Source organism: Clostridioides sp. ZZV15-6388, from assembly GCF_020657755.1.
GTDB lineage: Bacteria > Bacillota > Clostridia > Peptostreptococcales > Peptostreptococcaceae > Clostridioides.
The window spans coordinates 1-47805 of sequence record NZ_JAGWCU010000029.1; the positions used below are offsets into that span (position 1 = coordinate 1).

61 protein-coding genes are annotated in these 47805 nt (G+C 28.2%); 11 read left to right on the forward strand and 50 right to left on the reverse strand.

All coding sequences use genetic code 11. The features are described from left to right. The first annotated feature begins 316 nt into the window (after window positions 1-316). The 4 genes from KGF48_RS20395 to KGF48_RS15310 all read left to right on the forward strand — a co-directional run bounded on the left by KGF48_RS20395 (window position 317) and on the right by KGF48_RS15310 (window position 1609). A complete protein-coding gene (locus KGF48_RS20395; protein ID WP_255611777.1) occupies window positions 317-445 on the forward strand; it encodes a hypothetical protein in 129 nt (42 codons plus the stop codon). A 245-nt stretch (window positions 446-690) separates the two neighbouring features. Beyond that, window positions 691-867, forward strand: coding sequence for a hypothetical protein (locus KGF48_RS15305; RefSeq protein WP_227842319.1), 177 nt, complete (start codon window positions 691-693; stop codon window positions 865-867). Window positions 868-1059: 192 nt separating this feature from the next. Continuing rightward, on the forward strand, window positions 1060-1188 hold the full coding sequence (locus tag KGF48_RS20400; RefSeq protein WP_255611776.1) for a hypothetical protein: 129 nt from the start codon (window positions 1060-1062) through the stop codon (window positions 1186-1188). A gap of 244 nt (window positions 1189-1432) precedes the next feature. Beyond that, window positions 1433-1609, forward strand: coding sequence for an AbrB/MazE/SpoVT family DNA-binding domain-containing protein (locus KGF48_RS15310; protein ID WP_131008412.1), 177 nt, complete (start codon window positions 1433-1435; stop codon window positions 1607-1609). 44 nt (window positions 1610-1653) lie between these two features. On the opposite strand, the gene KGF48_RS15315 is transcribed toward KGF48_RS15310, so the two are convergent. From KGF48_RS15315 to KGF48_RS15545, 49 genes are all read right to left on the reverse strand, one after another. Continuing rightward, window positions 1654-2460, reverse strand: coding sequence for an N-acetylmuramoyl-L-alanine amidase (locus tag KGF48_RS15315; protein WP_227861477.1), 807 nt, complete (start codon window positions 2458-2460; stop codon window positions 1654-1656). After that, window positions 2460-2726: a hypothetical protein gene (locus KGF48_RS15320; RefSeq protein WP_021365420.1), complete on the reverse strand. Its 267-nt coding sequence runs from the start codon at window positions 2724-2726 to the stop codon at window positions 2460-2462. Before KGF48_RS15320 ends, KGF48_RS15315 begins: the two co-directional genes overlap by 1 nt. 45 nt (window positions 2727-2771) lie before the next feature. Beyond that, window positions 2772-2942 (reverse strand): hypothetical protein, encoded by a 171-nt coding sequence (locus KGF48_RS15325; RefSeq protein ID WP_227842318.1) that lies wholly within the window; start codon window positions 2940-2942, stop codon window positions 2772-2774. Window positions 2943-2966: 24 nt separating this feature from the next. Beyond that, a complete protein-coding gene (locus tag KGF48_RS15330) occupies window positions 2967-3296 on the reverse strand; it encodes a hypothetical protein (RefSeq protein WP_227842317.1) in 330 nt (109 codons plus the stop codon). A gap of 15 nt (window positions 3297-3311) precedes the next feature. Beyond that, complete coding sequence (locus KGF48_RS15335) at window positions 3312-5264, reverse strand: hypothetical protein (RefSeq protein ID WP_227861478.1); 1953 nt, start codon at window positions 5262-5264, stop codon at window positions 3312-3314. Window positions 5265-5337: 73 nt separating this feature from the next. Further along, window positions 5338-5475: an XkdX family protein gene (locus KGF48_RS15340; protein WP_227842315.1), complete on the reverse strand. Its 138-nt coding sequence runs from the start codon at window positions 5473-5475 to the stop codon at window positions 5338-5340. Then, window positions 5475-5807 carry a hypothetical protein gene (locus KGF48_RS15345; RefSeq protein WP_227842314.1) on the reverse strand — a complete coding sequence of 111 codons (333 nt, stop codon included), beginning with the start codon at window positions 5805-5807 and terminating at the stop codon, window positions 5475-5477. Before KGF48_RS15345 ends, KGF48_RS15340 begins: the two co-directional genes overlap by 1 nt. A gap of 18 nt (window positions 5808-5825) precedes the next feature. After that, on the reverse strand, window positions 5826-8231 hold the full coding sequence (locus KGF48_RS15350) for a hypothetical protein (RefSeq protein ID WP_227861479.1): 2406 nt from the start codon (window positions 8229-8231) through the stop codon (window positions 5826-5828). A 171-nt stretch (window positions 8232-8402) separates the two neighbouring features. Continuing rightward, entirely contained in the window at window positions 8403-10193 is a 1791-nt protein-coding gene (locus tag KGF48_RS15355; RefSeq protein ID WP_227868219.1) for a phage tail protein, read from the reverse strand. Continuing rightward, entirely contained in the window at window positions 10193-12412 is a 2220-nt protein-coding gene (locus KGF48_RS15360) for a hypothetical protein (RefSeq protein WP_227861386.1), read from the reverse strand. The genes KGF48_RS15355 and KGF48_RS15360 overlap by 1 nt, the downstream gene beginning before the upstream one ends. Before the next feature lie 17 nt (window positions 12413-12429). Continuing rightward, window positions 12430-12735: a hypothetical protein gene (locus KGF48_RS15365; protein WP_074145198.1), complete on the reverse strand. Its 306-nt coding sequence runs from the start codon at window positions 12733-12735 to the stop codon at window positions 12430-12432. After that, window positions 12722-15481 carry a phage tail spike protein gene (locus KGF48_RS15370; RefSeq protein ID WP_227861387.1) on the reverse strand — a complete coding sequence of 920 codons (2760 nt, stop codon included), beginning with the start codon at window positions 15479-15481 and terminating at the stop codon, window positions 12722-12724. The genes KGF48_RS15365 and KGF48_RS15370 overlap by 14 nt, the downstream gene beginning before the upstream one ends. 1 nt (window position 15482) lies before the next feature. Further along, window positions 15483-16238 (reverse strand): distal tail protein Dit, encoded by a 756-nt coding sequence (locus KGF48_RS15375; protein WP_227842306.1) that lies wholly within the window; start codon window positions 16236-16238, stop codon window positions 15483-15485. Window positions 16239-16397: 159 nt separating this feature from the next. Further along, entirely contained in the window at window positions 16398-16547 is a 150-nt protein-coding gene (locus tag KGF48_RS15380; RefSeq protein WP_021365409.1) for a type I toxin-antitoxin system toxin, read from the reverse strand. A 127-nt stretch (window positions 16548-16674) separates the two neighbouring features. Then, complete coding sequence (locus KGF48_RS15385; protein ID WP_227868220.1) at window positions 16675-22224, reverse strand: phage tail tape measure protein; 5550 nt, start codon at window positions 22222-22224, stop codon at window positions 16675-16677. Between the two features lie 133 nt (window positions 22225-22357). Then, window positions 22358-22882, reverse strand: coding sequence for a hypothetical protein (locus KGF48_RS15390; RefSeq protein WP_227868221.1), 525 nt, complete (start codon window positions 22880-22882; stop codon window positions 22358-22360). Window positions 22883-23054: 172 nt separating this feature from the next. Continuing rightward, window positions 23055-23186: a hypothetical protein gene (locus KGF48_RS20405; RefSeq protein ID WP_255642531.1), complete on the reverse strand. Its 132-nt coding sequence runs from the start codon at window positions 23184-23186 to the stop codon at window positions 23055-23057. Between the two features lie 273 nt (window positions 23187-23459). After that, on the reverse strand, window positions 23460-24002 hold the full coding sequence (locus tag KGF48_RS15395; protein WP_227868222.1) for a hypothetical protein: 543 nt from the start codon (window positions 24000-24002) through the stop codon (window positions 23460-23462). An 87-nt stretch (window positions 24003-24089) separates the two neighbouring features. Beyond that, on the reverse strand, window positions 24090-24308 hold the full coding sequence (locus KGF48_RS15400) for a hypothetical protein (protein WP_413894814.1): 219 nt from the start codon (window positions 24306-24308) through the stop codon (window positions 24090-24092). Beyond that, window positions 24283-24759 carry a hypothetical protein gene (locus tag KGF48_RS15405; protein ID WP_021365404.1) on the reverse strand — a complete coding sequence of 159 codons (477 nt, stop codon included), beginning with the start codon at window positions 24757-24759 and terminating at the stop codon, window positions 24283-24285. Before KGF48_RS15405 ends, KGF48_RS15400 begins: the two co-directional genes overlap by 26 nt. A 55-nt stretch (window positions 24760-24814) precedes the next feature. Further along, window positions 24815-25621, reverse strand: a complete 807-nt coding sequence (locus KGF48_RS15410; protein ID WP_227868223.1) for a hypothetical protein — start codon at window positions 25619-25621, stop codon at window positions 24815-24817. 5 nt (window positions 25622-25626) lie between these two features. After that, window positions 25627-25971 carry a hypothetical protein gene (locus KGF48_RS15415; protein WP_227868224.1) on the reverse strand — a complete coding sequence of 115 codons (345 nt, stop codon included), beginning with the start codon at window positions 25969-25971 and terminating at the stop codon, window positions 25627-25629. Window positions 25972-25978: 7 nt separating this feature from the next. Continuing rightward, on the reverse strand, window positions 25979-26413 hold the full coding sequence (locus tag KGF48_RS15420; protein ID WP_227861389.1) for a hypothetical protein: 435 nt from the start codon (window positions 26411-26413) through the stop codon (window positions 25979-25981). A 1-nt stretch (window position 26414) separates the two neighbouring features. Next, window positions 26415-26777 carry a hypothetical protein gene (locus KGF48_RS15425; RefSeq protein WP_227842295.1) on the reverse strand — a complete coding sequence of 121 codons (363 nt, stop codon included), beginning with the start codon at window positions 26775-26777 and terminating at the stop codon, window positions 26415-26417. Further along, a complete protein-coding gene (locus KGF48_RS15430) occupies window positions 26774-27028 on the reverse strand; it encodes a hypothetical protein (RefSeq protein WP_021365399.1) in 255 nt (84 codons plus the stop codon). The genes KGF48_RS15425 and KGF48_RS15430 overlap by 4 nt, the downstream gene beginning before the upstream one ends. Window positions 27029-27053: 25 nt before the next feature. Next, complete coding sequence (locus tag KGF48_RS15435; RefSeq protein ID WP_021372016.1) at window positions 27054-28022, reverse strand: major capsid protein; 969 nt, start codon at window positions 28020-28022, stop codon at window positions 27054-27056. 17 nt (window positions 28023-28039) lie between these two features. After that, window positions 28040-28675, reverse strand: coding sequence for a phage scaffolding protein (locus tag KGF48_RS15440; RefSeq protein ID WP_021365397.1), 636 nt, complete (start codon window positions 28673-28675; stop codon window positions 28040-28042). Window positions 28676-28811: 136 nt separating this feature from the next. Next, complete coding sequence (locus KGF48_RS15445) at window positions 28812-29051, reverse strand: hypothetical protein (RefSeq protein WP_227861390.1); 240 nt, start codon at window positions 29049-29051, stop codon at window positions 28812-28814. Further along, entirely contained in the window at window positions 29045-30448 is a 1404-nt protein-coding gene (locus KGF48_RS15450) for a hypothetical protein (protein ID WP_227861391.1), read from the reverse strand. The genes KGF48_RS15445 and KGF48_RS15450 overlap by 7 nt, the downstream gene beginning before the upstream one ends. Next, entirely contained in the window at window positions 30448-31932 is a 1485-nt protein-coding gene (locus tag KGF48_RS15455) for a phage portal protein (protein ID WP_227861392.1), read from the reverse strand. The genes KGF48_RS15450 and KGF48_RS15455 overlap by 1 nt, the downstream gene beginning before the upstream one ends. 10 nt (window positions 31933-31942) lie before the next feature. Next, complete coding sequence (locus KGF48_RS15460) at window positions 31943-33208, reverse strand: PBSX family phage terminase large subunit (RefSeq protein WP_227821006.1); 1266 nt, start codon at window positions 33206-33208, stop codon at window positions 31943-31945. Continuing rightward, window positions 33198-33638, reverse strand: a complete 441-nt coding sequence (locus tag KGF48_RS15465) for a terminase small subunit (protein WP_227842278.1) — start codon at window positions 33636-33638, stop codon at window positions 33198-33200. Before KGF48_RS15465 ends, KGF48_RS15460 begins: the two co-directional genes overlap by 11 nt. Before the next feature lie 427 nt (window positions 33639-34065). Continuing rightward, window positions 34066-34242 (reverse strand): hypothetical protein, encoded by a 177-nt coding sequence (locus KGF48_RS15470; protein ID WP_021365388.1) that lies wholly within the window; start codon window positions 34240-34242, stop codon window positions 34066-34068. Window positions 34243-34649: 407 nt separating this feature from the next. Then, on the reverse strand, window positions 34650-35150 hold the full coding sequence (locus KGF48_RS15475) for a hypothetical protein (RefSeq protein WP_227842276.1): 501 nt from the start codon (window positions 35148-35150) through the stop codon (window positions 34650-34652). An 18-nt stretch (window positions 35151-35168) separates the two neighbouring features. Beyond that, entirely contained in the window at window positions 35169-35585 is a 417-nt protein-coding gene (locus tag KGF48_RS15480; protein ID WP_227861393.1) for a DUF1064 domain-containing protein, read from the reverse strand. Between the two features lie 33 nt (window positions 35586-35618). Next, window positions 35619-35810: a hypothetical protein gene (locus KGF48_RS15485; RefSeq protein ID WP_227861394.1), complete on the reverse strand. Its 192-nt coding sequence runs from the start codon at window positions 35808-35810 to the stop codon at window positions 35619-35621. Between the two features lie 18 nt (window positions 35811-35828). Further along, complete coding sequence (locus tag KGF48_RS15490) at window positions 35829-35969, reverse strand: hypothetical protein (RefSeq protein ID WP_227868225.1); 141 nt, start codon at window positions 35967-35969, stop codon at window positions 35829-35831. A 118-nt stretch (window positions 35970-36087) separates the two neighbouring features. Then, window positions 36088-36222 (reverse strand): hypothetical protein, encoded by a 135-nt coding sequence (locus tag KGF48_RS20410; RefSeq protein WP_255612772.1) that lies wholly within the window; start codon window positions 36220-36222, stop codon window positions 36088-36090. After that, window positions 36222-36584, reverse strand: a complete 363-nt coding sequence (locus tag KGF48_RS15495) for a hypothetical protein (protein WP_054276819.1) — start codon at window positions 36582-36584, stop codon at window positions 36222-36224. The genes KGF48_RS20410 and KGF48_RS15495 overlap by 1 nt, the downstream gene beginning before the upstream one ends. Before the next feature lie 29 nt (window positions 36585-36613). Then, window positions 36614-37033: a single-stranded DNA-binding protein gene (locus KGF48_RS15500; RefSeq protein ID WP_074089966.1), complete on the reverse strand. Its 420-nt coding sequence runs from the start codon at window positions 37031-37033 to the stop codon at window positions 36614-36616. A 19-nt stretch (window positions 37034-37052) separates the two neighbouring features. After that, window positions 37053-37958, reverse strand: a complete 906-nt coding sequence (locus KGF48_RS15505) for a DnaD domain protein (RefSeq protein WP_227861395.1) — start codon at window positions 37956-37958, stop codon at window positions 37053-37055. After that, window positions 37959-38597: an ERF family protein gene (locus tag KGF48_RS15510; protein ID WP_227842272.1), complete on the reverse strand. Its 639-nt coding sequence runs from the start codon at window positions 38595-38597 to the stop codon at window positions 37959-37961. Further along, window positions 38584-38865 carry a hypothetical protein gene (locus KGF48_RS15515; protein WP_227842270.1) on the reverse strand — a complete coding sequence of 94 codons (282 nt, stop codon included), beginning with the start codon at window positions 38863-38865 and terminating at the stop codon, window positions 38584-38586. The genes KGF48_RS15510 and KGF48_RS15515 overlap by 14 nt, the downstream gene beginning before the upstream one ends. Window positions 38866-38945: 80 nt before the next feature. Continuing rightward, window positions 38946-39194: a hypothetical protein gene (locus KGF48_RS15520; RefSeq protein WP_227842268.1), complete on the reverse strand. Its 249-nt coding sequence runs from the start codon at window positions 39192-39194 to the stop codon at window positions 38946-38948. A gap of 15 nt (window positions 39195-39209) precedes the next feature. After that, window positions 39210-39437 (reverse strand): hypothetical protein, encoded by a 228-nt coding sequence (locus KGF48_RS15525; protein WP_227842266.1) that lies wholly within the window; start codon window positions 39435-39437, stop codon window positions 39210-39212. Window positions 39438-39466: 29 nt separating this feature from the next. Beyond that, window positions 39467-39847, reverse strand: coding sequence for a helix-turn-helix domain-containing protein (locus KGF48_RS15530; RefSeq protein ID WP_227861396.1), 381 nt, complete (start codon window positions 39845-39847; stop codon window positions 39467-39469). Window positions 39848-39897: 50 nt separating this feature from the next. After that, window positions 39898-40491 carry a hypothetical protein gene (locus KGF48_RS15535; RefSeq protein WP_227861397.1) on the reverse strand — a complete coding sequence of 198 codons (594 nt, stop codon included), beginning with the start codon at window positions 40489-40491 and terminating at the stop codon, window positions 39898-39900. Window positions 40492-40547: 56 nt separating this feature from the next. After that, window positions 40548-41309 carry a BRO family protein gene (locus KGF48_RS15540; protein WP_227861398.1) on the reverse strand — a complete coding sequence of 254 codons (762 nt, stop codon included), beginning with the start codon at window positions 41307-41309 and terminating at the stop codon, window positions 40548-40550. 14 nt (window positions 41310-41323) lie between these two features. Beyond that, entirely contained in the window at window positions 41324-41509 is a 186-nt protein-coding gene (locus KGF48_RS15545) for a hypothetical protein (RefSeq protein ID WP_227861399.1), read from the reverse strand. Between the two features lie 162 nt (window positions 41510-41671). Here KGF48_RS15545 and KGF48_RS15550 point away from each other — a divergent pair, with 162 nt between their 5' ends. Beyond that, window positions 41672-42028: a helix-turn-helix domain-containing protein gene (locus KGF48_RS15550; RefSeq protein ID WP_227861400.1), complete on the forward strand. Its 357-nt coding sequence runs from the start codon at window positions 41672-41674 to the stop codon at window positions 42026-42028. A gap of 20 nt (window positions 42029-42048) precedes the next feature. Here KGF48_RS15550 and KGF48_RS15555 read toward each other — a convergent pair whose 3' ends face one another. Further along, the gene (locus KGF48_RS15555) at window positions 42049-42204 is read right to left on the reverse strand and encodes a hypothetical protein (RefSeq protein ID WP_022617009.1); all 156 of its coding nucleotides are present in this window, start codon (window positions 42202-42204) and stop codon (window positions 42049-42051) included. A 313-nt stretch (window positions 42205-42517) separates the two neighbouring features. On the opposite strand from KGF48_RS15555, the gene KGF48_RS15560 reads away from it, so the two are divergent. The 6 genes from KGF48_RS15560 to KGF48_RS15585 all read left to right on the forward strand — a co-directional run bounded on the left by KGF48_RS15560 (window position 42518) and on the right by KGF48_RS15585 (window position 47501). Continuing rightward, window positions 42518-42859, forward strand: coding sequence for an XRE family transcriptional regulator (locus tag KGF48_RS15560; RefSeq protein ID WP_227437503.1), 342 nt, complete (start codon window positions 42518-42520; stop codon window positions 42857-42859). Window positions 42860-42933: 74 nt separating this feature from the next. Beyond that, window positions 42934-43440, forward strand: coding sequence for an ImmA/IrrE family metallo-endopeptidase (locus tag KGF48_RS15565; protein ID WP_227861401.1), 507 nt, complete (start codon window positions 42934-42936; stop codon window positions 43438-43440). A gap of 398 nt (window positions 43441-43838) precedes the next feature. Continuing rightward, the gene (locus KGF48_RS15570) at window positions 43839-44396 is read left to right on the forward strand and encodes a hypothetical protein (protein WP_227861402.1); all 558 of its coding nucleotides are present in this window, start codon (window positions 43839-43841) and stop codon (window positions 44394-44396) included. A gap of 3 nt (window positions 44397-44399) precedes the next feature. Beyond that, window positions 44400-45131, forward strand: coding sequence for a hypothetical protein (locus tag KGF48_RS15575; RefSeq protein ID WP_227861403.1), 732 nt, complete (start codon window positions 44400-44402; stop codon window positions 45129-45131). A 17-nt stretch (window positions 45132-45148) separates the two neighbouring features. Next, a complete protein-coding gene (locus KGF48_RS15580) occupies window positions 45149-46291 on the forward strand; it encodes a hypothetical protein (protein ID WP_227861404.1) in 1143 nt (380 codons plus the stop codon). Between the two features lie 79 nt (window positions 46292-46370). Next, window positions 46371-47501 carry a site-specific integrase gene (locus KGF48_RS15585; RefSeq protein ID WP_227861405.1) on the forward strand — a complete coding sequence of 377 codons (1131 nt, stop codon included), beginning with the start codon at window positions 46371-46373 and terminating at the stop codon, window positions 47499-47501. The last annotated feature ends 304 nt before the right edge of the window (window positions 47502-47805 follow it).

Sequence of the window (47805 nt, forward strand, 5' to 3'; positions counted from 1 at the left end):
AACTTAATTATACCTTAATTGGATATATTTATCTATTTTGTTTGTTTATTGTTGTTATTTTTTCACAAGTGTTGGTATTTCAATAATTTATTAAGTTTAGTTTTGTTGTTTATGTTTTATTATGCTTAATTTAAATTTATTCTATTCTTTATTTTCGGTGGCAAGATGGTGGCAAGTTTGGTTTTGCCACCATTTATTTTTATTTGTAATAAATATAGTTCATTAATATAAATTTATTGAAAAATATGGAAATAAGTCTTGTTTTTGCCGGTTCGGCATGTTATAATATAAATATAGAGAGGAGGTGAAAAAGAAAATGAGTAGAATAGAAAGAAGAAAAAAAGATAGAGAAAACAAACTCGCCAAAGTTAAAACTGCTCTCTCTATCTTACCTATTTTAATAAATTTAATTGATAAACTAATTAAATTATTAAAAGACTTATAGTTTTGTAAGCTAGGAAGAATTTAATCTTCTTCCTAGTGACTTCTTTCTAAATATTATAACACATTTTCTATAAAATATGAGTGATAAAGTTTATAAAATCTGTATTATCATAGTTGCTATAACTATAGTAATAGACATAATACTTTTATTCTTACATTTTAATATTAGCAACATAATAGGACTAATAGTAAGCATTTTATTGTTAATATTTGTTAAATTACAATATAAAAAAGGAGGAAAATAGTTTGGAACAAAAAGAATCTAAAATAGTTTACAGTAAAGGCGGTTCAGGTACTTATTCAGCTAAAATTTCTTTACCTTTAAGCCAACTTGAAAAAATGGGATTTACAAGGGAAAAACGTAATGCAGTAGTTATTTTTAAGGAAGATGAGATTATAATAAAAAAAGCTTATGAGAAATAAATTTGAAATAAGTGGGTGTATAATGTAAACATCCACTTATTTTTATTATATTTTGTATTTTATGTTAATAGGTTTTATAAATTTATTGAAAAATATGGATAAAAGTGTTGCACATTACGCCCCGTAATATTATAATATATTTATAGACAAGGAGGTGAGAAAGTAAATAACTAAGAAAGGAGGACAAAGAGAGTGGGGAGATTAGAAAGAGTCAAAAATAAAAGAGAAAACAAATTTAATAAAATTAAAAATGTTTTCTCTTTCACATTAGTTTTAATTAATCTAGTACTCGCAATACTTAGATTGATTAAAGAATTATAAGTTTTAAGCCTAGAAGGAAAAACCCTTCCTTCTAGGTGACTTCTTTCTAATATTATAACATACTTTCTAAAATAACATGGGTAGAAAATTTTACAAAATATGTATTGCTGTTGTTTTAATAACTATAGTGTTCGACGTAATACTCTTAATAAAAAGTTTTGATATATGGAATATAATTGGATTATTAATAAGTATCTCACTATTAGTTTACTTTACAAAAGAATTAAAAAAGGATGGGAATTAAATGGAGCAAAGAGAATTAAATATAAGTTTTCATAAGAGTGGAAATGGCTATACTACTACTAGATTATCTTTACCTATCAATTGGGTTAAAGAACTGGGTATCTCTCAAGATGAAAGAAAAGTTATAGTTACACTTGAAGGTGGAAAAATAATTATTGAAAAAGCTGAAAATGAATAAAAAAAGAGGTAGTAACTATTTCCAGTTACTACCTCCTAATCAGTTTACTTGTTTATAAAATCTAATGCCTTATAAAGAGTGTCAAATCTATCATTACCTTTTATCAGGGTATAATTTTCTTTAGTCATGGAACCTATCTTCTCACATGCTCCACCACCTACAACATATAAATTTTCTGTCTGACCTGGCATGTAATCTTTTATATCACATATTAGTATTTTCCCATCATTATATCCCCAACCAACCACAGTTGCAGGGATTTTATCAACTGCTCCATCATAAACGATTGTATGTTTGTACATGATTTTTCCCTCACCATTCTCTTTGTTATCTATTATCTTATTTAAAATACCTTCTGCTATTAATTTAGCAACTATATCTTTATGTCTAATATAATAATCTGTATCTGCTTTACTATCTACGAAGCACACTTCTATTAATATTGCAGGAGCTTTTGTATGACTAAGCCAGTAAAGACCTCTTACATCCGATTTTGCACCTCTATTTTTAAATATTGTTGCTAGTTTTTTGTTGACTCTTTCAGCGTATACCTTACCATTGTTAGTTTTGTATATTGTCTCTGTACCCATAGGATTTAGAGTTGTTTTATTTGCGTTGAAATGGATTTGTACTGCTAAGTCTACATTTTGCCTATTGGCAATTTCACATTGTTCTGCTAAATAGTTATTAGATTTATCTACTTTTCCAGTATACACAATAGCTCCACCTTGTTTCAACCATTTAACAATTAAATCAGTTAGTATTCTGTTTTCTTTTCCTTCATCTATATAACCAACTGCCCCTGTTCCTTTTCCTGTTAGTGTATGTCCTGGCATTATTGCTACTTTCATCATTTATCACCTTCTTTCTGTAGCATCACCTTTATATCTGTTACATCTTCCTTTATTTCCTCTACATCAGTTTTCATTGCTCCCATTTCAACAAGTATATTTTTATTGATTTCTTGTTGTTGTGTCGATAGTTCAATAAAGTTTTCTACTGTCTTTTTATACATGTCCCTATCTTCTTTTTTCTCCTGCATAGTATTTTTGAATAGTAAAGCACATAAGATTCCTATTGCTCCTAAACTACTTAATTCTGTTAATAATTGTTCCATGATGACCTCCTACTAAAATTGATATAAAAAAAGAACCTTTGTGTTTTAGATAATAGGTTCTTTTGGTACTTCTTCTTTATTTATCATGTTTGTTAATTCTGTGTATTCATTCTCTTTAATTCTGCTTAATGCATAGAATACATCCAATTTAGTCTGCAATTCTTCTTTAGTTTCATAATTTTTTTGTTCAATCATTCTTTTTAAAATATTATACATGTTGTTCCCTCCATTTTTATAATTTTATAACACATTATTTGTGTTAAGTTCTAAAATAGCAATTCTATAAGCATTATCTACTAATAAACTATCTTGCTGTTTTTGATTTTCTATTAAAATTGTAATTTTATCCACATCTATTTCTTCTATACTTGGCTCTGATTTAGGTGGATTATTTTGTAGTTCTAGCCACTCATTATAAACCTGTTCTCCTGTTTTAATTAGTTCTCCATCTTTTATCACTGGAGTAAATAATTTTTTATCATCTGTAATAAAATAATTATCTATATTATTTAAATCATTTTCAAAGCCATACTCTATTAAAATATCTTTTTTTTCTTTTAAATTTAACATACATTTTTTCCTTTCTTATTCAATAAAATAAGTTCCATAACTATATATATCTGCATTACTTCCTAATTGCGTAATTTGAAGGTATCCATTTGCAAAATTAAAATACATAAAGCCTTGAACTAATTGATTATTTTGGGTTGTAAATATTGGAAAAACATAGAAAATCTTAGGTGTAAATCCATCAGGAAGTTTCAATAATGCAGTACTATCTGTAATTATTCCACCAGTTATACGCATATGAAAACTAACTTGATTTCCATTTTTACTTATTATAAACCCATCGTTGTCTGAAACAGTTCTCTTCCATCCATTCAATAATTTGTTAGATAAATCTATGATTATATTTTTAGACTGCATATTATTTATATTTTTTATAGTATCTCTAATGACTTCTATATGGCTACCTAAATTTTGTGTACTTTCAAAACTAATGTCTGGTATCACAATACCTGTGTTGCAAATAAATTTAGTTTGATTATTATATTGTTCTAAATTTAGTGATGTTAATTCAATTTCTTGTGGTTTTGCAAGTTGATAGATGATAGTTATTGGATTATTTTTTATCCATTCACTAAACCCATTTCCATCTTGTGTAGTAAGTTTACTTTTTAATATTTTAAATGCTATATCACCACTACCAGTAGTTGAGCATCCCTCTATGTCATTATTGTTAAAATCATTTCTACTTTTTCCATTTAAATTATTACATAAAACATATGCTGTGTCTAAACTATCTACAACAGCTTGAGGAGTTAATGTTCCCATAAATTGCAGAGTATTATCATATACATGTGATAAATTAAGATTTCCAATATCAGTATAAGTATGTTCCTCACATCTTTTTATTAAGTAATATTTATTATTTTTATAAACTATTTCATCTTTTACTCCATTTGGTAAACTTCTTAATGTATATGGAATTGTCTTTTTATCATATTTATTTCCTTTAGTTATAATTGTTTTATTCCCATTATCATGTAAATCTTTTATTATAGTAACTCTTAGATACTTTGCATTTTTAGGGCTTCTAGCAATATAAAAAATATCTTTATCTCCTATTATTCTTTCGTTTAATGATGCTGGTATGAAACTTTTATTTATATCATACCAACAAATATTTCTACTACAATTATAAAAAGTATACTCTGTATCTGGTTCTATTTCTATATAGTCTAGGGTATATTTATGATTACTAGCTTCAGAAATAAGTTCCTCTCCATTAAGATATTGTAAAATATAATTATCTTTAAAGTCAGCATTCTTATTAAAGATATTAATTTCACTATATTGATAACTTAAAAGTTCTATTTTATCTCTTTGCCCAACACTTAATAGTTCGTTAGAGTAATCTATGTTAATATCTGTATAATCTCCTTCTAATATGGTAATTTTCAAACTTACTTCATAACCAGATGCAAGTGTATCATTATCTAAAACACTCCTTAAAACAATATTACAATCACTTAAGTCTGATATTGTTGTAAATGTATATCTGAATTTACCAATTACGCCTCCTAATATGGCTATATTTGTCAGATTAGGAATAAATACTGAATTTTCTTCACCTAAACTATGAATATATATTCCACTTGTACTAGGTAAAGTGTTTTTATCAACATCAACTATTATTGTATATATAGTATCTGGTTTATACAAAGTATAATTGGTTGTAAAAAAATTAGAATATCTTATATCATTTTCTGTTATTATATTTATTTTTCCATCTACAAAAGTCGATTTCCATAAAGAAAAATCTGAACTAGTTTTTCCCCATAAATCACTTAATGTCTTCCCTTGTATATTAAATTTAGTACAATAACCCTTTTTACTATTTTCTATTATATATTCTCCTGTTGATATGTTATGATTTATATTTTCTATCTCTTTCAGGTTTTCTATCTCTTCAAGTCTTTTATCTGTATTATTTGGTGTATGTTTTAGTTTTTTTATAATATCTTTATTTTTCAAATTATCACCTCTTTAAAGTGTTTAGAGAACTGCATATTAATGTAGTTCTCTATTTCTTCCAATAAAAAAAGAACTACGCTATATAGTTCTCACCTATTATTTGCTTATACTCTGTTTCTGTTATTTTATTTTTACCTACTGAATTTTTGACCATCTCTTTAGTCCACATTTTATTATCATAGTAGTATTTTATTTTTTCAAATCCTAACATTATATTAATCCTCCCATCATTAGTGCATAGTTTATATTAGCATTTTCCTGTTCTAATTCTTTAATCTTCTTTAATGCTTCCTGCTCTGGTGTTAAAGGTATTTCCACATACTCATATGTAATCTCTTTTGTTGCCTTGTCTACATACATAATAGATGTAAACCCTTCCCTTTGTTCTGCTTCTACTACTTCATCAACTAATATTCCATTTAATTCCAACTCTTGAGCTGATTTATTTAGACCATGTACTTTGTCAAAAGGCATGTTATGAATTAAATTTACCTTATATATATTTTCCTCTTTGTGTTCTAGTCCTGTTAAATATTTTTGCATTTTATTTCCTCCTAATTTTTAATTATAATAAGCTACTTTTTGTAATACATGTGTATTTTTCAATTTACTTATAGTATTAAGATTATAAGTTATAACAATATTATTAGATGAATCTAATAATATTGATTTAATTGAGTTAGTAAAAGATGTTGATTTCCATATTTCAGTGCCATTAGAGGCTATTTTTCTTATTGTCCTATCAGATCCACCACTATAAATATTAAACTCTGAATCTACACATACAGAGTTTACAGAATCAGTGTGACCTGAAAACTTCCATATCTCAACACCATTAGAAGATATTTTTCTTACTGTTTTATCATTACTAGCACTATAGACATTATATTTAGAATCTACACATACAGAGTTTATAGAATCAGTATGACCTATAAATTTCCATATTTCAATACCATCAGAAGATATTTTTCTTACTGTTTTGTCATTGCTACCACTATAGACATTATCATGTAAATCAACTGTAACTACAGTAATATAATCAGTATGTCCTGTAAATGTCCAGAGTGAATTCATAAATGTATCATCTCTTTCTAGAGATGTCTTGATAATAGTATTATCATAACTACCACTTACTAAATTATTACTATTATCAATTACTAGGCTAATAATAACATCTGAATGTAAAGAGAGTTCATTAGAAACATTATTAGGATCAGCTAAAAACATTAGCTCGCTGATGCCTCCACAGTACACTAAACCTTCATTATTAGTACATACTGAATATATACCTAAACTAAATGGAAAATTATATTTCCAAATAAGATCACCTGAAGGTGATGTTTTAATTACTGTGTTATCAAATCCATCACAATTTATTATATTATCATTGGAATCCATACATGTTGACATAATCATGTCAACATCAAGATTAGTTGTCCATATATTATCGGGATAAGGATATACTTCTTCTACAAGAGTTGCTAATTTAGTTACCTTATGTATTTCATTTTGCTTATCTTTTGTGATTAAAACACCATAATTTTGTTGTAATCTTCTTATAGTTTTATCATTACTTCCACTATAAACATTGTTGTTAGAATCCACACATGTACTTTTAACAAAGTCTGTATGTCCTGCAAATTTCCATATTTCAGTACCATCAATAGATATTTTTCTTAAGGTTTTATCATTACTACAGCTATAAATATTATTTTGGTAATCTACATATACAAATTGTATTACATTAGTATGTCCAGTAAATTTCCATATTTCAATTCCATTAGAAGATATTTTTCTTACAGTCTTATCTTCACTAGCAGTATAAGTATTATTATTAGAATCAGTGCATACAGAATATACTGTATTAATATGTCCTGTAAATTTCCATATTTCTACTCCATTGCCTGAAATTTTTCTTACAGTTCTATCACTACTTCCACTAATAATATTGTCTTCAGATCCTGCAAATACGGACTGTACAACGTCTGTATGACCTGTAAACTTCCATATTTCCACTCCATTATTTGATATTTTTCTTACAGTTTTATCTTGACTTCCACTATAAATATTATTGTTAGAATCTATAGAGATAGACATAACACTACTAGAATGACCCATGAATTTCCATATTTCAATGCCATCAGAAGATATTTTTCTTATAGTTTTATCATAACTTCCACTAATTATATTACTATCAGAATCAGTGCATACACTTTTAACCCAGTCAGTATGATCTGAGAATTTCCATATTTCCTCTCCGCCTGAAGATATTTTTCTTACAGTTTTATCATAGCTTCCACTAATTATATTGTCATTAGAATCTATACATACAGAAAAGGTTTCGCTTTCATGTCCTGTAAAACTCCAAACTTCTTCAACATCTTCAGGCATATCTGGCATTTGTTTTATACTACTAATATTACTTGCCATAGTTTGAAATGTATCACTACTATTAGTTGGTACTTTTTTGTCAGTAATAGCAGTAGCGATTAATTCTTTTCCATTACTGACAGATTGAAAAAGCTCCCCCAAAGCACCTTCCACAGTACTACTTTCAAAATTATTAGCTGTATCATCTATAGTTATTTTATTAGCTGTTACAACGTTTATAGCAGAATTTCCATTTACAACTATACATTCACAGTTAACATTAGATTCATTAAAAAGTTCTATTTTATTATCATCGATTATTTTATACGATACTAATATAGATTCATTTGTAGTAGTATCTATTACATTTACAAGTATCTTTCTTGTTACAAGATTGTGCTCGACTAAAGTTTTATAATTATCTTCTTCTAAAGTCCAATCATCTTGAACTATAAGCTTAGATATAGCTACATTAGTACCCCCTTGAATAAGTTTATCTAAATCTTCCTTGCTTGCTTTCTTACTAAGTTCTAGGTTAATATTGTCTTGTTCATTATTTAATTTATTAATATTCTTTACTACATCTTCATTTAACAATTAATCACCTTCTTTTCTATAAATAAATCATTTCACAATACCTATATTTCAACTAAACTGCTTAATTGTGTAACTAATTGTTCCATAACTTTCCTCCTAATTTTTGATTATTTACTTTAAATATAAAAAAGATTAGACTGTTAATCTAATCCTTTAGATGTCTTATAAATATTAAATTGCTTGATACATTGAATAAGTAAAGTAACCATCTCCTTCTTGTGTGTATTTAGCTCCTCCTAAAGTTATAAATTTTTTATTTTCATCTTTAGCACCGTCTCCCCTGCCTGCTTCTATACTTGTGTTATATCCATGGTATACAACACCAAATCTACCAGTTCCACTGCTGTAACCATAACAATAAGTTACACCTACATAAGCATTATTAATAACTTGTGATGGGGGATTATCTGAGTTTTGTTCGTTTGTGATAACGCTAAAATAACTAGTATTTTTTAGCGTACTATGTATATTAGCTTTATAAGTTTGCAAAGTCCCGTTTTTATTAACTAATATGCTTTTAGCTGTATTGCTTTTAACTACTCTATTGAATGCAAATGGTGTGCTTGTTATTTTATTCATAGCTGTACTTGAGTTTGCCACTGCGTTCATAGCTGTACTTGAGTTTGCCACTGCGTTCATAGCTGTACTTGAGTTTATCACTGCGTTCATAGCTGTACTTGAGTTTATCACTGCGTTCATAGCTGTACTTGAGTTTGCCACTGCGTTCATAGCTGTACTTGAGTTTGCCACTGCGTTCATAGCTGTACTTGAGTTTATCACTGCGTTCATAGCTGTACTTGAGTTTGCCACTGCGTTCATAGCATGAGAATTAGTTGTAATAGAATTTATACTTAGTGTGTTTTCTATAATCACTCTCATGATTGATAAATTATTTATTATATTATTTATTATATCAAGAATATATGTGCTATTTTCTACAGTTGAATTTTTATCATTTTCCATGATTTCATAATTTTCTTTTATTTCTGTTAATAATGGAAATGTCTGATTCTTGTAAGTAGTAGAGTTAATTGTAGGCTTTGCCCCCTCAATGTTGTTTTGTATTGTGGTTGTATAAATATTTATTGTAGTTAATAATGTTTTTAATCCTATTATTTTAGGAAAAATTTCTTTTGCTATATCTTCGTTTGTTAACATAATTTCTAGTGGTGTTTTATTATTGTTTAATAGTTTTACAGCTTCTAAGTTTTTTAAAAGTTCTATAACAGAATTTGCGTTAGTTGCAATTTGTTTCATTGCATCATTACTATTGATTATAGCCTCTCTAATTACATTATTTTTTAAAATCGCCTTTATAACCGTTGGTTCTACTGTAACTTTTAAAATGTATTGACCTAATAAATCCATAGCGTTTGGATTTGCCACAACTGCGTCCATGCTGGATTTACACATAGTTAAAGCTACTATCGCATTACTATTATTAAGTATTGCATTAGTAGCTTCTGTATTTGCTAATATTTCATCTATAGTTGTAAGACTTTCTAAATCAGTATTATTTAAACTAAAAGTAGAATTAAACCATAATCCTATAGTTGACTTTTCTTGTTCCCTTCTAACATATCTATCATACCCTGCTTTAAATTTTTCCTCTAATGAATTATAATGCTCTACAGTCATTCCTTTTACTACATTATCAGCATTTCCTAAACTAAATATATCTGTTCTATAAAAAGCATTTAATTGTTCCCCTAGCTTAGTACTTTTATCAAACAAGTTATCTATGTCTGTTTCTGAAAAAGCTGTATACACAACTTCTCTAATTCCTCTATCAGAAAATAAATATAAGCTATTTAAGTATAACTCTTCCCAAATTCTGTGATTACCCTCATACAAAATATAACTTTCAGAACCATTTAACTTTAAATCTTGTAAATAGTTTAAAAAGTTTAAAGGTTCTCCTTGAATATCACTATTTATTTTATAAACCTCTGCCCAACTCACTAAATCACCCCTTCATCTGTAACAGATTCTTCTATCTTTCCACTCTTAAAGTTAGTTATTGTTGTACTGATTAATATATCATTTACATATTTTTCTTTTGATATAGAACCATTTGTATTAAACTTTGTAATATACTTGATATTATTATCTAATACCTCTGTTATAGAGCCATTTGTATTAAATTTTGTCTCTTTATTTTTAAAAGTATCTAATTCAGAAAGTTTTTCTTTTTCTTCAGTTGTATAATCTTCTGTAGATAGTTCTTTTCCTTCAATTTTCTCAACATATATATCATGAGTATGTTCTAAATTAGCTTTTTTATCTAATCCATCTTTTAATAATCTTTTTGTCTCTATACTAGAATAAGAACTTTCAAGAGACTCTATATCATCATTAATAGTAAATTTTATAAGTTCAATAGCAGAACCACCATTAACTACTGTAACTTCAATATCTATAGCAACTTCATTAAATAGTACTATATTATTATCATCTATAATTTTGTAAGATGTAATCAAACTTTTCCTATTAAGTTTATCTATTGAAGAGACTAATATTTTTTGAGTAACAAGGTTATGTTCTACTGAAAGTTCAAATCCTCCATCAACTTCAATCCATTCAGATGTATCATATGATTTATTAAATGCTACATTTATTCCACCAGCAATAAGTTGCTCTATTTTTAAATCTAGTTTATTAAAATCATAAGTTAATCTCTCTTTTAAAGTGTCTTTTATCTGACCATCTGTTGTTTCTTTTGATTGTAATATTTCTCCTGCTGTATCTAAATTTTCTAATTCACTAAATCTATTTTCAAATTCAGTTATTTTGTTAGATACAGTTGTTGTCATATCTGTCTTAGCAGTATTTACTTCAACTATTTTGTTATCAACCTCATCTACTTTATCATCTACTTTTTTCTGCATATTAATTATAGATGTCTGCCTAGTTGACTCATTTAGTTCTCTAGTTCCCTCATTGCTTTCTCTAAGCTCTTCATTCTCTTCTCTTTTAATCTCTGAATTTTGTCTTATTATTTCATTCGCTTTTCTTGTTTCTTCATTTGTTTCCCTTGTTGTTTCACTAACTTTTCTAGCTTCCTCATTGGTATTTCTAGTTGTTTCACTAGTTTTTCTTATTTCTTCACTTGCTTTTCTAGCTTCTTCATTAGTATTTCTTGTTTCTTCACTAGTATTTCTTACTTCTTCACTTGCTTTTCTAGTGTTTTCATTACTTTTTCTTATTTCTTCATTTTCTTCTCTTGTTTCTTCATTACTTTTTCTAAGGTCTTCACTTTCTTCTCTTTTAGTTTCTGATTCTTGTCTAGCTACTTCATTAGTAACTCTTGTTTCTTCGCTACCATTTCTTATCTCTTCACTTGCTTTTCTAATATTTTCATTTGATTCTCTAGTTTCTTCACTAGCTTTTCTTATTTCCTCATTTGCTTTTCTAACAGTCTCATTGCCTTCTCTAGTTTCCTCATTAGTATTTCTAGTTTCTTCACTTGACCCTCTGACTATCTCATTTGTTTTTCTTATTTCTTCATTAGCTTCTCTTGTTATTTCACTTGTCTTTCTTATTTCTTCATTGGCTTCTCTTGTCGTTTCACTTGTCTTTCTTGTTTCTTCATTAGCTTCTCTAGTAACTTCCTGTGTTTTTCTTATTTCCTCATTCTCACATCTTTCAACTTCACTATATTTTCTCTGATTTTCGCTTTCAATCCTTACATTCTCATTACCAATTCTAACATTTTCAGAACTTATTCTAATTTCTTCATTAGATTTTCTTACATTTTCATTTTCTTGTCTTTCTTCTTCATAACTTAATACATTTAATATGTCCTTTATTATATCCCAGCTAGGCTCATCCTCTATTGCATTTCTATTTATACTTTTTTCAACTTTTATTATTGTAGAAAATGTAGTAACTACCTTATCATCTTTGTATAAAGTTATCTCAGAAATAACATCTCCTTCTTCTGAAAGCTCTATATGACTTAATTCAGTATAAACAGTTGAACCTTCTATAGTACAATTTTTCTGAGTAACTCTTCCACTTGGTAAATTAAAAAATGCTAATGCTGTATATCCAGTCAAATCAACATCTATAGAATCTTGTACTATTCTCATGTTATAAGATACATTATTATCATTTTGCTTATACCTTGCTATTTGATACATCTTTGTGTTGATGTCTACAATATAAATTCTATCTCTCAAGATTTATCACATCCTCTCTATGCATCTATTCCTCCCTTAAACTCTTCAACACTTTCCTTTAACCAATTGTAGCAAGCTTGAACTTGATTTACTCCACTTATATCTAGTGTATTTGTATCTAAATATAGGGCAAAATCATCTTCCTTCATCATATAATTCTTAACAATTATTGGTTGCTTATTATCTAATCTTCTTTGCTCGTCTTTATATCCAGCAATAAATACATTACATTTTTTTGCACCATAACTACTATTTATTGTTGTTATCCTCCAATAGTTAGCCGTTTGCCCCATTGCATTTGTTATATCCTTAGAAATTGCCATGTTGTTCTTCTCCTCCCATTATTGAAAAATATTCATGTTCTTTATCAATTCTACTTCCCTTTACACTAAAATCTACTTTCCCAGTATATCCAGATACTTTAAAATATCCATCCTGCTTTTCTACAACTTCAACTTTTCCATTAGAAGGGAATACAGCATATCTTGAAATAGCTTTAGCATAAGTACTGTCTAATTTAACTATAGTTCCTGTTTCTTCCACTTCTACATCAAATAAAATATCTTCTATTAATGTTTGTGGACTGTCAACTGGTGACATACCAAAAATAGTTCCATCAATTTCAATAGAACCTCCTTTTTTAGTCCCATCATCATAAAAAGCATGTCTTTCTCTTCCATCACAATAAATGGCAGCAGTTCCATCATTCCATGCTACAAAACCAGTTTCTTCACTTTTAGTATACAACCTTAAAGCTCCAGACATATCAAAAACTGCACTATCCCATCTAATTTCATCCTGATAAAAATAAACACTTGAGCTAGCAAATCTATTATAAATAGTTGTACTACCTATATAAAAATTTATTGAAGAACCATCTACAGCTACATAATGACTTCTATCATACTGGAATCTAATTGATTTACCTATGCCAACTCCATTTAATGCAGTAGCATCTATTGCACATTCAGCTCCATTACCTGAAAAAAGTAATATTCTTGGGTTTGATGAACTAGCCCCTATTTTGTCACATAAAATAGTACCTGTGTCTATATAATCAGCATTTATATATAATCTGCTTCCTCTTAAATATATTCCACAATTTCGATTCCCTGTTAATGCATCAAACACTGCTTGTTGGTCACTAGTTAAAACACTTTCATAGTTGTTTTTATCACCTATAGACAATTCATTAGCTCTTATATTAACTTTTCCATTACTATCTACTTGTAAAGTTATATAGCCATCATTATCTCTTACAGTTAAATTTCTACCATTTATAAATTGACCTTCTAAAGTACCAGTTTTTATATAACTAGCATTTAGATATAACTCATTCCCAACCATATATAGTCCCTTTGCAAGACCATTATTAGTTAATTTATTAAATATCTCAAGTTGAGTTATATTATCAATTTCTCCACCAATAATAGACTCTAGTGACTTACCTTTTAATGTAAATGTAGTTGCTCCTATATGAACATTTCCAAAACTGTCTATATTTAGAGTTGTTTCGCTATTTCCATCAACTACAACTAAATTCTTTGCTTCAATATACTGACCTTTTACTTTTCCTACATTTATCTTATCTGCATCTAAATCTCTTATAACTGCATGACCTATAGCTGCTTCTTCAAAATATTCAGCAGCATCACTTAATTTTCTAGTTGTTGCACTAACTTCATTTGAAAATTCATTATAGTTATCATGTGTATTTCCTGCCCTTACTCTATAATACCAAGTCTGCATAGGCTTCACTTCATGGAGTAATGAACTTGCTTGACCTACATATATCCTATTTGTGTATCCTATAGTATCTGGTTCAAATCCTTTTATTTGAGATGCATATACTTCATAGTTATAATATAACTTATTATCAAAAGTCCAATCTAACTGAATCATACTCCATAACCCTAATACTGTGACATTTGAAGGCTCTGGAAGTGTATCCGGAAAATTATCACTTTCAATTACAATATTATCTACATTGTTTTGAACCTTATCTATTTTTTCTTCTAAATCATCTATTCTTTCGTCTTTAAAATGATTTACTAAGTCACCAATTTCAACCGAATTGTATTTCTTTAATACTGGATTATATTCAGTTTTTACTACCCTTGCAGTAGCATTTATACCTAAGTTATAGTCTCTAACTATTATCTCATCATCCATATTTACAGTTTCAAGCATCTTATAGCTTTTATAATCTTCTGTAGTTGATAAATCTACAAATTCTACTTTGTAAGTAACTTTAGGTAAATCAACATTATTTTCAATAAAATAGTCTTTACATTTATTCCTTAAGCTTTCTTCATTCTTAACATCATCATCTGAAAAATCAATTGCAACAATTCTTTGAGTTGGATAATTATTTATATACTTGCTTTCTATATATTTTTCTGATAGTGTAATTTTTTTATTTTTACCACTTTTTTTAGTTGCATATGGATATATCTTAGTTATAACTTCTTGTGTATCATAAGTAGCTGTTAGACCTATTATATTCTTCCTATATGCTAGTAATACATTGTTACTTTCTCCAATATGATTTAATAAACTTATATTAAAATTATCTCTTTTTAGTTTAGACTTATTATTAAACAATTCTTGTATGTCAGATATAGCATTATGCGGGCTTACACAAGATATTGAAAAGTCTTTATTTCCTGTTATATCTGAATATCCTACAAATCTATTTTCTTCAGTACATGACCTAAATATTTGATTAAGAGCTTCTTCACAAGTAACATTTTTAAGTTCTAAGTTTTCTATAAAATTATTTAATAAATCGTAACTAATGTGTTCTGCTTTAACTAATATTTTTCCATCAAGTTCCTTAGAAATATAGTAAATCCTAAATAATTGATTTTTAAGTCTTGGAGAAGCATCAGCCATAACTATTTTATTATAATCAATTTCATCAAATAAAAAAGAGCCCACATAATATGTAAACTCTAACTCAAATAGTCCATTTAATTCTTCTGTAACTTTTGTTTCAACTGCATCTTTTAGAATCCCCAAACCATTATTTTTAAAATTTGTTTCATTTGCTGTATATAATCTAAGCAATCTATAACACCACCCATCTAGGTTCTATCTCTATTTTTTCTACATCTCCAGAGTATGTTATTATATTTTCACCATGTTTAAATGTTGGAAAATCTCCAAACATCCTACTATTTTCATTGACTACATCATTTGTATGAATATCTATTTTATATGCATTCATAAGTTCACAATCAATATATATATGCCCTTGAACTTCTGTAAGTTCTATCACCTCATTATTTATTTCTAATGTTATATCTCCATTTCCAAATACTTTTATAAGAGGATACGAAGCCATTCCAGTGTTTATTAGCTTAGAATTTGATTCATTTATTGTAATTAAATTATTAACTAATTGTTTCTTAAGTGGTTTACATTCAAATGTAATCTTAAAATATCCTAAATCTTTTATAACTTCCTCTAAATCTAGTTTATTAATACAAATCGCTTCTCTATAATAGTTTGGGTCTCTACTTATAATAAGATTTTTATATGAAAAGTCAGTTTGTAACCACATCTTTATTTCAGATGCTAGTATATTAATATCTTTACCATCTACATCTATATAGCATTCTATTTCAAGATTAAAATTACTATAACAACCTTCATCTAAAATAAGGCTACCATTCCTTCCTGGTATCTCTATTCTTTCAAATCTACGTTCTGGCGATGCAAGTTCATTAATATCTGTAATTACAATACCAAAATCTCTACTATTTATTTCGCCATATTGAAAAGAAACTAGTTCATTTTCACTGACACAGTATTGTAAAGCCAAATTATCACCTCCTATATATAAAAAAAAGATGACTCAAATTTTTCTTTTGATACATCTCCTTCTATTTACTTTGCATATTTTTGCTAAGATGTGATATAATAAAAGCAAGAAGAACTACAATCTATTGTCAGTAGAGCGGAGTTCATAATTAAAAGCTAATTATTTTTTATGGAATTTGATTTTTAAATCAAACTCCCAGCCACTCTTTCGCACAGAGTGGCTTTTTACTTTTGCAAATATCTTACTTATTAAGCAAAATATTAAGCTAGCAATAACACCAGCTATTACATTAAGTAAAAAGTTGTTCATACTTACCACCTCCTTTCATTAGAAAGTAGGTTTTATCTCAGTATGAACTCCACTCTTAGATTATAGGTTACATCTTCTTGCTAAAAGTATTATACCACAATTTGGATATTAAAAAGATATTATCACATTAAAACTTTAGTTTTCTATTTGTAATAAATGCTATTTCAGAACCTAATTGCTCTATATCTTGTTTAGTATTATTTATAAATTTTTCTATATGTAAAGTTAACTCAACTTTCTTATCACTACTTTTTTCACTATCAACTTTACTATTATTATTTATATTAACAGTTGCATCCTTCAGTAAATTATTTGATGCTATCCCTTTTGCCAGAGTATCTGAATATGCTATACTTTGTAAATTTTCTATTTCATTTCTAAACCTTGCTGCTTCTTTTCTTCCTCCTGTAGGTATATTTACATCTTTAAACCCTATATTAGAAAGTTGTTTATTTATAGAATTAACTATGTCACTTAAAACCTTACCCAATGCTCCTTGCATAGATTTAATACCATCTATCATACCTTGCATAGAATCTTTGCCTGTTTCCATAAACATAGCTGGTACTACTCCAAATTTATCCTTAAAACTTTCAATTTGTTCCTCTATACTTCTTTGCATTTCTTGACCTAGTTTTCTATACTCTGCATCATAAGTTTTTTTCAATTCTTCAATTTCTTTTTCTATTCTATATTTTTCATCTTCTGTATCTTCTTTGGCTCTTCTTTCAGCTATTTTCTTCTTTTCTTGATATAATCTTTCGTATTCTTCTAGTTGCTCTTTTGACATCTTGTTAATAGCTTCTATCTCGTTATGAGCTTGTGGTCCTTTAGCTAATAATTCCTCATATAAATCTTTACCTACTTTTGTAGATAAATCTGCCATATCAGTGTCCCATTTTCTAAGTACATCGACTTGCTCTTCTAAGTTTTCCATTAACTCATCATTGTCGATTTCCTCAAATGTTACAGAAGAAAATAAATCTGTATAATCCATTAAAGACTTTACTCTTGAGTCATATATCTTTTGATATTCTTCATTGAGTTTCTTTTGGTCCTCAATATATTTCTTATCTAAGTTTGCTACTTTTTCAGCATAATCTTCTTTAATATCATTATATTTTTTATTGAAATCTCTTTCAGCTTTTATTTTCTCTTCTCTAAGTTTTTGAAGTTCTTCTTGATGCTTTTCAGTATCCTCTTTTTCTTTCTTATCATATTTTTTATTTATTTTTTCAAGTTTTTCTCTATATTCTTCTTGGTCTTTTACAGATTTCTTATTATATTTATCTTTAATCTTCTTTAATGCTGCTAGTTTTTCTTTTTTATTCTTATATTTCTTCGCTTCTGCTTCTTTTATTTCTTCATTTTCCTTATCATTTCTTTCCTTTTGGTCTTTTTTATACTCTTTATCTAATTCTGCTATTTCTTCAGCTTTTTCTTCTTGTAGCTTTTGAACTTCCTTATTAAACTTTTTAATTTCTTGAGCTTCTTTTATGTTTCCGTTGCCTATTATTGCTTGGACTGTTCTGAGTGTATTTGTTAATCCTTCTTCTATGTTTGACAATCCATCTAAATATGCTTTTGCTGAGTTTTCTCCTGCTTTTTTAAATTGTGAGACAGAGCCAGCAAATACTTTAGCTGTGCTATTCATAGTACTCATAATTTCATCAAAAATACTACCTCTCATGCTTGTATTATTAAATATTGACATTTTATTTATACCAGCAGCAAGAGAATCTTTCATTTTAATATTAGATTCAATAAACTCATCACTTCTAAATGAAAAAGATACTGGTTTTGGCACTGAAGAAACTGCACTTCTCATTGCACTTTTTTTACTATTAAATCCATCTATCCATGCTTGACCAGCTCCAGAACCAGCACTTTTAAATTTACTTCTAGAATTATTTGCAGCTGTTACAGCATTACTCATAGAAGTAGCAACCACTTGTGCTAATCTAGAGAATGATGTATTTACACCATTGTATGCATCAGACCCAGCCTGTTTAGCTACTTGTGCAAGTTTTGTAAATGATTGTTTAGCACCATTGTACATCGCTGTGCTTGATTGTTGTATAGATTGATTAGCTTTTTTAAAATCTGCATCTGTAGTTGTTGCAACTTTACTTGTACCACTTTTAGCTCCACTTGCCATTTTGTTAAAGTTATTAGTTGCATTAGAAGCCATTGTTGCAGTTGATTTATTTGCGTTAGCTTGTGTTGTATTTAAGTCTTTAGTAACAGAAGTCTTTAATCCACTCACTTTCGAAGTTGCAGAACTTACATTAGCATCTACTTTCAGAGTCCCAGTAACATTGTTCAACTCTTTTGTTTTATTAGATACTTCCTCTAGTTTTTCTTTACTATCTCCTGTATTTACATTTGTATTCACGTTAGCAGTTTTAGGCAATGCTTCTATTTCTTGTTTAACACTTGTTACATTTTCCTTACCACTTACACTAGTTTCAATTTTTATTCGTTCTTCTTTTGGAAGTGCATTGAGCAACATTTGAGTTGATTCAACATCTTCTTTTCCCTGTACATTACTTAAAATATTAGTTATAATTTCTGGTGGTATTTTAGCTAAAATATCATTTACATTTTGGGCACCAGTTAGAGCTTCCATATTATTAGTTTTTATATAAGTTTGTATCTCTGGTGGCAACTGTTGATATAGATTATATAATTTTAATATTTCTTCTTCGCTTTCAGTACCATTATTTTTTAAAGTTGTAACAACTTCTTTAGGTACCTGGTCAAAAGATTTAGCAACTTCTGAACCAGCTTGATTTGCTTCTTCTTCCATTGCCTTCCAATACGTACTAGATTCTTTTCTCAGATTATCTATTAAAGTAGCTCCATCAATACCCATTGAATTGAAGTTGGATATAATTGCATTTTTCATTTGTTCTGCACTCATAGAACCATCTGTCGCAACTCCCTTTAATATATCACTCCAAGTACCACCCATAGACGTAAGAGCTGATATAGTCTGTTCATCCATACCTTGCATGACTCCAGCAACATTTTCTGCCATTCCTTCAAATCCAGCTTGACCTATTGTTTTAAATTGATTAAATACATCTGTTGCATTTTGTTTTAAAACATTACTACTATCTTTTACATTTTCATTTATCAACCTCATAGCCTTATCTATATCTTGTTGTAATGTTTCTGTACTGTATTTACCACTTATAACCATGCTTTCTAAATTTGCTGAAAATTTTTCTGTAGCTGCTGTAGAATCCATACCTTGGTATATCCCTTCGAATAACACTGCCATACTATCTGATGTACCTCTAAGGATAGCAATTGACTGATTATCAAGTCCCTGTAAATTTTCAGTAAATGTACTTGCAACTTGACCTACGTTGTCTCTTGTAAGTTTAGGCCATTCCTTCATTATTAAGTCAAATGTTGATGTAATTGAACTTAATTGACTTGCAGTTGAGTTTTTTATTTTTTCTAAAGCACTTGAAGTTTCAGCTCCTATATTTGACATAGCTTTTGCTGTATTATTTTCTATATTAGCCCAAGTTTTATCCCAAATATCATCTACTTCCCAAATCTTTCCACTCAGTATAGCTGCTAATCCTTCTGCTGCTCCTTTTAACAGTATCAATAAATTTCCTAGCGTCATTTGTGTCACACCAGCTATAAATTCACATACAGTCCCTATAACGGTTCCAAATGCGCCAAATTTATTTTGTAAAAACTCCAAAGCATTCGCATTATCTCCTATCATAGTTATAAGACCTGCTATTGCTCCTACAAGAACTGCTATTCCTACAGGACTTGCTAAAACGGCTGCTCCAAAGCTTACAATTGCCCCCTTCGCTAATCCAAATAGAGAAATTATTTTAGGTATATTTACAATTAAAATACTTAAAATAGTTAATAAAGGACCTAATGTTGCTACTACTGCACCTATTGTTACTACAATTCTTGCTATTTCTGGATTAGCTTTCATCATACTACTTGCCCAGTTCATGAATGAGGTTATTATTTCTGCCACTTTTGATATAACTGGTGTCATAGCTTCTCCCAAATCAGACAACATATTCTTTGTTGAATTCAATGCATCTTCAAGTTTTGTTTTTGTAGTATTATCCAATTGTTCAAAAGCTTTATCACAAAGTCCAGTAGAATTTTTCATATCTTCTAACATCTGATTAAATGAATCAGCACTCTTTGTCCCTTCAATTATTTCTCCTGTAGTTTCATTAACTGCATCACCTAATAGAACATTAGCTGCCTTTGCTCCGTTTGCTGAACCAAATAGGTCTGATAAAGATAGGCTATTTTTTTTTGCATAATCATTCAGCATTAATAATACATCTGCTGTTGTTTTACCCTCTTTTTGTAAGTCAGCAAAACCTTTATCTGTTAATTTTTTAAGCACTTTATCTATTTTAGAGCCACTTTTAGAAAGATCCTTATACATTTCACTCATATATGTTGTAGCTTCAGCTGAAGCTATTCCTTTTGAAGTTAATATAGCATATCCAGCACCTAATTGTTCAATTGATACATTTAAAGATTTTGCTGTTGCTATTATTTTACCCATAGAACTTGCAAGTTCATCCACTGTTACTTTCCCTTTATTCTGAACCTGTATAAGTACATCACTCACATGAGCCAAATCTTTTTGAGACATACCATAGGAATTTTGAATTGTTGTCAATACATCTGTAGCCTTTGCTAAATCTGTTAACCCTGCTGTTGCCAATTTATCAGCTTGTACTAAAAATGCTGTTACATCTGCTTGCTTTACACTGGCAGAAATAGCATTATATGCAGCATTGGCATATTCATCATAAGCCATTCCTATTTCATTAGCACCTTCTTTTAGAGAGTTTGCATAAGCATCCCATTCACTTTTTCCACCTTTAAGTTTTTCTGTATTAAGTTGTAATATGGAGTTAACAACTGCCATAGCCTGTTCAGTATTTGTTGCTGCTGTTACTGCTGCAGTTCCCATATCTACTAATCTAGCTGTAACTGTATCAGTCAATGTCTGCCCAATATCTCTCATTTTGCCACCAATTTCTTCAAATGGCATGCTACTTAATGAATCACTAAGTCTATTAGCTTCTGCCTCTGCATTATTCATAGCTGTTCTCATATCAGTTAAAGAATCTTCTCCATTTTCGATTTCATTACCTAACTGAGTTTGAGAATTTTTAAGTCTCTCAATAGCTTCTCTATATCTTTGCGACTGCTCTGAACTTTCTCCATACATACTATTACAACGTTCTAATTGTTGTTCATATCTTTCTATTTTGTTTCCTATTTCAGTGTACTTTTGCTTTGACTTATCTATTTCACTTGTAAGTTTAGATATACCTTGAGCATATGCATCTATTGTGTTTCTAGCTGTTTTTAGTTCATTCTCAGTCTGTTTTATAGAATTTTTTAGTGATGAAAAAGGTCCACTTGAAGTCGATGCTATTTTATTTAATTCTGATGCTGCTAATGCTGATTGTCTACCTATTTGTGTCAAAGAATTTGCTGTATCAGAAATTTGTTTTCCCATTGCTGTCATAGCAGTACTAGTAGACTTAGTGTGTGAATTAAATTGACTAAGTTGTTTAGCTGCATCAGCAAGAGCTTTAAAAAACTTTCCTCCATCTAGGTCTAAGTAACCAACTGCTGTTCCTAATTCTAGGGACATATTATTCCTCCTTTCATACAAATTTTCTAAAACTTTTACTTAATTGCCTAAAATTAAGTAAAATAAAAGCACCTACCTAATTTAAGTAAGTACTTTTTGTATAGCTAATTTAATTTTAAAATAAAATATATATCTATTTTTTAGATTCAAACTCTATATTATTAATTAAATCAATATTATTTTTTATATTGTTCCAATCATCTAACCAAACTACATAAGTAAGTGTATACTCAACAATAAAGTTTATTGTTACTGAATTAATATTCTCAATGCTCTTTATATTATTTGAAAATTCTTTTGTAAAGCTTCTGCATCCACCTTCATCATTAAATTTAGCATTAGACACTTGAATACTAACTATATATCCATCTCCTTCAGTTGGAGTTGATATGTTAACATAGTAGTTGGTTCTATCTTTTAAATCCTCTGGTATAAGAGAATCTATTTTTGCCTGCATATCTTCTTTATAAATGGCTTCCTTTTCTTCTTTGCTAATTATATGTTCTTCTGTTACATTATTTTCAACTACTTTATTTTTATTTTTTGAATCTTGTATAGCTTGGTGAATCATCATAGATACTGTAAATACAATAAGATATATTAAAAATATTACTAAAATTTTTTTCAACAAACTTAATTTTTTAAATTTTCCCCACATAATATAATCTCCCTTGTTAAATTATTTATTCAAATATAATTCTATCTAAAATTATTAATTTAGTCTATTGATTTAGCAAATTTATCTAATTATTTGAAAATATTTTGAATACACTAAAAACACCTACTTAAATATATAGATGTTTTGTGAGTTTATTCAATTTTTAGACCACTTAGTTAATATAATACCTTGATGCAAAACCTGCAACTGATGCTCTAAACATCATATTTACATACCACATAGTTAATATAATACTCATGTCTGAAAGTGAAGCAGAACAAGCAGCGATAACTTTACATACCACTTAGTTAATATAATACCCCAAAATAAATTGAGCATTTCCAGTTCTTACACATATAAAACTATATTAAAATTGCACTGAGTAACCAGTAGTGTTTTTGATATATCACAAAATATGCTTATATCGTAGTAATTTCAATGATTACATCCAATGTATATAAAAAATCGTACACTGCAAAATATCTATATTATCATTATATCATAAATTAACATTAATTTATTCTATCCATTTAGAATATTTTACCTGTTAACTTTTTTCTTTTCTCTAATACTATTTTTATTCTAAAGTAGCATTTATTTCTCCCATTACTTTGTCATTTACTTTATCTTTTACAATTATTTTTACAGCATTTGAGTCTGATGTTATAGCAAACGCTGTTGTTCCCTTTGATTTAGTCCCTGCTGTTGTTTCTTGTTGCATTCTAGTTGAATCATCTACTGGATAAGTTTGTAGCACATTTCCATCACCATCTGTTACTTGATATTCTATTCCTTCAGTTACAAATACATCTTCTTTACAATCTACATTTTCATAGTTAAAATCAACAAAAACTACTTTTTTAGCTTCAATTTCAGCGAACTCATTACGTTCATCCGTAGTTCTCACACCCTCAAATGTAAGCTTGTAAGTTCCTTCATCATAATCTTTCATTTCTATAGTATCTCCAAATTTATACTCCTTTTTTTCATCTTTCTTTTGCTCTGTCTTTGCATCTTTTTTAGACGAATCATCTGACGAACTTGGAGAGCTGCATCCAACTGCATAAATCCCAATTACTAATGATAGAACTAGTGATAATATTTTTTTGTTTATTTTCATAATATAATCCCCCTATGAAATTATTTTCTCATTATAAATTTTACACTAAATCACAGAGTTAGTCTATTATAATAGAATAAATTAATACTATTTTCTATCTTTTTCTTTCTTTTTTAATGCCATATCAACAAAAGTAGTTCTTTTTCTTATATTTTCTTTAGAAGTATTATGATTCTCTTCAAATTTAAGCTTTTTATCATTTTTTATAGCATCTACTAAAAACATACACGCTTCATCAAAACAAAAAGAAGTATATTCATCTTTAATTCTTAATATCTCACTAGGCATCTTGTTGTACATTATCACTTGATTTAGAATCCTCAATATCTGTGGACTCTTGATGAAAGTTTTCTAGTGATTTTGTACCTCCTTGAATACGATTAAATAATGTTAATCTTTGTTCAATAGAAAGTTCCAATCCTATTTTTTTAATCTGAGCATATGTAGGGTTAACTAGCACTTCTTTAGCCACTATATCCATCATTTCAAACATTTCTTTAGAGAAATTAGACTCATCATTCATCTTCTTTAGTACTTTTTCACCTGTACTATCTTTACTTTCCTTCTCTTCAACTAAACTCATTGATGCTGTCATTAGGCTGTTTGGTATCTTACCAGCCATTGCAAGAGCCATCAAGTCAGGCTGTTTTACTTCTGCAACTAACATAGTTCCATCTAAAAATCTTCCAACCTCAATTACCTCAGTCAATTTTATTTTCTTCAATTCTTCTAAACTTGTTACTTTAAGTTCATTCATATTTATGTCCCCTTTCTAAAAAAAGCTCTAGCTAATTACTAGAGCTTTAATCTATTTATATATTTACACTAACTTCTTCAACCTTATATGTTTCTCCATTTGTTAATCCTATTATCTCTGTTCCTGTTAATGCTGCTTTATCAGACTCAGTACTTGTTAATGTTCCATCTGCTAAAGTATATTTTATATTGCTATTAACTGTAACTTTATATATTTTGCCTGCTGTTAATCCTGTTATCTTTTTATCTCCTGCTGTTGCTCCTGATACAGATGCACTGTCTAAAAATACTTTTGTAGCTTCATAACCATTAGGTAATTCCTCTACTATTTCAACCTCATAAGGAGATTGCCCTGTGTTAGGTCTACTATTTATAACATATTCATTTGAATAATATTCTCCATCTTTAAAGTTTAGTGGAACAGACTTTCCTTTACAATTTGGGAAAGTAGTCTTAGCAAATTGCCCAGTATCTCCTCCTGGTCCAACAACTGAACTATAGATTATTGTTTTAAAAGATTTCTTAGAAAAAGTCTTTCCTACTTCTGGAGCTAAATATCTCTTAAAGCTACCATCTTCCTCTTTTTCTATTGTTCCACCTTGCATTATTTGAAGTATTTCAGGACAAAATACATTATCTTTTAATGTCAAATCATATCCTAAACTTGTATCTTCTGCTGCTCTATTTGCTATTATTTTTTTCTTTATTTTTAAAGTTAATTCTTCACCTTCAGAAATGATTTCCTCTGTCCCTATCTCATCAGATGTATCAAATGTATATGTAACTGGATTTTGTTCAACTGTTTCAATTTGAACTAATACAACATCTGTAAGTGGGTATTGATTTAATATTTGTACTGCCATATTTATTACCTCCTAATTTGTTTGTTTTCATAATAACTTAACCTTGTAAAATAGGCTTGTTTTTCATCATCTATAAGAATAGGTAAAGCTTCATAAGCTTGTTTTATTCCTACTATTTCACCCATAACATTTTCAACACTTATCTTGTATTCACTTACCTTAGAATACTGTCCAATTGGATAAAATACATATATTTCAAATAAATCTTTTATTATATTTTTTTCTGTTGTTTGTAGAGGACCTTTTTCAAATATAACTAAAAAAGGTTCTATGCATAATCCTTGATGTTGTCCAATAGAATACACATTAAAACCCTTATTTTTTAAATGTTTATATATTTTTTTAAACATACTTCACCTACTTTAAAATCACATCAAGACCTCTTATAATACTTGGTCCACATTTTTCTATAGTTGGCATTATAATTGGATATGGTCTACTTCCTGGATGATTAACTTTTTTAACAGGATGTGATGCTCCATCCCAAAATAAATAACTTCCAGGTCTTGCTTCTATAACATGTGGACCTGTACCTTTTTCTAAGTATAATCCATAGTCAACGCCATGACTAAGTGCTATTCTTACAGTATCTCCTTGCCATTCCCAACTACCATGCAACCTATTTTTAGCGTCATGAGTATGGTCTTTCCATGGTCTATCATTTTTAGCATTACTTTCTAATAGTTGAGATGAAGTATCTGCATAAGCTCCTAGTGCAGCCTTAGTTTTCATTTCTCTACTTACTAAAGCATTAAGCAGCTTGCTAGTATCAAATTTAAATCCTTTACTCATACTATCTCACCTTTCCTAACTTTAAATCAAAATAAATATTCATTCTGTTTTGATTTCCAAGGTCCTGTATAACAAACTTATTATCATCTAAATACATAAAATCACCTTGCTTTATCTTAATTGTATCTTCATCACAAACAACCATTAAATACTGCTCTTTATCTTTTATAACAACACCTTTATCCTTTGTTATTTGACTTATAGAGCTACTTCCTTCATGATATAAACCTATCACATTACAAACTATATTTTCTTCATCTGAAGGCTCTCCAAACTCATTTACTCCAACTCTTTTTACTATAGCTTCTGTTGGCATCTTATTGATAGCTTTGATTATCTTTGGTTTTACCTTTTGAGCTATCATAGACATCTACTTCCATTTGTTTTAAACTTTTTTGCCAGAGTTAACCAATATAGTTTATTTTCTGGCATGCTTAAGCCTCCAGGTAAAGTGATACTATCGTTTTCAGCCTTTAATATACATAGCTCATACATGGTTTTATTAAAATCTTGATTGTTTTTATTGTAGTAATAAGTAATTTCATCATCAGAAAAAAAAGGTGATTGTTCTTCTCTAAGTTCTGTTTTTATATTTTTTAAGATTTCTAAATCCATACTATCACCTACTAAAAACTATATTTTATAGTTTATGCTTAAATTCAACTATTCTTATTTGCTTAGGCTCATAAACTCTTGTCCAGTTTTCACCTTTTGCTAACTCTAATCTTGAAGGACCTTCTGTTTTAGCTACACTTGCATTAGTAAATTTTATACCTCTTGGATGTAGTATATATGTTTTTCTATTGATTAAATAATCTACTCCAGAACCTTTTTTCTTATCTCTATCTATTTCTGTAGCAACAAACCCTACTGGATTACCATTTCCTAAAGCTATTGCCCCACTACCAAATAGATAAGAAGTATAAACGCCTTCTTTAGATACAGGACAACCATCATCAACTATAACTAATTTATCTTGATAAACTTCAAAATCTGGACCTACATCTGGTCTAATAGTTTCTATTAAATTTTGTTTTTTAAGTGCTGATTTTGTAGCTGAGTGCATTGCTATAGCCTTTAACTGACCTTGTGCATCTCCTAATAACTGTTGTGCATCTATAAAAGCTGACGGTGACCATTTTGCTGCATTTCCTGTTCCTGCTGATATATCTAACTTATTTGTTGTCATATTTGCAGCTAAAAATACACCATTTAAAACTGCTATAAGTTCTTTTTGCATATCTCTAGCCCAGAAGCTTCCAACTAAGCTTGCTATTGCTGCCATTGGGTCTTTTCCTGCCATAGCTGCTGATAAATCAGTAGCTGCCCACATTTTTGCTCTTCTTAATATAGCTGCTGCATCTTGACTTGAAGTAATTTTATTTGGTGTTAAATCAGCATCTTCTATTATTTGTTCTGATTCTCCACTTAAATCCTCAAAGAAAGGCATATTTACAACTGGTGCAGCTTGAGAAGCTAAAGCATTTAAGCTTGCATCATTTGTAATTATTCCACTTTGATATAGAGCTGATAACTCCATGCTTTTGTTTATTACATATGGGTTAAACAATTCTGGTACTATTACATCACTTAATTTTGTTACTGCCATTTAAATCACTCTCTTCCTTATAAATTTATTCCTGCTTGAGCTGCAAATTCTTTAGCTTTATCAGGGTTTTCTTTTAATAATCTTCCTTGTTCTGTTAAATTGAATGTTTCTTTTATAAAAGGATTATTGACTACATTTGATTTTCTTGGGAAATTCCCTGGAGAACCTGTATTACTTGGAGTAGAACTTTCAAACCATTCTTTATATGTTTCTGATATGTCTTTAAATTGTTCATCTAATCCTATAATTTCTCCAGTATCTTTTACTTCCATTTTACTGGTATCAAATTCTTTACATAGGAGCTTCCTATATTTTTCATTTACTCCAGATAGTTTAGAATTTATAGCATAGTCTATAGTCATATTCTTTATTTTAGCTCTACTCGTACTATCAAGTTCATTATATTTATTTTCCCATTCTTTCACTTTTGCTTCTATATCTTCACTGTTTTTACTATTTTTCTTCAAATCTGATATAGTGTCATTTGCACCTTTTATTTGCTCTTCTAAGGCTAATTTTTGTTCTTTCAACTTATTGTATCTTTCATCTATATTTTCTTCCTTAGAAGTGTAGATTTTCTCTTTTTTCATACCCTCAATTATATTTTTTATGTCTGTGTCTTGGTATCCTAATTTTTTTAATAATTCTTCCATTATTCCCTCCTACACTACGCTTTTATACGAGTTTTGCTTCTCTAGTATAGTTTGCTATTTATTTCTTTTACGCCTACATATAGCTAAAAAAGGCAATAAAAAAACACTTACTAATTTTTAATTTAAGTAAGTGCTATTAATATATTGATATATAATCCTCTTCTGGATAACTATTTTCTTCAGCATATTTTAGTAATCTATATTTTGTTCTCCCTCTAAATGTTAAAGACTTTCCATTTTTAGCTTTTCTTTCAAATATAACTTCCTTTGTTTTCTTATTTAATACTATTATACCTGATTTTTCCTTAATTCCATCATTCACATATTCATATTTAACAAAATTCTCATCATTAAATATTCTAAATAATTCTACCAAAGTAATCCCTCCTTATCTAAGCTCTCATCATAATCATATTTTCTAACAACTATATTATGAGCTTCTTTATAATTGTATCCATACCTATCCATAATAAACTTTTCCAGTCTTTCATGTTTTAAAAGAATTAAATCACTTTCCTTTATATTTTTGCCATCTATCAATCTCTGCCATGATAAAGCCATATCATAACTAGGGTCAAATCTTTTATATCCATTTTCTAAATTATACTTATTCATAAAAACATGATTTTTTATATTTTCTATTACCTTTTCACTATAGCCTGTATTTTTTGCTATAGTAGATATATCAGAAGTTCTTTTTCTTATCTCCTCATAGTACAACTCAGCATGCTTTTCTTTTCTAAAATAAACTGCATCTTCATCAAGTAGTTTTCTACTTATAGCTCCACTTGACCTAAAACTAGAATTATTCTTCTTATTACTATTATACTTTTTATTATCTATTCCTGCAAACTCTAATCCATATTCATCAAACCATTCATCAAGTTTAGAGTTCTCTTCTCCATCTATCCAGCTTCTTAACTCTTTCCCTATGTCCTCCATACTCATTGGAATATCATATTCAAAAGTACACTTTCCTAAAGGATGCTCTAATGGTAACTCTTCTGGAATATATGTTTTTCCATTTCTGTCTGCACAAACCTTACACATTCTAGGATGATGTGATGACATCCATTTAATCCCTTTAACAAATGGATTCTTCTTACAACTTTCTTTAGCTGTCTTTTGATATGCATGAGTTATATATGTAGATGCTAGTCTATAGGCATTAAAATCTATTTTTTTATTACTTTTAGGGTATACCTTTGACCAATCATAATCTTTCTTAACCTTTGGATTAACATACTTTTCTAAATCTTTTGCTATATCATAACTACCTCTTTTTTCTGCTAATCCTCTACTTACAATGTAGTCTAAATCCTTCTTAGTTTTATCTATATTACTCCAAATTCTATCACTTAATTTAAGTTTATCTTTGTACATACTACCAGATATAACTTGCCTTAGTACATCTTCATAAACTTTACTAAACATATCAGTGAATTGTGGCTTTAAATTAACTGAATAGTTATCACATATGTTATTGAAAAAGCTTAATTGTTCATCTGTAGTAGTTTTTATTACTTTTGATATTTCACTTTCAATATCTTTTTTTAGCTTCTTTCCTAACCTATCATACTCTTTATTTAAATAAATTATACTTTCTCTTAAATATTGTTCAGTTAATGTGTTAGAGTTAACTCTATTTAATTTTTTTGCATATTCATTAGCTATATCTTTATATAACTTTCTTATCTTTTTAGTAGTTCTATTTGATGATATGTCTCTAGCTCTTTCAGCATTCTTCATAGCCTTATTAAACTTATTAGCCATTATTCATCATCAACTACTTCTTTTGATTCTTTTTCATTAGTTACTTCATCTGATTCTTCTGTATCTATAACTTCTGATTCTTCTTCTAAATTAAAACTTTCTTCTAATATTTGTCTTTCAATTGATATTTGTTGAAGTTCTTCATCTGCTATATCATCATTACTATTATTCCACTTCTTAATGAAAGTCTTCCTAGACATTGCTTGAGCATTTACTTGTTGAATATCAAGTAATTTTTCTGAATCCTCATCTTCTTGTAATGGATATTGATTTTCAACAATTACTTCATAAGAATCTTTGTCTAATATAGGTATTTTTACTATGTTATATACTTCTATCATCTCTATCATTGCTTGTATTAACCATTCAAGAGCTGGACCCCATGATTTCATTTTTTCCTCACATCTAGTTATTAATTGCCAATACAAAGCTTTCATTGATTTACCTGATGTCATCATACCTTTAAGGTCCTGATTATTTATAAGTGGTATATTTAGTACTTCATGCATATCTGATTTAATTCTATTAAGTGAATTTTCTATTCTAGTATCATATCCAAAGTCAGTAGGAATTGTATTAATCTGTGCTTGTTTTTGGTCAGCTGTTTGAGAAGTTTCTACATCCCAATAAGCTCCTGGTTTTATTTTAAAATGCTTACTTGACTCTTCTTCAACATCAACACCATATATAATGCGATTCATACCCTTTTTAAGAGTATCTATATCTTCAGAAGCAAGTTTATTATAAGCCATCTGATTATCAAATATCTCTTCTATGTCACTCTCACCCTTTAAATCACCAAGCAAACCATCATTAAGAATTACATAACAAGGTATTCCACTAAGTTTTAAATCTGTATCACTCACTATTTCTTCTATACATAACCCATAACCATTATAAATACCTTCACTTAATATACATTTACCATTAACCATTTCATATTTTTGTTTCCAAATTCTCTGTTTATCTTTTTCAACTTCTTGATTTGTTTGATGGAAAAATACGATTTTCTTGAGCTCATCAAATTGGTTATCAAATGGTTCATATATAAACTCTAAACTTGGTACAAACATTATCTTTAAACTCTTACTTTCTTTATCTGCATGTAGCTTTATAGCTATTCTTTTACCAATAAAACAATCTCTAGCCGCTTTAATTAGTTTATCTGAAAACAAATTTTTCTTTAGAATCTTATTAATACACTGGTTTATTTCTTCTGCCTTATCTTTATCTAAATCATTCTCTGGTTTTATTGTAAATATCGGTGTCTTACCAAATAAAAATCTAGCTTCTTCTTTAATCAGCTTTTTAATATAATTTGTTTTCTTCCTTGTTTGTTTATAATCTTGTTCCTCTTCTATCCAATGTTGTCCTGTACCTTCATACTTATCATATAGCCTTATAATTTCACACATTTCTCTTATTACTTCTTGACCATACAATCCTGTAAGTTCCATCTGAATTATATCTATCAAATCTAACATGTTACACCCCCTATCTACTGTTATATTTTCTTTCTCTTCCATGTGTTTTCATATCTAACTCTAATGCATATCTTGTTGCATCAATTGAATGATTGTCTTTATCTTCTAACTTAGCTCTTACATTTCCATCCTTATCTGTTTGATAATCTATATTTTCAAATTCTCTAGCTATATTTGGAGTTCTGTTTGGGTCTATTACTATTGCTTGTAAATCATCCAGCCAGTTCTCTCCAAATTCGATTGAACCAGGTCCTTTTTTAGCCTTCAATGCTTTTATTCCATATTCTCTAAGCTCTGCAATACTTCTTGGTTCTGCACTATCACAAATAACACTAAAGTCATCATATCCTTTTGATTTAATCTTAGAAGCTAATTCTCTTATAGACATTTTCACCCCAAATATTTCATCTATAAAATATATAATTCTTTTCTTTTTGTCATAATGCAGTCTTACAAATGCCATAGGGTCTGTCGCATATCCAAAGTCATTACCTTGCCTTATGTTGTCAAAATGGAATATTTCTTCATTTGTTATTGTTTTAAACTCTAAATTAGAAAAAGGGACTACTCCAGAACCAATTGGCTCTCCTAAGTACTCCCATCTATATTTAAACTCATTTCTTATTTTAATTTCATTAGCTTCTTCAATGAAAGCCTTTGATATATGAGGATTATCTAAATAAATACTGTGATGAACATATGTATTTTTAGGTAATGTATGTGTTTCAAATTTCTTATTAACCCACGATTGCTTTCTTTTTGGAGGATTGTATGATAAAAATATTTTATAATTCAATTTGTCTGGTAATTCTCCACGTAACACTGAATTAATTACCATAGATAACTCATCCTCTGTTTTTATTTCTGCAACCTCTTCAAACCATGCAAAAGCAATTGGATACTTAGCTGATTTTATAGATTTTATCTTTTGTGGGTCATCAAGCCCTCTAAATATAAACTTATTTCCTCTTGGAATAAAAATAATTTCCATTGGGGATTTTTTAAATTGAAATAAATGGGTTAAACCAAATATCTCTATAGTTTCTTTCAATTGCTCATACACACTATCCATTATTGTATTACCAACTTTCCTAAAACAGACAGTATTTACTGGATATTTGACCATAGCCATAGTTAACCAAAAGGCTATATGAGTTGACTTAGCTGAAGCTCTTCCACCTTTTAATACATGATATAGGTATTTGTTACTATTACTTACTTTCCAAAAGTCATAAAAATTCTTATTTATTATTTCAGATATTTTTCTATCCATCATTTAAATTACCTACATCATCAATTATAGTTACACCAACATTTCCATCTAAATCAATCTTTTCAGTCCATAAAGCATACCTTTTACCCAATAATTCAGCTGCCTTATTTCTATCTTTTATACTTACATCTTTTTTTATTATTTCAGGACCATTTTCAGATACTATTACAACTTCTTCTTGTTCTTGATTTCTTAGTATCTTTGTTAAATACTCCATAACTTCTTTTGCATCTGCTATCCTCTTTGATTCAATTTGCTTTAATCTTTCATCAATGTAATTTTTAACCTTATCATTACTCAGCAGTCTACTTCCATTACTTTCTGATGCTCTTTGATTGTTATTTTTATATGCTTTCTTGTATGCTTCTGTTGCATTACCAGTTTCAATATAATAATCACAGAACCTTTTTTGTTTTTCAGTCAAATCTGCCATACCACCACCTCTTTATTTGCTTTATAAATAAAAAAATAAGACTTTAAATTTAATCTAAAGCCTTATTCTTAGGGGATACATATTATATTTAAGGGAGCAAGTTTTAGGAATCGAACCTAAGATTACACACCAGTCCTTGCAAATTGAGTGAGGTTACCAAGCCCCACTCTTTTAGACACTTGAATTAAATTCCGTTTTAATCCAACATATCTACATATAGTGTATTAATAAGTTTGAACATAGTAAGAATTGAACTTACAGCATCCTCATGCCCTGCCTAGTTTGTTCATATAAACTAGGTGAATCCCTTTACCTAGCCCACATATATATTTAGTTTTGAGAGAGAAATATTCATTTCCATAATACTATTATCTCACATTTTAAATTGTAAAATCGGCAGAAAAACGGCAATAAAAAGACCTAGAATTTAATCTAGGTCCTTCTTTTTAATCCTAATTTCATTGTTTTCAAAATAAACTTCAACTTCTCTTTCTTCTTGTGTGATATTCATTTCTTTAATCCATGTGGCTGGTAGACTTATTTTAGGACTTAGTGAACCCGAGCCACTTTTTGATAAGAGTACTTTCAATATTCTTTTCTCCATTTCTTTCTCTCCCTCTAGGAAAATAAATATTTTATAGCAAATATTAATAATACTATTGCACCAATTAATTTAACTATACCAAAACTTAATTTTCCTAATTCTGTAATTAATTCCTTATATTTTCCCATTGTATTTTGAGTGGTCATGTATTATTATTTAATTAGAAGGGAAGGTGCTGACTTCCCTTCTAAAGTCTTATAGGCTATCTAATACCATTTTTATAACGGCTATTAGTGTACCTATTTCAAGGACAAGTTCGGTAAGGGCTTTGATAACTTTGCCGAACTCTTTTATTTTTTTGACCACTTCTTTCACCTCCTTTCTATATTTATAGCATACTATATCGTACCGACGAAGTCAATACTTTTTCCTTTTTTTAGTAAAAAAAATAGACAGCTGTTAACTGCCTATAAGTCTAACATTTTAAATAATGGTTCTTGTTCTATTAGTGCTTTCTTACCAAATAAGGCTATTGATATTGAACTAATAGCTTGATTAGCTCTTTCTCTTAATTGTCTTTCTTCTAAATATACTTTATCAACTATTAAACTCCATTCTAAGCCTTCAATATACCTGTACCTTATAATTTGTTTATGTATAGGTTTTAAATTGCTTATGGATACATCTATTGTATATTTTAGTGCTTCCATTTCATATAGTTCTATCTGTTTTTCTATTATCTTTTCTTCAAGAATAATTAACTCATTTTCAACTTGATTACTTATTGAATTAGTCTTACTTATAGGAATGCTGTCATAGCTTAAACCTTGCATAAAATCACCTAAATGGAATTCTTTAAGATTTTTTATTTGAAGTTTTAGACTTTCAATATTAATATGTAATTGTTTGTAGTTCTCAAGGTGCTTTTTAGTTGCCATAAAAAACTCCTTTTTAACTTTACTTGCCATAACATCACCCCTATTTATTTAAGCTACCTTTTTCTTATTTTCTTTTCTCTTTTTCTTAAGTTCACTATATTCTATCCAACCATCTATCCCATACTTTTTACTCTTAGAAATCCATATCAATTTTTTGTCTTGATATTTATAGTCAAAAAGCTTTTTTCTAAGTTCACCCTGCTGTGTACTATACCCTTTCACATCTATATAAACAACTTCACCATCCCATTTGTATATGGCAAAATCAACTGTATATGTAATAGCCCTATAGCTCTTTCCATCTTTTTTAAATTTAGGCTGTAATTCAAACTTTTGTTGTAGTCCAAAATCTTTAATTTCTCCATTTTCTTTCTTCTCTTTCAAATATAAATAGTATTCTGACTCATCTTTGCTATCAAATTTAATTCCATCTATTACAATTTTCTTATTATTGTATTTACTCAATTAAATACTTCCTTTATCTCTTAAAAATTACTACTACTTATTAATATCATCTATAAATTCATAAACTTCATGTACACTATATCCAAACCTTTTAAATCCTTTTACATATCTTCTTATTGAACTTGGTATACTTCTACCCACTCTACAATTTTCATATCCTTGCCATAAATTCTCTTTTTCCTCTTGCTTTACCATTTGAGAAACTGCTTTTTGAAACTTATTCATTGCTATTCCCCCATAGTGTTATTGTTTAAAATCAATTTTGCTGTCTCTATTACTTCTATTAGCCTTTCTCTCACATCTTTTACAACAATAAATTCTTTTAGAATCTTTTGGTATGTAAAATAATTTACCACACCAATTGCAAATTATTCTTTTATTCATAAAACCACTTCTTTCTCATTTTTCATGATATTTGTTATCACAATTTTCACACTCTTTTAGATTTAATCTATACTCATAAACTCTACCAACTATAAAACTACTTATTATGAGCACAATACTAGTTAAAATACTCATTTCTCAACATCTCCTCATATTCATCTCTAGCTTTGTCTATTGCAGTAAATATGTCCTCTCCTGTGTCATATAATTCTTTTGCTCTTTTAATTGTATATTCTGTCCTTGAAACTTCCATTATTCCTCCTCAATGTATTCAACTTTCCAGCCACTTCTAGTTTTACTTTTCTTTTTAATAGCTTGATAAACTGCTTGATATTTTAACCTTAAAAAACAGGCTGCACCATCTATAGACTCAAATTCCTTTACTTCTCCTGTATTAACATTTCTAATTCTTACTGGTAACTCTTTTTTTATTTTTCTGTCCTTCTTTACTCCAAACTCAGCTAACATTTTTTCTGGCTTAGGATATACCCTTTTTCCATTTTTTGTGATCCCCAACAAACAACAATATAATGCTAAGTAGTTTCTACATGTAAGGTCATCTTCAATAAGGTTGTCCACTACTGAGCCACTAAAATACCTTTCTACTTTAAACATTTATTTCACCTCATATTTAATTTTTCAGATTAAAATGGTAACTCATCATCATCTATAATTTCAAATCCTTGAGGGTCTAGTCCTATTGTTTCATCTTGTACACTCTCTTTATATGAATTACTCGATTTACTCTTACTTTCTAATGATTGTACTGATTTTGTACTGACTTTTGTAAATGTTCTTTTTTCACCTGATTGAGTTTGATAATTGTCAACTCTTATATTCCCTTCTAATGCTACTAGCTTCCCTTTTGTTATGTAATTTGCACAGTATTCAGCTGATTTACCTATTACTTCTATTGGTATAAAATCAGTATCCCTTTTTCCCTCTTTATTTATATAATTTCTGTCTACAGCTATTGTAAATGATGCTACTGCTGTACCTGTTCCTGGTATGTATTTTAGTTCTGGGTCTCTAGTTAATCTCCCAACTAATACAACTTGATTCATTTTAATACCTCCACCATTATTATCTAAATTTAGCCTTTTGGCTTTTCTTTATAATTTCATCTAATTCTTTGTTACTGTATTGAGTAAATGTTTGTTCAAAATTAGCAAACTTATTTTTGCTTACTGCACTATTAGGTTTTTTTGACTTTTTATTTTCATGTTGTAATTTATATGATTCTAATTGTTCATATGTAGTTATATTTGCATCCTTCCACTTTTTAAGGATTCCTTTTAAGTATGATAAATTCATATTCATTCTTTCAGCACATATCTCTATGGCTCTTTTAAATACTCTTATATCTACTTCATTAGATACTTCTAATAACCATTCAGCTGTAACTGGATATACTACTCCTATATTTTCTTCATAGAGCTTCTTAAATTCTTTTAAAGAGTTATCCACAGGTTGCTCTATATACATACTACTTTTAAGACTGTTATTTATAATACTGTTACTTATAGTGTCCGACTTTTCCATGTCCGGTTGAACCATATCCGGTAAATTCGGACATGGTTCCATGTCTGCTTTTTTCGGACATGGTTTTTTTTTATTTTCTTTCTTACATCTAATGGATATATGACTTTCTATATAGTTTCTATCAAATACTACCTCATATATATTATTTTGCATCCTTCCTTCCCTAGTTTTATTTTTATATACTTTTATATATCCACTCGTCTTTAGTTCATTTAGATATTTACTAAAAGTATCTTTATTTATACCAAGTTCATGAGTCATAATATCCCTTGATGGATAACATGTCCCACTTGCTCCTGCAAAACTAGATAGATAAAAATATAAAGCTCTTGCTCCTGTTGTTAGCCATGAATCTCTAGCTACCAATTGTGGTGAAAAACCATACCCATCACTAAGTATATTTCCTTTCTCTATAGTTGCTTTGTCTCTGTCCCTCAAGAAATTCACCTACTTAATTATTCCTTTTTCCCTTTGTAACTTCTCATATCCAACACATATCTGGTCATATTCCTGTTTACTTAAATCCTTAACTTCTTTATTAAACTTATAATACACTTCACTTTTTACTCTATCTGAATCCTTACCTATTGTATTTCCTATTGAAAACAACCTTTTTATTTGATTTTGACTTATCTTAATTTGACCATTTTCATTTGATTTACTAGAGGAGTTTATTAAGTCATTTCTTTTATAATCTTCTTTTCCACTAGTAGCATCAAAAGTATCATTTTCTGTAATATTTAATAACTGGATGTACAAATACCTTGTCTGGTATGTTTCAATTCCTCCCAATGCTTGTAACTCATTAGAGCCTTTTAATTGTAATTCTCTCATTGGAGAAGTAAATATTATCTCTTCTGTTGGTTTTTCTCCATTAATCAATGTTAGGGTTGCATAGTCATTTGTAAAGGTCACTATAGGGCATAATTTAGCTTCTTGTAATAACTCTGTTGCTTGAGGTAAGAAGTCTGCTAACTCAAAATATTTAAAGTTAGCAAACTTGTTTTGACCACTCTTTTTTATATCTAATTTATTAAACTTAATTCTAACATCCATCAATTTTATGTAAATATTATTCACTTCCATCAACTTTCCCCTCCATTTCTCTTATATTTCTTTCTAAAACTGACATAAAACCATCTATGTAATCACCACAACCCCCTTGTAATTTGTATTCGTCTAAATGCTCTTTAAATTGTTTCAAAGTCCAGCCTTTTCTATGTTTATCTATACAAGATTCTAATGCTGATACTTGTCCAAATTTTACATCCCAGTCTACTTCATCTACTGTCGTAAATTTTAATAAAAATAATCTATCTTCTAAATCCTTAATTATTTCATTTCTTGTTTTCATTTATTCCCCCTTGTGCTATAATATAGCTATAATTTTTTTTAATTTCTTTTTACCTAGAGCCTGTACGAAGGCTCTTTTCTTTATATCTGAACATCTATAGGTCTATCTCTTTCAAGTTCTTCTTGATACATCATAGCTTCCCTAAACTCAATGGAAGATTCTAATTTAATGTCATATTCTAATCCTTCTAAGATGTTTTGACTAGCAAACTTTACAGCTTCCCACCAGTTCAAACTACTATTTTCAAATTCTCCTAGCTCATTTAATTTATTTATTTCTTTTTCTGCTTGTCTAATTTGACCTATTGCAATTAATCTAGCTGTTTCCATATAATTTGCCCCCTTTTAATTTAGAAATTTAATTTCATAATCACTGCATTCTATATCTTCTATTGTTAGAGCTTGATACTCCATACTGCCTCTTTCTTTGTCATAGTATGCTAAATTTAGTTCATGTGTAGATGCTTGTACAATTAGACAATTTCCTTCAAAATCAAGTCTTTTAGAGCTTATTTTTACTACATTTCCCACCTTAAATTTATCTAAATCAAATCTTATTATTAATCCTTCCATGTAACTTACCCCCTTAAAGTAATTTTTCTTTAGATTATTTCTTTTTCTGCTTCTTTTAAAAGTTCATCCAAATTTCTACCTTGATTTCTCTCAATAAAATCATCAACCTCATACCTTGAAATTTTTCTACCATCACCTCTAGCTAGTGATTTTATCAAGCCTGTGCTTACTAACCTACGCATAAAAACTGTATCTAATTTTAAAATTCCCCTTGCTTCTTCTACTGTTATCAAGTAATTTGGATAACCTCTTTTTATCAAGACAACTATATCTTTAGGCTCTAGTACTTTTACCTTTTGTTCAACAGTTTGACTCCTAGCTCTATCTATCTCTTGTTTATTTATCTCTATTTCTATTAAACTTTTTAAACTATCACTCAATCTTTCAACTATTTTATTTGAATTATCCATTTTTTAATCCCCTCACTATCAAAATATTCTGTATTTAATTGTTACAGCTTTTACTCTTCATGTACTTCATAAAATAGTGTGTCTAACATATATAGCAGAATACTATTTTTATCTATAACTAATTCTTCTTCATCTTTAATGTAAAATTTTATTAAGTCTTCATTTATACAATAAGTTATATAATTATCTTCGCCAATGCACATACCTACTTCTTTTTCTATCCTATTTTGGTCTACTATTTTTATATCTGCTATTGTATCAAGAGTATCTACTATTTTATAAAATATCTTTTCTCTATCATTTAATTCATAACTTTCCTCTCCTATGTAAACAAGATATTTGATTAATTCATCCTCTTCTATATCACCAAAAAACTTTAGCATAAACTCAAAAGTAAAATCATCAAATAGTTTTTCATCTATTTCTGAATACTCAAAATTCATTTTTTTATAGTTCAAAGCTGTACTTAATGCAATTTTATCTAAAATATCTCTATCCATTTCTAAAAGAGAATAATCATTAGCTATTTCATTGTTAACACCATTTATAATTTTCTTGAAATCATCTATTATATTCAATTCCTTAACTGTTAAATCCATCTCACTTTCAGTTCCAATACTTACTATTCTGTTATTTTCTTTCATTTTCTTATTCCTCCTTAAATTTAAGTTTCTAAAGTTGTACTTAGCAACTTCTGAATTTAGTTTTCAAAACTTTTTAGTACTTTTTCTAAGACTGGTATTACATTTTCATAATATCTAAAATTAGGTACTTGTTTATCTGAATATTTAGCTTTATCCCATACCTTAATTCCATACTCATCTGTTTTTAGATTATAAGCATTTGTTAATCCTCCAACTTTATTAGCTGAAATTCCTAACATCTTACCTATCTCTGTAGCTGAATAAGTTTTTTTATCCATTTTTGGCAGTGGTATTAATGTTTCTCCAGAAATAAGTTCAGTAGTTTTTGAATACATAATCTGTTTATATTCTTTTATGTCTACTTTATCAGCTAATTCCAGATATATCTTTGCTTCTCTCGCTCTTGCATTTTTTAATCTTGCTTGAGCATTCATGTATTTTATTTCTGAGTCATCTTTACTACATTCAGATTTTTTACTACTGTATGCACCTGTCTTTCTTATTGATGGTAGAACTTCATCTGTAACCCAATCTTGAAATCTCTCTGCTTCTTCTTTTCTTGATTTAAAGATTAACTTATACACACCACTTTCAGTAAGAAAATTTTCTCCTGTATTGTGTAGTTTTCTAAAGTCAGTACTACTGATTTTAGAATTAGTTAACTTAATTACTTGTTTATTATTCATATTTCTCAAATTTTCATTTACATTTTTTATATCTAAGCACTCTGCAACATGTTTTGGGTTAAATAAAATCTGACCTTCAAACTCAAACACTTCTACTTCTTTTCCTTCAAATACCATTAAATTATTACTCATAAATTCTTTCCCCCTTAATTATTTATAGTTGATTTTTCTAAAAGCTCATTTGATACTTTCATACCATCTGCCATTGCAGAGATATAATTTTGTTGTTCTAAATTTAAATTTTTAAACAAAAGAGTCATTTGAATAAGCTTTCTATCATCATCATTTAAATTCAAATTAGTTAAATGAGAATTAATTTTTTGTGTTTTCATTTCAACACCTCCTTGTGTTATAAACACAGTATATCATCTTATTTTTGTGTAGTCAACACTTGTTTTTAAATATTTTTGTGTTTTTACCACAACATTTATGTTGACTAATTCTTTTTTGTGTTATACTATCTAATTAATAACATAATTATTAGGAGGAAAATCATGCATGAACGTATATATAAAATAAGAACATCCTTAAAAATGTCTCAACGTGAATTCGGTGAAAAACTTGGTGTAAGCAGAGATGTCATAAGTAATATTGAATATAACAGAGTTACACCTAAGCCTGTATTTATACAACACTTATGTGACCTATATAATGTTAATAAAGAATGGCTCTTAACTGGTGAAGGGGAAATGTTTATAGAGTTCTCTGAAAATGAAAAGGTATTAAAAATAGCAACAGATATTATAAATGAAGATGATAAATTTATGAAAAATATATTATTTACTTTTAGTAATCTAAATGATGAGCAAAAATCATTTCTTACAAACTTAATGAAAAACATGACACAATAAAACCACCCAAAAAAGGGTGGCTATTTTTTTATGTTCGGTTTTAAATTTGTTGCTACTATATTTATGTACTTTAAATGTTCTATATCTAATGCATCTCTAAACTTTAAAATTTGATTTATTCCTATGTTTGCTAATTTTTCTGCATCATTTATTAATTTTTTTCTTTCTTCATCCATTAAATCAATCCTCCTGTATTAAATTATTCCTATTTAAGCATAAGCAAATACTTTTCTATCCGTTTTTTAATTTCACTATGATTCTTTAAAACGAATTTATATTATTCCCTGATTTTCAACAGCCTATATAGTTTAATGAACATTTTACAATAAAAAAAGTTTAAGTTAAAGACCTTATTCTCTCTATATCTTACATTATATTAACACAAACAAAACTTGTCAATATTTAAATACATTTTTATGTTAACTTTAATAAAATAAGTTCACATTTCTATAAACTTATGCTATAATTTTCATAAAGGGGGTTTTATTTATGGCAACTTTTGGTGAAAGGTTTAAATTTTTAAGAACAGAAATGAATCTAACTCAAGATGAACTTGTTGAAAAATTTAATAAAGTTTACCTTACGAGTTTTAATAAATCGACGATATCACAATACGAAAATAACAAAAGAAAACCAGAAATAAACGTTTTGGAAAATTGGGCAGATTTTTTTGATGTATCAATTGATTACCTTTTAGGGAGAACTCTTGTTAGAAATCACATAGATACTGTAGCAACACATAAAGCTAATCCTAATGAAGTTTTACCAGAAGAAGCTCAAGAACAACTTAATGATTATATTGAATTTTTAATAAATAAGTATAAAAAATAAATATTTAGAGCAGTTCACATCTGCTCTTTATATATAGCAAAATTCAAAATACATTCTTTTATAGGGGGATTTCAATGAACAAACTAGACGCACTTTTAGACTTAGCAAATAATGAAGAAATAGAAATTTACTACACTGACAAAATAGCAGATGACATAAAAGGATTGTATATAAACAAACAAGGACTAAAAATTATATCATTACTTAATTCATTAAAACAAAACAATGCTAAACTAATAGAAATCTTAGCAGAAGAATTAGGACATCATTTTACCAGTGTTGGAAATTATGTATCTTCAAAAAATATCTACAAAAATAAAATACTAATGGATAAAACTGAAGACAAAGCCCTAAGATGGGCATGTGAATTTCTTATAACAGAAGAAGAAATAATACATGTTATTAATTCACATACAACAAATGTATACGAAATAGCTGAAGAATTACAAGTTAGTATCGAATTCTTATTAAAAAGATTAGAATTTCTATCAAAAAAGAAAAGCATGTTGGACTTAGGAAATAATAGATTTTTAGTATTAACTAATTTGCCAAATTTCTACATATATGAGGATATTTTTTAAACTCCTTTATTCTACTTTTATAGATTATAATTTAATAATCACATATTTTAACATCATTGTAATAAGATGTTATAAAAACAAAAAAATTATAAGAATATTAAGAAAATAATTCAATACAAACCAAATAAACAAAATTAAGATAATATCGTACAAACAAAAAGTATATAAAGAGCAGTTAATCTGCTCTTTGATATAAATATATTAAGTTAAAAAAGCTTTAAATTTTCATTTATTTTGTACTATATCTTGTGATATAATTTAACTAAGTGAAATAAATATATAATTTTTTATTTGTTGTATTTTAATATAAATATCTACATATAATAAATACATTAATATTTTATTCTATAATAATCTTAAAAATATATTCCATTATTAATTAAGTGAGGTGATAATAAATGATTCAATACAAATTACTAGAAGTTTTAGATAGTTATGCTTTAAATGAATTGAAAAATGAGTTTAATAACAATGATATCTATTTATTTACTGATAATATTATTGGTATAAAATATGACTTCAGTTCTAATTCTTATAGTGATATTTTGAAACGAATTATTGGTATAAATTTACGCCAATGGACTATTACTTCAACTAAATTTTTAAAGATAATAGAATATGCAGTAAAAAATAATATATTTCTTGGTTCTGTTAATTTTTTAGAATTCATAGATGATTATACAATTGAATTCATAAGAGATCAAATTCTTAGTATAAATAATACAAACAATATTGATGAAAAAGAAACTATCATGCATAAACTTTTTAATTACTTAAAATGGTTAACATTAGATGAATGTATTGATGTAAAATCAATTCTTATCAAATATGAAGTTGATAGATTTCCTTTTAATATTGATGTAACATTTTTTAATAATGGAGTTCTTTATATAAATGATGAAACTACTCCTGCAAAATTAAAAGAACTTATTTTAAAACTTTCGATTGAGGGATAACTTATGGTTAAAAAAATTATTCAAGAAAACCCAGCTATAGCTACTCCTATATTTTCAACCATAACTATAGCTTTATTAGCTTTTTTTAAAATAGACCCATTAAAATTTATAAGCTCTCATTTTGGGAGATATGGTTCTATTTTTTCAAACTTTGTTACATCAAAAGATTTAGTATATACAGTTAATTCAAGTATCTTAGTCTTTATTGTCAATATCATTTTCTGCATAGTATTTTTTACACCTTACTTTGAAATTTTAATTAGAAATTCCTCTATGTCAACTGATTCAACTTCTCTTTCATTGCCTGGCTCAAATCATCGAACTCATAAATTACTTATTCAGGTTAATGTTAACTTTATAAGTTTATTCTGGCTGAAAATCATAGATTCATTTGGTGGTATACAATTAAAAGTAGAACATCCATCTTGGGTAGACTTCAATGTAGATAATACTACTTGGAATACAGCACAATATGTAGACAATTCTAATATAAAATATTTATTAATTGATGTCTCTAGTGCTTTACCAAAAAGCAAGTTAAAAAAAAATAAAGGGGAATTTTTTACCGAATTTAAAATTATAAGTAATTTAAATTCATTTGACTATGAATTTATAGAAACATCACTTTTGCCAAAAAGTAATACTGGTATTAAATTCAAAATATTGAAATTGATTATTAATACATTTTTTACTTTTGACTATGAAAAACATAAGCTTCTAATCCAAAATAATTAAAAAGGAGATTTCAAAATATGATAAGGTTTTCATATTGGAAATTTAAAAAAGAATATACTTTAGATGAAGTTATCATCAAATTAAACAACAAGAAAACAGTGACTAATTCAAGCAATTGTATTGCATCAATATCAGAAAACAGTGATATAGTAAAAAAAGAAACTTATATTAGTTCAAAAACTATTGAATACATATTTTTCAAAATATTAATATCTCATCCAGAAACTGAAGAAATTCCAGAAGAAACTAAAATATTAATATATAATAATTCAGAAAATAAATTAAAGATGATTGTTTTTAGAGGTATTACTAATGTTCAAAAGCATATAGATAAGTATTTTAAAAAAAATGATTGGGGAGCCATAGTTTATGATACCCCAGCAATAACTGAAGATTTGTTATATTGGATGTTTAAATTTTATATGGATACTCCAAGTAACCCCCTATCTTCGTTAGGAAATATTTACATAAACTTACTGACTGCTTACAGTGGAGTTACAAAAGATCGTAATAATACTCTATCTGGAAATGGAGATAGAATATGTGAAATTTTAGGTACATTAGCTTTCCTATTAAGTAATGATGATTTACAAATGTTAAGACCCCAAGTACATTATAAAAGCGAAAAAGAAAATCATAATATCATAATCGAGTTTAAACCAAAGGGAACATTTTCAATTGATGAATCATCTTATAATGGAGACTTACTTAAAAAACATACAAAGGAGGATTTAAAACATATATTAGTAATACTCTGTACTAATAATATAATTCCTAATATTATTTATGCCTACCTTGAAGCTAAAGAAAATGAAAATTGGAATATTTCTCTAAAAAAAGATTTTATAGAGAGAATGGGAAGTAAAATAAAAACAAGAGTTGATATAGAACTTAATAAATTAGGAAAAGAAATTGCTGAAGAGAAATCATTTGAAAAAAAAGCTAAAAACATTGCAAATAATGTTAAAAAAATAGAAGAAAAAGCTAAAGATATTGTAAATCAAACAGAATCAGAAGGTGAAAATAAACAAATAACTATCTTTGATGACCTTATAAAATTGATTAACGAGTTAAAAGCTGAACCTATTGAGAGCAAAGTATTAATTACTAGTGAAAATGATATAGATGAATATTTTACAGATGATGATTCTGATTGCTAACATATATAAAAAAGCAGTTAAACTGCTTTTTTATATATGTTAGAACCAAACATACATTCTAAAAAAAAGGGGTACTATTATGAAAGGTGGAGTAAGAAAAAGAAGCAACAAGTGGTATTACTACTTTGACCTAGGTATAGTAGAAGGCAAAAGAAAAAAAGTAGAAAGAGTTGGTGGCAGTACAAAAAAAGAAGCAGAAAAAGCACTAAGAGAAGCACTAAATGAATATGAAAACTCTGGCATAGTATTTGAAGAAAGCAACATTAGCTTATCAGACTACCTAGACTTTTGGTTCAAAGAATATGTACTACTTAACTGTAAATACAACACTCAAGAAAGCTACCGAATAAACATAGAAAAACATATAAAACCAAAATTAGGAGTTTACAAAGTAAAAGCTCTAACGCCAGCAATACTACAAAACTTCATAAACAAAAAGTACAAAGAAGACTATTCTCAAAGTACATTACAAGTATTAAAAGCTATATTACATAGGTCATTAAAATCAGCAGTCTACCCTTACAAACACATACGAGAAAATCCTATGCAATATGTAAGCATACCAAAAACTAAGTCTAAAACAGAAACTAAAAAAGTTAAAACTATTACACTAGAAGAATTTAATCAAACACTAAATATCTTTCCTCAAGATTCCTTTCAGCGTATAATCCTACTAATTGGATTTTATACTGGTATGCGAAGAGGTGAAATTATTGCATTAACATGGGATGATATAGACCTTGATAATAAAACCATCACAGTAAAACATACTCTGATTAAAAAGAAGAATGGAATGTTTGAATTAAGCCAACCAAAAACAGAAAGCTCTTGTAGAACTATATTTACAGGTGATACCTTAATAAGAGCATTAAAAGAACATAAACTATATCAAAAGAAAATGAAATTAAAATATGGTGAATTTTACTTTGATAGTGATTGGGTATGTACTAAAGAAAATGGTCAACAAGTAACTATTCACACTATGGACACTATAGTAAGACAAATTAGAGAAGCCTTAAACAATGACTTCCATTTCCATTGTCTAAGACATACACATGCTACCCTACTATTAGAAAATGGTGCTAATATTAAAGACATACAAAACCGTCTAGGTCATAGTCAATTATCAACTACAATGGATACCTATTCACATGTAACTGATAAGATGAAAAATGAAACTGTAGATATATTTGAAAGAATTACAAATTAGAGTTTGCCACCCAAAAATATACTACGGTGGCAAATGGGTGGCAAACTCTCATTTATCTATTTTAAAAGCTAAAGTCATTAATTTTATGCAATCACTTATATCGTTGTGATTTCAATACTCTTAGCTTTATAACAACACTAATTCATATAATATATTAATTATAAATCTAACTAATAGAACTTAATTATACCTTAATTGGATATATTTATCTATTTTGTTTGTTTATTGTTGTTATTTTTTCACAAGTGTTGGTATTTCAATAATTTATTAAGTTTAGTTTTGTTGTTTATGTTTTATTATGCTT

Coding starts and splice junctions, on each gene's coding strand:
- KGF48_RS20395 (WP_255611777.1), top strand. CDS start 317: ATGAGTAGAATAGAAAGAAGAAAAAAAGATAGAGAAAACAAACTCGCC.
- KGF48_RS15310 (WP_131008412.1), top strand. CDS start 1,433: ATGGAGCAAAGAGAATTAAATATAAGTTTTCATAAGAGTGGAAATGGC.
- KGF48_RS15315 (WP_227861477.1), bottom strand. CDS start 2,460: ATGAAAGTAGCAATAATGCCAGGACATACACTAACAGGAAAAGGAACA.
- KGF48_RS15320 (WP_021365420.1), bottom strand. CDS start 2,726: ATGGAACAATTATTAACAGAATTAAGTAGTTTAGGAGCAATAGGAATC.
- KGF48_RS15325 (WP_227842318.1), bottom strand. CDS start 2,942: ATGTATAATATTTTAAAAAGAATGATTGAACAAAAAAATTATGAAACT.
- KGF48_RS15330 (WP_227842317.1), bottom strand. CDS start 3,296: ATGTTAAATTTAAAAGAAAAAAAAGATATTTTAATAGAGTATGGCTTT.
- KGF48_RS15340 (WP_227842315.1), bottom strand. CDS start 5,475: ATGTTAGGATTTGAAAAAATAAAATACTACTATGATAATAAAATGTGG.
- KGF48_RS15345 (WP_227842314.1), bottom strand. CDS start 5,807: ATGCAAAAATATTTAACAGGACTAGAACACAAAGAGGAAAATATATAT.
- KGF48_RS15365 (WP_074145198.1), bottom strand. CDS start 12,735: ATGGCAATTTCTAAGGATATAACAAATGCAATGGGGCAAACGGCTAAC.
- KGF48_RS15380 (WP_021365409.1), bottom strand. CDS start 16,547: ATGAACAACTTTTTACTTAATGTAATAGCTGGTGTTATTGCTAGCTTA.
- KGF48_RS15385 (WP_227868220.1), bottom strand. CDS start 22,224: ATGTCCCTAGAATTAGGAACAGCAGTTGGTTACTTAGACCTAGATGGA.
- KGF48_RS15390 (WP_227868221.1), bottom strand. CDS start 22,882: ATGTGGGGAAAATTTAAAAAATTAAGTTTGTTGAAAAAAATTTTAGTA.
- KGF48_RS15395 (WP_227868222.1), bottom strand. CDS start 24,002: ATGAAAATAAACAAAAAAATATTATCACTAGTTCTATCATTAGTAATT.
- KGF48_RS15405 (WP_021365404.1), bottom strand. CDS start 24,759: ATGAATGAACTTAAAGTAACAAGTTTAGAAGAATTGAAGAAAATAAAA.
- KGF48_RS15410 (WP_227868223.1), bottom strand. CDS start 25,621: ATGGCAGTACAAATATTAAATCAATACCCACTTACAGATGTTGTATTA.
- KGF48_RS15415 (WP_227868224.1), bottom strand. CDS start 25,971: ATGTTTAAAAAAATATATAAACATTTAAAAAATAAGGGTTTTAATGTG.
- KGF48_RS15420 (WP_227861389.1), bottom strand. CDS start 26,413: ATGAGTAAAGGATTTAAATTTGATACTAGCAAGCTGCTTAATGCTTTA.
- KGF48_RS15425 (WP_227842295.1), bottom strand. CDS start 26,777: ATGATAGCTCAAAAGGTAAAACCAAAGATAATCAAAGCTATCAATAAG.
- KGF48_RS15430 (WP_021365399.1), bottom strand. CDS start 27,028: ATGGATTTAGAAATCTTAAAAAATATAAAAACAGAACTTAGAGAAGAA.
- KGF48_RS15435 (WP_021372016.1), bottom strand. CDS start 28,022: ATGGCAGTAACAAAATTAAGTGATGTAATAGTACCAGAATTGTTTAAC.
- KGF48_RS15440 (WP_021365397.1), bottom strand. CDS start 28,675: ATGGAAGAATTATTAAAAAAATTAGGATACCAAGACACAGACATAAAA.
- KGF48_RS15450 (WP_227861391.1), bottom strand. CDS start 30,448: ATGGCTAATAAGTTTAATAAGGCTATGAAGAATGCTGAAAGAGCTAGA.
- KGF48_RS15455 (WP_227861392.1), bottom strand. CDS start 31,932: ATGTTAGATTTGATAGATATAATTCAGATGGAACTTACAGGATTGTAT.
- KGF48_RS15460 (WP_227821006.1), bottom strand. CDS start 33,208: ATGATGGATAGAAAAATATCTGAAATAATAAATAAGAATTTTTATGAC.
- KGF48_RS15465 (WP_227842278.1), bottom strand. CDS start 33,638: ATGGCAGATTTGACTGAAAAACAAAAAAGGTTCTGTGATTATTATATT.
- KGF48_RS15470 (WP_021365388.1), bottom strand. CDS start 34,242: ATGGAGAAAAGAATATTGAAAGTACTCTTATCAAAAAGTGGCTCGGGT.
- KGF48_RS15475 (WP_227842276.1), bottom strand. CDS start 35,150: ATGGCAAGTAAAGTTAAAAAGGAGTTTTTTATGGCAACTAAAAAGCAC.
- KGF48_RS15485 (WP_227861394.1), bottom strand. CDS start 35,810: ATGAATAAGTTTCAAAAAGCAGTTTCTCAAATGGTAAAGCAAGAGGAA.
- KGF48_RS15490 (WP_227868225.1), bottom strand. CDS start 35,969: ATGAATAAAAGAATAATTTGCAATTGGTGTGGTAAATTATTTTACATA.
- KGF48_RS20410 (WP_255612772.1), bottom strand. CDS start 36,222: ATGGAAGTTTCAAGGACAGAATATACAATTAAAAGAGCAAAAGAATTA.
- KGF48_RS15495 (WP_054276819.1), bottom strand. CDS start 36,584: ATGTTTAAAGTAGAAAGGTATTTTAGTGGCTCAGTAGTGGACAACCTT.
- KGF48_RS15500 (WP_074089966.1), bottom strand. CDS start 37,033: ATGAATCAAGTTGTATTAGTTGGGAGATTAACTAGAGACCCAGAACTA.
- KGF48_RS15510 (WP_227842272.1), bottom strand. CDS start 38,597: ATGGAAGTGAATAATATTTACATAAAATTGATGGATGTTAGAATTAAG.
- KGF48_RS15515 (WP_227842270.1), bottom strand. CDS start 38,865: ATGAAAACAAGAAATGAAATAATTAAGGATTTAGAAGATAGATTATTT.
- KGF48_RS15520 (WP_227842268.1), bottom strand. CDS start 39,194: ATGGAAACAGCTAGATTAATTGCAATAGGTCAAATTAGACAAGCAGAA.
- KGF48_RS15525 (WP_227842266.1), bottom strand. CDS start 39,437: ATGGAAGGATTAATAATAAGATTTGATTTAGATAAATTTAAGGTGGGA.
- KGF48_RS15530 (WP_227861396.1), bottom strand. CDS start 39,847: ATGGATAATTCAAATAAAATAGTTGAAAGATTGAGTGATAGTTTAAAA.
- KGF48_RS15535 (WP_227861397.1), bottom strand. CDS start 40,491: ATGAAAGAAAATAACAGAATAGTAAGTATTGGAACTGAAAGTGAGATG.
- KGF48_RS15540 (WP_227861398.1), bottom strand. CDS start 41,309: ATGAGTAATAATTTAATGGTATTTGAAGGAAAAGAAGTAGAAGTGTTT.
- KGF48_RS15545 (WP_227861399.1), bottom strand. CDS start 41,509: ATGAAAACACAAAAAATTAATTCTCATTTAACTAATTTGAATTTAAAT.
- KGF48_RS15550 (WP_227861400.1), top strand. CDS start 41,672: ATGCATGAACGTATATATAAAATAAGAACATCCTTAAAAATGTCTCAA.
- KGF48_RS15555 (WP_022617009.1), bottom strand. CDS start 42,204: ATGGATGAAGAAAGAAAAAAATTAATAAATGATGCAGAAAAATTAGCA.
- KGF48_RS15560 (WP_227437503.1), top strand. CDS start 42,518: ATGGCAACTTTTGGTGAAAGGTTTAAATTTTTAAGAACAGAAATGAAT.
- KGF48_RS15565 (WP_227861401.1), top strand. CDS start 42,934: ATGAACAAACTAGACGCACTTTTAGACTTAGCAAATAATGAAGAAATA.
- KGF48_RS15570 (WP_227861402.1), top strand. CDS start 43,839: ATGATTCAATACAAATTACTAGAAGTTTTAGATAGTTATGCTTTAAAT.
- KGF48_RS15575 (WP_227861403.1), top strand. CDS start 44,400: ATGGTTAAAAAAATTATTCAAGAAAACCCAGCTATAGCTACTCCTATA.
- KGF48_RS15580 (WP_227861404.1), top strand. CDS start 45,149: ATGATAAGGTTTTCATATTGGAAATTTAAAAAAGAATATACTTTAGAT.
- KGF48_RS15585 (WP_227861405.1), top strand. CDS start 46,371: ATGAAAGGTGGAGTAAGAAAAAGAAGCAACAAGTGGTATTACTACTTT.